Origin of the sequence: Psychrobacter sp. (genome assembly GCF_049295055.1) — a bacterium.
Taxonomy (GTDB): domain Bacteria; phylum Pseudomonadota; class Gammaproteobacteria; order Pseudomonadales; family Moraxellaceae; genus Psychrobacter.
Genome location: NZ_JBAQQF010000016.1, coordinates 1 through 42,674, shown reverse-complemented (window position 1 = coordinate 42,674; position 42,674 = coordinate 1). Strand labels below are relative to the sequence as shown.

36 protein-coding genes and 1 pseudogene are annotated in these 42,674 nt (G+C 41.8%); 14 read left to right on the top strand and 23 right to left on the bottom strand.

What is annotated here, in order from left to right; translation table 11 throughout:
* Window positions 1–178: 178 nt before the first annotated feature.
* Window positions 179–1,042: a universal stress protein gene (locus WAZ74_RS02810; protein WP_422305582.1), complete on the bottom strand. Its 864-nt coding sequence runs from the start codon at window positions 1,040–1,042 to the stop codon at window positions 179–181.
* A 664-nt stretch (window positions 1,043–1,706) separates the two neighbouring features.
* On the opposite strand from WAZ74_RS02810, the gene WAZ74_RS02805 reads away from it, so the two are divergent.
* Entirely contained in the window at window positions 1,707–3,233 is a 1,527-nt protein-coding gene (locus WAZ74_RS02805; protein ID WP_422305580.1) for an acetyl-CoA hydrolase/transferase family protein, read from the top strand.
* A gap of 296 nt (window positions 3,234–3,529) precedes the next feature.
* On the opposite strand, the gene WAZ74_RS02800 is transcribed toward WAZ74_RS02805, so the two are convergent.
* From WAZ74_RS02800 to WAZ74_RS02785, 4 genes are all read right to left on the bottom strand, one after another.
* Complete coding sequence (locus WAZ74_RS02800) at window positions 3,530–4,297, bottom strand: SCO family protein (protein WP_422305578.1); 768 nt, start codon at window positions 4,295–4,297, stop codon at window positions 3,530–3,532.
* A gap of 145 nt (window positions 4,298–4,442) precedes the next feature.
* Window positions 4,443–5,285 carry a formylglycine-generating enzyme family protein gene (locus tag WAZ74_RS02795; RefSeq protein ID WP_422305576.1) on the bottom strand — a complete coding sequence of 281 codons (843 nt, stop codon included), beginning with the start codon at window positions 5,283–5,285 and terminating at the stop codon, window positions 4,443–4,445.
* 211 nt (window positions 5,286–5,496) lie between these two features.
* Entirely contained in the window at window positions 5,497–7,023 is a 1,527-nt protein-coding gene (gene nirK / locus WAZ74_RS02790; protein ID WP_422305574.1) for a copper-containing nitrite reductase, read from the bottom strand.
* 464 nt (window positions 7,024–7,487) lie between these two features.
* A complete protein-coding gene (locus WAZ74_RS02785; RefSeq protein ID WP_422305572.1) occupies window positions 7,488–8,192 on the bottom strand; it encodes a hypothetical protein in 705 nt (234 codons plus the stop codon).
* 498 nt (window positions 8,193–8,690) lie between these two features.
* Here WAZ74_RS02785 and WAZ74_RS02780 point away from each other — a divergent pair, with 498 nt between their 5' ends.
* Together WAZ74_RS02780 and tehB are read left to right on the top strand one after the other, a co-directional pair.
* On the top strand, window positions 8,691–9,380 hold the full coding sequence (locus tag WAZ74_RS02780) for a glutathione S-transferase (protein ID WP_422305570.1): 690 nt from the start codon (window positions 8,691–8,693) through the stop codon (window positions 9,378–9,380).
* A 40-nt stretch (window positions 9,381–9,420) separates the two neighbouring features.
* On the top strand, window positions 9,421–9,987 hold the full coding sequence (tehB, locus tag WAZ74_RS02775; RefSeq protein WP_422305568.1) for a tellurite resistance methyltransferase TehB: 567 nt from the start codon (window positions 9,421–9,423) through the stop codon (window positions 9,985–9,987).
* Between the two features lie 234 nt (window positions 9,988–10,221).
* Here the strand turns inward: tehB and WAZ74_RS02770 are convergent, their stop codons facing one another.
* Complete coding sequence (locus WAZ74_RS02770) at window positions 10,222–11,127, bottom strand: LysR family transcriptional regulator (RefSeq protein WP_422305566.1); 906 nt, start codon at window positions 11,125–11,127, stop codon at window positions 10,222–10,224.
* A gap of 185 nt (window positions 11,128–11,312) precedes the next feature.
* Here WAZ74_RS02770 and WAZ74_RS02765 point away from each other — a divergent pair, with 185 nt between their 5' ends.
* The 7 genes from WAZ74_RS02765 to WAZ74_RS02735 all read left to right on the top strand — a co-directional run bounded on the left by WAZ74_RS02765 (window position 11,313) and on the right by WAZ74_RS02735 (window position 20,150).
* On the top strand, window positions 11,313–11,702 hold the full coding sequence (locus WAZ74_RS02765; protein ID WP_422305564.1) for a RidA family protein: 390 nt from the start codon (window positions 11,313–11,315) through the stop codon (window positions 11,700–11,702).
* 82 nt (window positions 11,703–11,784) lie between these two features.
* Window positions 11,785–13,248, top strand: coding sequence for an aldehyde dehydrogenase family protein (locus tag WAZ74_RS02760; protein WP_422305562.1), 1,464 nt, complete (start codon window positions 11,785–11,787; stop codon window positions 13,246–13,248).
* A gap of 177 nt (window positions 13,249–13,425) precedes the next feature.
* Entirely contained in the window at window positions 13,426–14,415 is a 990-nt protein-coding gene (locus tag WAZ74_RS02755) for a membrane dipeptidase (protein ID WP_422305560.1), read from the top strand.
* A gap of 202 nt (window positions 14,416–14,617) precedes the next feature.
* Window positions 14,618–16,333: a BCCT family transporter gene (locus tag WAZ74_RS02750; RefSeq protein ID WP_422305558.1), complete on the top strand. Its 1,716-nt coding sequence runs from the start codon at window positions 14,618–14,620 to the stop codon at window positions 16,331–16,333.
* A gap of 130 nt (window positions 16,334–16,463) precedes the next feature.
* Window positions 16,464–18,200, top strand: coding sequence for a hypothetical protein (locus tag WAZ74_RS02745; protein ID WP_422305556.1), 1,737 nt, complete (start codon window positions 16,464–16,466; stop codon window positions 18,198–18,200).
* 31 nt (window positions 18,201–18,231) lie between these two features.
* Window positions 18,232–18,957 (top strand): DUF3726 domain-containing protein, encoded by a 726-nt coding sequence (locus WAZ74_RS02740; protein ID WP_422305554.1) that lies wholly within the window; start codon window positions 18,232–18,234, stop codon window positions 18,955–18,957.
* 266 nt (window positions 18,958–19,223) lie between these two features.
* Window positions 19,224–20,150 carry a bestrophin family protein gene (locus tag WAZ74_RS02735; RefSeq protein ID WP_422305552.1) on the top strand — a complete coding sequence of 309 codons (927 nt, stop codon included), beginning with the start codon at window positions 19,224–19,226 and terminating at the stop codon, window positions 20,148–20,150.
* A 284-nt stretch (window positions 20,151–20,434) separates the two neighbouring features.
* Here the strand turns inward: WAZ74_RS02735 and WAZ74_RS02730 are convergent, their stop codons facing one another.
* The 4 genes from WAZ74_RS02730 to WAZ74_RS02715 form a co-directional block, all read right to left on the bottom strand.
* Window positions 20,435–20,893: a DIP1984 family protein gene (locus tag WAZ74_RS02730; RefSeq protein ID WP_422305550.1), complete on the bottom strand. Its 459-nt coding sequence runs from the start codon at window positions 20,891–20,893 to the stop codon at window positions 20,435–20,437.
* 651 nt (window positions 20,894–21,544) lie between these two features.
* Complete coding sequence (gene copM, locus WAZ74_RS02725) at window positions 21,545–22,297, bottom strand: CopM family metallochaperone (protein ID WP_422305548.1); 753 nt, start codon at window positions 22,295–22,297, stop codon at window positions 21,545–21,547.
* A gap of 142 nt (window positions 22,298–22,439) precedes the next feature.
* Window positions 22,440–22,925, bottom strand: a complete 486-nt coding sequence (locus WAZ74_RS02720; RefSeq protein ID WP_422305546.1) for a DUF305 domain-containing protein — start codon at window positions 22,923–22,925, stop codon at window positions 22,440–22,442.
* A gap of 74 nt (window positions 22,926–22,999) precedes the next feature.
* A complete protein-coding gene (locus WAZ74_RS02715) occupies window positions 23,000–23,644 on the bottom strand; it encodes a DUF411 domain-containing protein (RefSeq protein WP_422305544.1) in 645 nt (214 codons plus the stop codon).
* Between the two features lie 254 nt (window positions 23,645–23,898).
* On the opposite strand from WAZ74_RS02715, the gene WAZ74_RS02710 reads away from it, so the two are divergent.
* Both WAZ74_RS02710 and WAZ74_RS02705 read left to right on the top strand, forming a co-directional pair.
* The gene (locus tag WAZ74_RS02710; protein ID WP_422305542.1) at window positions 23,899–24,615 is read left to right on the top strand and encodes a heavy metal response regulator transcription factor; all 717 of its coding nucleotides are present in this window, start codon (window positions 23,899–23,901) and stop codon (window positions 24,613–24,615) included.
* Window position 24,616: 1 nt separating this feature from the next.
* Window positions 24,617–26,092, top strand: coding sequence for a histidine kinase dimerization/phospho-acceptor domain-containing protein (locus WAZ74_RS02705; RefSeq protein ID WP_422305540.1), 1,476 nt, complete (start codon window positions 24,617–24,619; stop codon window positions 26,090–26,092).
* Window positions 26,093–26,105: 13 nt separating this feature from the next.
* Here WAZ74_RS02705 and WAZ74_RS02700 read toward each other — a convergent pair whose 3' ends face one another.
* Window positions 26,106–26,948, bottom strand: coding sequence for an IS630 family transposase (locus WAZ74_RS02700; protein WP_422305538.1), 843 nt, complete (start codon window positions 26,946–26,948; stop codon window positions 26,106–26,108).
* Between the two features lie 191 nt (window positions 26,949–27,139).
* On the opposite strand from WAZ74_RS02700, the pseudogene WAZ74_RS02695 reads away from it, so the two are divergent.
* A pseudogene (locus WAZ74_RS02695) lies at window positions 27,140–27,888 on the top strand (IS5 family transposase).
* Between the two features lie 98 nt (window positions 27,889–27,986).
* On the opposite strand, the gene WAZ74_RS02690 reads toward WAZ74_RS02695, so the two are convergent.
* From WAZ74_RS02690 to WAZ74_RS02675, 4 genes are read right to left on the bottom strand one after another with little or no spacing between them, the layout of a single operon-like run.
* Window positions 27,987–29,033: a spore coat U domain-containing protein gene (locus WAZ74_RS02690; protein WP_422305536.1), complete on the bottom strand. Its 1,047-nt coding sequence runs from the start codon at window positions 29,031–29,033 to the stop codon at window positions 27,987–27,989.
* Window positions 29,033–31,528 carry a fimbria/pilus outer membrane usher protein gene (locus WAZ74_RS02685; RefSeq protein WP_422305534.1) on the bottom strand — a complete coding sequence of 832 codons (2,496 nt, stop codon included), beginning with the start codon at window positions 31,526–31,528 and terminating at the stop codon, window positions 29,033–29,035. Before WAZ74_RS02685 ends, WAZ74_RS02690 begins: the two co-directional genes overlap by 1 nt.
* Window positions 31,479–32,240: a molecular chaperone gene (locus WAZ74_RS02680; RefSeq protein WP_422305532.1), complete on the bottom strand. Its 762-nt coding sequence runs from the start codon at window positions 32,238–32,240 to the stop codon at window positions 31,479–31,481. Before WAZ74_RS02680 ends, WAZ74_RS02685 begins: the two co-directional genes overlap by 50 nt.
* Before the next feature lie 5 nt (window positions 32,241–32,245).
* A complete protein-coding gene (locus tag WAZ74_RS02675) occupies window positions 32,246–32,743 on the bottom strand; it encodes a spore coat U domain-containing protein (protein ID WP_422305530.1) in 498 nt (165 codons plus the stop codon).
* 543 nt (window positions 32,744–33,286) lie between these two features.
* Here WAZ74_RS02675 and WAZ74_RS02670 point away from each other — a divergent pair.
* Complete coding sequence (locus tag WAZ74_RS02670; RefSeq protein WP_422305528.1) at window positions 33,287–34,930, top strand: phosphatase PAP2 family protein; 1,644 nt, start codon at window positions 33,287–33,289, stop codon at window positions 34,928–34,930.
* A 369-nt stretch (window positions 34,931–35,299) separates the two neighbouring features.
* Here WAZ74_RS02670 and WAZ74_RS02665 read toward each other — a convergent pair whose 3' ends face one another.
* The 8 genes from WAZ74_RS02665 to WAZ74_RS02630 all read right to left on the bottom strand — a co-directional run.
* Window positions 35,300–35,944: a c-type cytochrome gene (locus WAZ74_RS02665; protein ID WP_422305526.1), complete on the bottom strand. Its 645-nt coding sequence runs from the start codon at window positions 35,942–35,944 to the stop codon at window positions 35,300–35,302.
* A 49-nt stretch (window positions 35,945–35,993) separates the two neighbouring features.
* Window positions 35,994–37,607 (bottom strand): flavin monoamine oxidase family protein, encoded by a 1,614-nt coding sequence (locus WAZ74_RS02660; protein ID WP_422305524.1) that lies wholly within the window; start codon window positions 37,605–37,607, stop codon window positions 35,994–35,996.
* Window positions 37,608–37,696: 89 nt separating this feature from the next.
* A complete protein-coding gene (locus WAZ74_RS02655; RefSeq protein ID WP_422305522.1) occupies window positions 37,697–39,055 on the bottom strand; it encodes a cytochrome c in 1,359 nt (452 codons plus the stop codon).
* 88 nt (window positions 39,056–39,143) lie between these two features.
* Complete coding sequence (locus WAZ74_RS02650) at window positions 39,144–39,758, bottom strand: YceI family protein (RefSeq protein WP_422305520.1); 615 nt, start codon at window positions 39,756–39,758, stop codon at window positions 39,144–39,146.
* Between the two features lie 122 nt (window positions 39,759–39,880).
* On the bottom strand, window positions 39,881–40,510 hold the full coding sequence (locus tag WAZ74_RS02645) for a DedA family protein (protein ID WP_422305518.1): 630 nt from the start codon (window positions 40,508–40,510) through the stop codon (window positions 39,881–39,883).
* 157 nt (window positions 40,511–40,667) lie between these two features.
* The gene (locus WAZ74_RS02640; RefSeq protein WP_422305516.1) at window positions 40,668–41,366 is read right to left on the bottom strand and encodes a VIT1/CCC1 transporter family protein; all 699 of its coding nucleotides are present in this window, start codon (window positions 41,364–41,366) and stop codon (window positions 40,668–40,670) included.
* 84 nt (window positions 41,367–41,450) lie between these two features.
* Window positions 41,451–42,134, bottom strand: a complete 684-nt coding sequence (locus WAZ74_RS02635) for a ferric reductase-like protein (protein ID WP_422305514.1) — start codon at window positions 42,132–42,134, stop codon at window positions 41,451–41,453.
* Between the two features lie 2 nt (window positions 42,135–42,136).
* Window positions 42,137–42,674, bottom strand: a 538-nt coding sequence (locus WAZ74_RS02630) for an FAD:protein FMN transferase (RefSeq protein ID WP_422305512.1), incomplete at its 5' end; no start/stop codon positions are given.

Sequence of the window (42,674 nt, the reverse complement as noted above, 5' to 3'; positions counted from 1 at the left end):
ACCCTATCGAAAAGAAATGGGCGCAAGCTAAGTTTATACGCCAAGGTTGGATGGAGAATAATCTACCTAAACTGTTTCGTGATATTTGTCCTGGCCATAACAATTTTATTTTGAACTGACTATATTACCATTGCTATTAAAAGTATCGTTATTAAAACTACCGATATTCTATCAGTATCTAGCGTACTAAAATCACTGGTGATACAGTGCTAGCAATAATCTCTGTCGTGATACTGCCAAGGAATAAATGCTGTAATTTAGAGCGTCCATAAGCACCAACCACAATGATATCGATTTGATTGTCTATTTGAAAGGTTAATAATCCATCAACGGCATCAAGCTGTTGTAGGTGATGAGCCTCTACTAAGAAACCTGCTGTTGCCATTTGTGTAAGGGCATTGGCAAGGCTTTTTTTCGACGTATCATTATCGTTACCGATCATCACGATATGACCTTGCATATCTTTTAATAGGTTGCTGTTTGCAAGCATCTTTATCGCTTTAATGGCGGTTTTACTGGCGTCGAATGCAACCATATATGAGCTGGGTTCTTTGAATTTCTCTGAACAAATTAGCACAGGTATTTGAGAGGCGCGCGCAACCGTTTCGATTTGGCTACCGATATTGATTCGGCTGTTTTTGTGATCTTCACCGCGGCGCCCCATGACGATAGCATTGTTGTTTGCTTTAAAATGTTCGATAGCAGGTAACAGCTTGCCGCGGCGCTGATAGATACGGACTTCCACGTCATCAAAGTTATTTTGGATATGACTTTTTGCATCTTGTACCAAGGCGTTGCTATAGCTGTTTACAACCTGAGCTCTTTGTTCATCGAGCTGCGTCAATTCATCTAGCAAAAACTGGCGACTATTGATACCAATCGCTCCTGATAAGTCTCTTCTGATTGACGCTGCAACATCGCTGACGTGTAACAATCCCACCGATAAATTTAGTCTTCTTGCATACCATGCGGCATAATCACAAACGGACTCTGTCACCGCTGAACCGTCAATACAAGCCAAAACGTGCTGTTCGGTTGTCATAATCTATCCTTAAGTTTTAATTTATTATCTACTAAGCTTATTTTAATAAATCTATTATAGGTGAGTGCTACTGAATAAGGTTGTTAATAAGCTGGTTTTTATTATAATCTGTACTCACAAATTTTCGATAACTTTCCAAAATCGCTATTATTATTTAAAAAGAAGGCGTTTAATCTCATAAAACGTAATATTTAAAACAGAACAAAATTCTAATTTTTAAGCTTATATCATACTTTTTGCACAGCGACCGATACTTTTTTTATTTACAACTTATTATAGTCAATTATATTTTTTCAAAGAATTAAGAGATAAAAGTACTTATTTCTATATGTTAAACACTGAATAAACGAAGAATAGCAGTTGAAAAGCCTTATATAGCGTGTTTTAGCGTTATAGGCGACTATAAAAAATATCTAATGAATATAAATAATAAATGAGCGTTTTATATATAAAATATAAAAAGAAAACAGTGCTTTTAAGATATAAACTATTGTTAGCTTTATATGAAAATATGTCAGTAGCTACATTAAAACTTAAGCCAATCAGCTTGTTTTTTACCGTAAACTTGTTAATATGCTGCAATGAATTTTGTTGTTAGTTTCGTATCAAACTCTTCGTTATGATGAAGTTTGATTTTAATATGGAAGTTACTAGGAAAAAAGGTATGACATCAATTAATCATGAAGGTCGCGTACTACACGACGGTCTAAGCAAAAAAATCATGTCTGCTGATGAAGCAGCGGCATTTATCAAACACGATATGAATGTTGGTATGAGTGGCTTTACGGGGGCAGGCTATCCAAAAGCCATACCAGCGGCGCTTGCCAAACATATGGAAGCTGCGCACGCTCGCGGTGAAGAATTTCAAATTGGTTTGCTAACCGGTGCATCTACTGCGACTGAGTGTGATGGCGTATTGGCTGAAGCCAAAGGCATCAAATGGCGTACGCCGTATCAGTCAGAGCCTGCACTACGTAAACAAATTAACGCCGGTGAAGCCTATTATTTTGACATGCATTTATCGCATGTAGCGCAGCAAAGTACCATTGGCTTCTACGGCGACATGCATATGGCTGTCGTCGAAGTCTCGGGTATTTTGCCAGATGGCCGCCTGATTCCTTCGACCTCAATTGGTACAAGTAATGCATGGTTAGAGAATGCTGACCACATTATTTTAGAAGTCAATGCTCAGCAAAGCTTAATGTTAGAAGGTATGCATGACGTTTATAACGATATTGGTATGCCGCCCAATCGTAAACCTATTCCATTAGTCACCCCAGGCGGACGTATTGGTGTTCCGTACTTGCATTGTGATATGGATAAAGTTGTAGCGGTTGTTTTAACCGACTCACCAGATCGTAACAGTAAGTTTGCTGATCCAGATGAAAACTCAAACAAAATCGCTAGCCATATCATTGACTTCTTCCATGATGAAGTCAAAAAAGGCCGTATGCCAGAAAATCTATTACCAATCCAATCAGGTGTAGGTAACGTAGCTAATGCAGTATTAGCAGGCTTACAGCACAGTCCGTTTGAGCAATTGACCGGCTATACTGAAGTATTACAAGATGGTATGTTAGACCTTATTATGTCTGGCAAAATGACCATGGCATCCGCCACAGCGCTGTCATTAAGCCCAGATGCACTAGAAACCTTTAATGCCAATATCGAAGAGTTACGTGCTCGTATTGTTTTACGTCCACAAGAGATTACCAATCACCCTGAAGTCGCACGTCGCTTAGGTGTACTGGCAATCAATGCGATGATTGAGTGTGACCTATATGGTAACGTCAACTCAACTCACGTCATGGGTACCAACATGATGAATGGCCTCGGTGGTTCAGGTGACTTTGCTCGTAACGCTTATACCTCATTCTTTGTATCGCCATCAGTGGCAAAAGATGGTGCTATCTCTTGTATCACGCCGATGGTTTCGCATCATGACCACACTGAGCATGATGTGATGGTCATTGTGACTGAGCAAGGTTTGGCTGACTTGCGTGGTTTGGCACCGCGTCAACGTGCGCAAGCGATTATCGATAACTGTGCGCATCCAGACTATCGTCCGATGCTACAAGATTACTTTGATCGCGCCTCTAGCACTGCTGGCATGCAAACGCCGCATATCCTTAATGAGTCGTTATCATGGCATCAACGTTATGTTGAAACCGGTGATATGCGCATCAAGTAAGCGTACAACGCTGTAAGTTTATAAAGCTTTATCATTTTATAAAACACCATAAGCTTATAGATACATTTAAAAAACACCGCTTGTCTGTCAGCAGATAAGCGGTGTTTTTATGTATAGGATATAGTCAGTACGATATAAAATCGATATATCTATATACAAGTATTGCTGATATAAATTTATCTTACTTGCTGTGTGATTCGCACTACAGAGGCTACGAAAAATTCATTTCAGCAATGTTGTATTGGTTTTAAAGTGACTCCATTATAGTAAAATAATCAAGTTATCGTTTTAACTATTTAGCTATGATCGTTCAAATACTTAATCAATGGCTTAATACTAGAATCAGCCACCCCAACGCCTTGGCCCACTAAGCGGCCTTCTTTATCCAAAATAGAAATCAGGTTGGAGTGATTAATATCACCATTATCGGCAAATTGATATTTAATGTTTAGCGTGTTGGCGAGCATACGGGTATTGGCTTTATCACTACGTATCAAGCGCCAGTTATCGGCAAGCTCATTGTGTTCAGCAAAATTCTTCATCACATCCACAGTATCACGCTCAGTATCTAACGTGACCAGCAAAAACTCAGTTTGCGTGCGTGCTTCAGGTTTCATCTCTTTATAAATCTGCTTCATGGATTGAACCAAAATAGGGCAAGTATGCTGACAGCTGGTATACGCCATCACCACTACCTGATTTTTACCTTTAAGCTTATCCAGCTCAAAGGTATTGCCGTTATGGTCTGTCCAATCGCCGCCTACCTGGTAAATAGAATAATCTTGCCCCAACGCCTCGGCAGGTTGATGTGAGTTCATGTTTTCACTATTCATCTGTTTATGATCCATGTCGTTCATGTCATCATGATTCATAGCCGCAGGCTTAGAGTTAGATTTGGATTCAGGCTTGGACTCAGTCTGTGTATTTTGTGCAGCGGCTACTTTATTAGAATCAGGATTGCCACAACCTAGTAATGCAATGCAGAACCCGCCAGCTAAGGTCAGTTTGATAGCTTGAACCAGTGGGTGAGCCGCTGTATTTTGGATAGTTTTTATTGTTTTCATGAGACAGTCCTTAAAAGCAATTAAATTAATTTTAAAATAGCTGGTCAATCGATATTTTAATGCCCACTATTTTAGAGAAAGGATATATCTAATTGTTTACTTGGTAAATTTATCAATCAATCACGTAGCATTAATCCTTAAATTCTTATTGATCATTCGCACAGCGAAAGCCAAGACTACTGATGGTATATTTGGCTTCTAAGCTTGAGCGAAAGCCATAACGCATAAAGGCGGCATAGTCGCTTGGGTCAACAGCACCCGCGGCGCCAGAGCCGCAAAACATCTGTTGGTTAAGGGTGCTGTCTGAGCGTGATTCGCCAGTGACTAAGCTGTTGTTAAAATTCTCTGTCCATTCCCAAATCAGACCATGCATGTCCTTGACGCCCCAATAATTGGCAGAGCTTTGTCCGACATCCGCAAGTTGGTCTTTATTCCCAGCAGATTTGCTATACCAGTCCAGTATGCGCTGGTTATAACCAGGCTCTAAGCTGCCATTTTTATGGGTGCTAGAAGCTTGTGCCACGTATTCCCATTGTTCAACTGTTGGTAAGCGCTTGTTTTGAGAGCGGCAATATTGATTGGCGGCGTACCATGACACATTCACCACAGGCTTGCGAAAGTCAGATTTTATAGGAACAGAAATATCTTTAGTGTTCAGCCAATGCTTTAAGTAACCTGAATCGGCAAAAATGGGTGCCATAGCATATTTCTTAAACTTCGGATTTGTTTTTAAAAACTGATAAAACTGTATATTGGTAACCGGCAATTCATCTATTTTGAACTGATCTACTGCCACTAAAGGCGAGTTTTTGCTTAAGTACAACGGGCGATATGTACCCGGCTGTATCGTCAGCTCTTTTGCTTGTGCTTGATTTACGAGTCCACAGTCTATCGTTATCATAAGTGAACTGACTGCAAATAATAGTACGAAAGGACGAGCATAAGTGGTTAGATTTTTATGAGTTTTAGTGATGTAAGTAGAGGACATAACTAACCTCCTAGTTGTCTCAAAAAGGATAGGGCGTATAGCAATCAATCAAGCTTTCAATTAAGTAGTCGGTCACTATAAAAAGCCTTATTTTTATGGCTGTATTTCGAAACCTTCATTTATAGTGACGGTACCGAATTCTTGCTGAATGAGGTACCGCTTTGACTTGATGACAGGACAGTTGATTGTCTAATTAGGAAACCAATCAGATCTACTTACGAGCCGCTTTAACCTCTTCTGGTGTGATTTCGCCACCTTTGTTACCCCAGCTGTTCATGATATAAGTCACAACGTTAGCGACTTTCTCATTATCTAAAGCAACGGCTGGCATGACACTGTCATACTCTTGACCATTGACGGTGATTTTACCGTTCAAGCCATTTAAAATAGCACTGATGGCACGTTTAGGATCTTTATTTAAATAGTCTGATTTGGCCAATGGTGGAAAGGCTTTTGGCACACCAGTACCATCAGGTTGGTGACAGGCTGCACAGTTGCTGGCGTAAATTGACTCACCCATTTTAATTCTTTCTTGTTTGTTTGCAGCGACTACTTTTGGTGCAGGGGTATTGTTCTTGCCAATACTTTGAGCAGCTGAACCTTCTGGTAAATAGACAGTCTCACGTACTTTTCCAGAGTAGATTTTTGGGTCTTCAGGGCCTTCGACATTAATGATACCTAGCGCACCCTTGTTGAATGCCCGGAAAATAGAATGATCGACAATTACCAACTCACCCGGTACATCTACTTTAAACTGAGTAATGGCTGCACCACCTGCCGGGATAAGCGTGGTTTGTACATTATGGTTTTCAGCTGAGCCACCTTCCATATTGACTTTATCGAAAATTTCACCGATAACGTGGAATGACGATACTAAGTTAGGGCCACCGTTACCGACAAATAAACGCACCGTTTCACCGACTTTCGCTTGTAGCGAGTTTTCGCCGGTTAGCGCGCCAACTGAGCCGTTAAATAGCACGTAGTCTGCATCTTCTTTGACGGCTTTTCCCATATCAAAAGGTTGTAAGCCTTTATCGCCATAGTCACCTTTGGTGTAAAAATCGCCTTGCATGACATAAAATTCACGATCAACTTTTGGCAAGCCTTCTTCTGGCTCGACTAATATTAAACCATACATGCCGTTGGCAATATGCATTCCAACTGGCGCTACGGCACAATGATAGACGTATAAACCAGGTTTTAAGGCTTTAAAGTTGAATTCTGATGTATAGCCCGGAGAGGTGAAAGAAGAAGCGGCACCGCCTCCTGGACCGGTCACTGCGTGTAAGTCAATATTGTGCGGCATTTTAGAGTCAGGATGGTTTGATAGGTGAAACTCAATTTCATCCCCTTGACGAACCCGTATAAACTGTCCTGGCACCTGCCCACCAAATGTCCAAAAGTTATATTCGACGCCATCTGCTAAACGCATGACTTTTTCTACGGTTTCCATTTTTACGACCACTTTTGCGGGATAATCGCGGTCAATGGGCGGTGGAACATCAGGCGCATGGGTGATGATGGCGTCAATAACAGGCAATTCACCGTCTTTAGTGGTCTTAGCTTTGCTGTCGTTTTCGACTTGTGCGTTCTCGGCGCTGGTTGCATCAGTCTGTTCAGGGTTTGACTTATCGCAACCAACCATACCTGCTGTACTCAGCGCCAATAAGCAAGCGATGGCTAATGTAGAGTAAGTAGGTGAGTGGTTTTGAGGTGTTAATGAATTGAAAAGACGCATCATGCTCTCCAGTAATTGAAAATAAGTGGCTTATATAATAAAGCTCGATTTTTATCGTTCTTTGGCATGCTAAAACCAATCTTGTACAAAGTACAAATTAGATAACGAGCTTATAAATTGGCTGCTATAAGATTCATTGTAAATGAATGTTTTTATATAAGCGAATACTTCCTGTAAGATTCACTTACTTCTTTTATACTGATGAGTTATTAATTTATATATGAATTGGTACGATTAAGTGGATTAAAAAATAAATTATAGTGAGGATTTATAGTCTGTAGATAAGGACAACAATGGCATTGGCAGTAGGCGGGGGGGTCAACTATAAATCGCATGAAAATAAATAAAAAAGCCGATCTTAATAGATCGACTTTTAGTCAAGTATTTTCTAGTCTTCAGTTATTAGTAATAATAAAAAAGATAATAGTTATTAAGGATAAATGACGACCTATAAGGGTGAATGACTAACGGCTAGTAAACAGTATGGTTCTTAAGCCATTACTCGTAGGCTGGTTGATAGTTACTTTACTGTTTAAAATATCACCTTGAGCATTGATTTTATAACATTCTGATGAAGTGCCATCGGGATCATTGGCGAGAAGTAGATTCTGAGAAGTCTCTATACAGAACCAAGCAGTATTATTGGTATCTCTTGCCAAAGACCAGTCTTGTTTATATGTGCCTGTTTTCTTACGTTTGCTGCTGTCAGCGTATACATCTTCAGTAAGCAATTGACTCGAGTTGCCAACATTAGCCACTTTCGGAATAGTGGTCACCTGAGTCGTTAGCGAATATTCGCCTGAGCTGTCGGTGAAGCCGTGGAATACCAATGGATTTAAGGTAAAGTAATTGATGGCAACTGATTGATCGGTAATTTGGTTATTGATCTTATTAATCGTATTTACTTCAGCACCTTGTACAGATTTATTATTGAATATCATACTGCCTTTAGGCGTGACTTTGATATCTGCTGAAGCACTTTGATTGCCTACGTCTGCCACTAGTTTTTGGCTACGGTCTTTGGTATAGATATTGAGCATGGTCGCTTCGATAGGGTATTGGGTGACGATATTATTTTGGTTATTATTGCCAGCCGTGCCACCATTCATACCGCCAGCACAAGCGCTTAAACTTAATGCTACTGCGCTACATAATGCTAATTTTTTCATGCTTTAATTCCTCAGTTTATTGAAATAGTTATATAAATATCTACTATAGTTGAATTTTTGAGTGATGACATCTGCTATCTATCCTAAATACTTGTATCATTACATCACTATACATCACTGCAACAACCAATAATTTTTCAGACATTTAATCCCTATCTAAAAAGGATGTTTTATCGTTGTCAGCGCAAAAAAGCTTGCGCTCAGGGTTAAGAGTCAGTTCATGTCGCTCTTTATTCAAACCAGCCTTTTTCGGTATCAGCTTGTAAGTAAATACCTAGCCTGCGTTTAAGTAAAAATAATTCTTAGCATTTAGGAGTAATTTGGTTTATGAACAGCTGAATTTAGAGACAATGTTATGAAACGACTTTTAGAGATATTCTTTATTTACTAAGTCTTATCTATTAAGCCTCGAGATTGATGCTGCCATTTTTAATTGAACGCGGTTAGTAGTAAGATAATAGTCCTTATTTTAAATTTAAGTGGCTACCATAAATAACTATGAATTCCTCAATTCATCGCCTGTACTCTTTTCGTCGCTGTCCCTACGCCATGCGTGCCCGTCTCGGCATCTTGTTTGCTGAGTTGCAGGTGGAGCTGCGAGAGATAATCCTGAAAAATAAACCAGCCCAGATGTTAGCGATTAGCCCGAAAGGTACCGTGCCTGTTTTACAGATTTTTGATTTCACTCTTGAATCTACTCTTGATGGGACTGTGATTGAAGAGAGTGGGGAGATAATGTTGTGGGCGCTTGAGCAACAAGATCCGCAAAGTTTATTGGATGCAAAGGTTCTATCTCAGGCCAATGCGCTGATCGAACAAAATGATAGGGAATTCAAACATTGGCTGGATCGCTATAAATACGCCGACCGTCATCTTGAGATGACCCAACTAGAGTACCGACAGCAAGGCGAAGTATTCTTGCAGGTATTAGAAGATTTGCTGACTAAAAACAAGTATTTGCTGGGAGATAGTATTAGCATCGCAGATATTAGCATTATGCCTTTTGTCCGCCAATTCGCTCATGTGGATCGTGATGTTTTTTGCAGCTTACCTTACCCAAAGCTTCAGCTATGGCTACAACTCTGGTTGGCGCATCCATTCTTTCTACAAGCTATGACGAAATTTAAACCATGGGAAGAAGAGGATGACGTAGTTGTTTTTCCTTCATCTTTCATCGATCTCAATTAGTGATATGATAAAACCTTCATTTCAAACTTAAGAGGTTACCATGACCGTTGATCTCAATAGCCGTTACGGCTTAACTCCTGCACATAGCGAAGTGGTAGAGGCATGCAAAATTATTGAGCCGTGCGATGCGTTAGATATGGGTTGTTCTAGTGGACGCAATGCTTTGTACCTTAGCCAGAACGGATTTAACGTTACTGCGATAGATGCTAACCCCAGTGCTGTCGCTATGCTGAAAAGTATTATTAATGAAGAAGGTCTGACCAATATTAAGGCTGAAGTGTACGATATTAATCGTGCAAACCTTGATGCAGATTATGGCTTTGTTTCCTGTACGGTAACTTTAATGTTTCTCGATCCTGCTCGTGTTGCCGCTGTCATTGCCGATATGCAAGCACGTACTTTGATGGGTGGTTATAATCTGGTTGTTTGTGCTATGAGTACGGCAGAGCACCCATGCCCAGTTAATTTCCCATTTACCCTAAGCGAAGGGCAGCTGCGTAACGCTTATAAAGAGTGGGAGCTCATTAAGTATAATGAGGATGTAGGTACGATGCATAATGGCGCGCAATTACAGTTTGCGACGGTGCTGGCGCGTAAGCCCAGCTAGCCAATAAATTTTGAAAGTATTTTTTAATTAAAAAAAGGTTGTTAGCGCTATATCTAATATAGCGCTAACAACCTTTTTTACTACTATAGTTTTAAATAATTCTATTATAGCCGTCTATTTCAAGGAGTTTATAAAGAGAGTTTATAGCTATAAATATTTGGTTCAATTAGAGGCAACCTATCATTATTATATAAAAATTAGGGTAACGAAATCTCAAAAATTTATATTAATACATTACAGCAAATAGTTCTCCTGAACATACTCAATACACAGCTCATAAAAGGCTTGAGCGGGTGGTGATATGGACTTATTTGCCAGTTTAAAGATACCAATTTGTCTATTCAAGGAAGGGTCAAGTAAGTTTATCCAGACCAGCTCTGGCTCATTAGAAGGGAAGGCAAGCTTCGGTAAAGTAGTGATGCCAAGGTCATGTCGCAATAATGAAAACAGTGATGTGATGTTTTCTACGGTATAGCGAGCTTTGCGATTGAGCGCTTCTGCGGGTGTATTCTCTAGCAACCGACAAGTACCATTATAAATAAAGGGCTGCACCATGAGTTGCTTCCATGTCAGCCCTTGCACCTGATCTAATTTATCGTTTTTATGCAAATGGTTCAGCTCATTGCTTTTAAGACAGACCACTCCGATAGGGTCTGATATGAGCGGGGTGAAATCAATATCTGTTTGATTAATACTCGTACAGTTGCCTAAAGCTAAGTCTACCTCACCAGTAAGTAATCGATTTGCCACGCCAACCGCATTATCATCTATCAACACGATTTCGATATCGGGATATTTTTTTGAATAGGCGACTAATACACTAGGCAATAGCTTAGTGACCAGTGATGGCACACTGGCAATTCTAATTTTCCCTTTATCCCCTGATGCTACAGCCTGTAAATCATCTTCTAATGATTGATAAGTATTGAGAAATTGCTGAATTTTTGGCAGGCAAACCTCTCCAAATGGTGTCAGTGTCGCTTTATTGCCGACTTCAAACAAACGCTGATCCAGTGTTTTCTCAAGCTCCTTTATTGACGCTGATATTGCCGCTTGTGAGCGATTGGCACGATTGGCTGCCGCGCGAAAGCCGCCTTCTTCTACTACAAATAAAAAATGTCGTAATTGCTGTAGTTTCATAGTAGTTAGCGCCTATATGCTTATTAATATGACCATAAATACTATAATCTTAGTGATAGATTAAATCTATCATATTTAATATTTAATTGGTTAGATTTATCATTAATAAGTGCGTAGCATGAATCTTATAGCAGATAAAAGCTAAGAAAGAGTTTATAAAACCTCCATTCAAAGGAATTGAATCCATGACCACTCATTCAACCAAACAAGCAGTTACAACCTCACTTTATGCGTCAAAGTCGCCCCTTGAATGGGCTATTACTAATAACGGCACCTTATATACCGCACAAATTCCTATCGATCAAAATGGTGAAGTAGTGGCCGGCGGTATTGAAGCGCAAACGCGCCAAACGCTTGATAATCTGAAGCACACGCTAGAATGTGCTGGTGCAAACATGGATTCAGTATTACAAGTACTTATCTATGTCACAGATCGCGAATATCTAAAGACAGTCAATCAAGTTTATGCTGAATACTTTACGGCACCTTATCCAAATCGCGCTGCCCTTGTTATCTCAGGATTGGCACGCGAGGAAATGCTCGTTGAGCTGGTCGTTTATGCAGCAGTGTCTTAACTTTTCATTTATTTTATAACTCAAATTCATTGTATTTTCTATTTAAATAAAGTCACTCATACTTATTATCAAGGATATTTTTATGTCAATTCAAACCCTTAAACAAGACCCACAACGCTCAATTTATATTAACGGCGAATGGCAATCAGGCGTTGATACGATTACTAATATTAACCCATCTGATACCACTGAAACGATTGGCGAGTTTGCGCAAGCAAGTAGTGACCAAGTCATCGAAGCCATTGCTGCTGCTCGTCACGCGCAGCCAAAATGGGAAAAGACCGCCATGGAAAAAAAGCAGTCGATTTTGCAAGCCATTGGCGATGAGATGATTGCGCGTTGCGATGAACTAGGTACTTTGCTATCACGTGAAGAAGGCAAGCCTTTCGCTGAAGGTCGTGGTGAGATTTATCGTGCCGGTCAATTCTTTCATTATTATGCTGCTGAAGTCTTACGTCAAATGGGTGATATCGCTGACTCAGTACGCCCTGGTGTTAAAGTTGAAGTCACTCGTGAAGCGGTTGGTGTCGTTGCTATCATTTCACCTTGGAACTTCCCAACGGCCACCGCCGTTTGGAAAATCGCGCCAGCACTCGCTTATGGCAATAGTGTCATCTGGAAGCCTGCTAATCTAACGCCAGCCAGTGCTGTTGCCTTAGCTGAAATCATTCACCGTCAAGGATTGCCAGAAGGCACGTTTAACTTGGTGCTTGGTGGCGGCTCATCAGTTGGTGATGCGTTGATTAATTCAAAAGATATCGATGCGGTCAGCTTTACTGGTTCAGTAGCGACTGGTCGTAAAGTTGCTGCCGCTACCGCGCCAAACTTTGTGCGTTGCCAGTTAGAGATGGGCAGTAAAAACGCTTTGGTAATCGCCGATGATGCTGATTTGCAAGTTGCCATTGATGCGGCGGTTGCTGGTGCGTTTGGTGGCTCAGGACAAAAATGTACCGCATCTTCACGCTTGATCGTCATGGACGGTATTCATGATGCTTTCGTCGACGGTGTCGTGGCAAAAATGAAAACTCTAAAAGTTGGTCATGCGCTTGATGACGGTATCTTTATGGGTCCAATCGTTGATGATAAGCAGCTTGCGTCTAACATGGATTGGATCGAAAAAGCCAAGCAGTTAGGTGCCAATTTAGCCTTTGGTGGCGAGCGTTTAGATATGCCGCATGATGGCTACTATATGTCGCCTACCTTGTTTACCGAGACCGATAATAGCTGGGATGTTAACCAAGAAGAAGTATTCGCGCCAATGGCTTGTGTCATGCGGGTGAAGAGCTTGGAAGAAGCAATTGCCATGACCAATGACACCCGTTTTGGCTTAACAGGCGGCATCATTACTCAAAGTTTGCGTAATAGCGCGATGTTTAAAGAGCAAGTACAAGCAGGCTGCGTCATGGTCAATCTCGCAACGGCAGGTACCGATTATCATGTGCCGTTTGGTGGTCGTAAAGAGTCAAGCTTTGGTCCGCGCGAACAAGGTTCGTATGCTAAAGAGTTTTATACCATCGTTAAAACGGCTTATCAAAAAGCGTATTAGGCGTAACCAATCTAGACATATAGTTGAGCCAATTTAAAATAGACAAAGTATGGCTGGAAGAAATTTTCGAAGCCTCTGGAGTGGCGTAGCCACACAGCAAGCGAGAAAAATTTTTACCAGCTAAACGAAGATATTTATGACTGATTATATCTATAAAAAGTATAAAAGGAATTAACCATGTATCAAGACCATATCGTCATTGACGGCTTACAGTATAGCCATTGGGATCGTGACTATTTCAAAATGCTGCAAGCCAGCGGTATCAATGCGGTACATGCCACCTTGGTTTATCACGAGGATGCACGGCAAACCCTAACGCGCTTTGCGGAATGGAATGCACGTTTTGAGCAAAATAGCGATTTGATTTTGCCCGTGTATTCAGTCGCTGATATTGAGGCAGCGAAGCAACAAGGCAAAGTGGGTATCTTTTTTGGCGCACAGAACTGTTCACCGATTGATGATGAGATTGGTCTGATTAGCGTCATGCGCCGCTTGGGATTGCTGATTATGCAGCTGACTTATAACAACCAAAGCTTACTAGCAACGGGTTGTTATGAGCAGAATGATAGTGGTATCACGCGTTTTGGTCAACAAGCAATAGCTGAGATGAATCGGGTTGGGATGATTATTGATATGTCGCATAGCGCTGAGCAATCAACGCTTGAAGCCATTGAGATATCAAGCCGTCCAATCTGTATTAGTCATGCGAATCCGACTACTGCGCACGAGGCATTGCGTAATAAATCTGATGCGGTTATCAGTGCTTTAACGAAGGCAGGCGGGTTGTTAGGCTTCAGCTTGTACCCGTTTCATTTACCGAATGGTAGCGACTGTACGCTCAATGACTTTTGTAGCATGATTGCTGATTGCGCTGATAAACATGGCGTTCAGCACTTAGCGATTGGTAGTGATTTGTGCCTTAACCAACCGCAAGCCGTACTTGAATGGATGCGTAATGGGCGCTGGTCAAAGGCGATGGATTATGGTGAAGGTAATGCCAATAACTCAGGCTGGCCGGATACTTTGCCGTGGTTCGCGGGCAAAGACGGTATGGAAAATATCTATAACGGACTGCTCAAGCATGGCTTCAATGATACAGACGCTGGCAAGATTATTGGACAGAACTGGTTTGATTTTCTTGAGAGCGGCATAAAGCCTATCGCTTAAAAGAGTTGTTTTGCATTCAGCATCTTATAAAGCTAAATATTCATTGAATGATCGAAAAGTAAAGTATGGCAAGGCGAAGCAAGCCGTCAAATTAAAACGATGAAGTAAGCCTTCAAAGTAAAATAACGAAGTAAAAATACGCAAGACTGTTTAGAGATCACTCTCATTTAAACGACGTAACATTATTATATGGAGCCACACCATGGCTGATTTAAAGGGATTTAACAGTAAGGACAGTGGGCAAGGACGCTCAATTGCCGACGATAAAATAGCGGCTGCTTTAACTCAACCAGAGGCTTCATCAGATACTTTGGGGCTTAAGAATCCTGCGTTTTGGTACAGTGGCGGTTTTATTATTGCTTTTGTTTTAATGGCAATCTTTGCAGAAGAGCGCTTAGCCACAATTATTGATTTAGGCTTTACTTGGTCGGCTAAAGTATTTGGCCCTTTTTGGCAAATCTTATTATTAGCGACTTTTGTGATAGCTTTAGCAGTTGGCGCTGGTCGTACTGGACGGGTCATTTTAGGCAATCTACCCAAGCCTGAAATGGACAACTTCAAATGGATGGCTATTCTATTTTGTACGCTACTGGCTGGTGGCGGGGTCTTTTGGGCAGCTGCTGAACCTATTGCCCATTTCGTTAGCGCACCGCCTTTATATGGCGAAACTGCGGATATTCAACAGCGCGCCTTTAATGCGCTATCCCAATCATTTATGCATTGGGGTTTTTTGGCTTGGTCAATCGTTGGTAGTTTGACGGCTATTGTAGTGATGCACTTGCATTATGATAAAGGCTTGCCACTCAAGCCGCGTACGCTCTTATATCCTATGTTTGGCGACCGTGTCCTTACCGGTCATACAGGTGCCATCATCGATGCTTGCTGTATTGTCGCGGTTGCTGCTGGTACGATCGGTCTCATTGGCTTTTTAGGTCTGCAAACGAGCTACGCACTCAATACTTTATTTGGTATTCCTGATACGTTTACGACCCAGCTTATTATTATCATATTTGCTATTGCGCTTTATACTATCTCAGCGATTAGTGGGCTTGCCCGCGGTATGCAAATACTCAGTCGCTTTAACGTCATATTGGCGGTAGCACTGATGGTCTTTATCTTAGTATTTGGACCAACCAATTTTATCGTAAACGGTTATATTCAAGGTGTCGGCACGATGGTTCATAACTTTGTCCCGATGGCAACTTATCGCGGTGATGAGGGTTGGCTTGGTGGCTGGACGGTGTTCTTTTGGGGTTGGTTCTTAGGTTATGGCCCGATGATGGCGATCTTTATTGCGCGTATCTCCCGCGGTCGTACCATTCGCCAATTAATTACGACGGTTTGTATTATTGCACCACTAGTCACCTGCTTTTGGTTCACGGTCGTTGGTGGTTCAGGTCTGGCCTTTGAGATTGCTAATCCAGGCAGTGTTAGTAGCGCTTTCGAAGGTTTTAACCTTCCTGGTGCGTTGTTAGCAATCACTCAGCAGCTGCCGTTTCCTTTGATTACCTCATTATTGTTCATAATTTTAACCATGGTCTTTATTGTCACGACAGGTGACTCGATGACCTATACCATCAGTGTCGTTATCAGTGGTGAGCACGAGCCAAACTCAATGATTCGTACCTTTTGGGGCATTATGATGGGGGTGACGGCTATCGTGTTGATCTCGCTTGGTTCAGGCGGGGTGACGGCTTTGCAATCCTTTATTGTGATTACCGCTGTGCCAGTATCCTTTATCCTTCTACCCTCATTATGGAATGGACCAAAAATTGCGCAGCAAATGGCACGCGATCAAGATCTTTATCGTCCTAACCGAGTTGAGACGGATCATCGAATCGCTGAGGAAAAGCTTGCCAAAGATACGGTCACTAAAGGTACGATTATCAGAGAAACGATTACCAAAGAAATCGATTAAGCGAGTCATTCATATAGCCAGTAACGTATTCGCTAATTGACATTATTAGCTGACATTATTGATTGACGCTAGTGGTTAAAAGCATTCACTACGTTGCTGGCTTAACGCATTATTTAAGGTGGTCATGAACATGCAATACACTCTACCAAGCAATGAAAAGCCAGATGCGGTCAGCTTCCGTACGCCTGATGTCGTGATGCACTCTGAAAGACTGGGTGCCATGCATCAAACCCGTATTAGCTTCGTGCGTACGCTACTGCGTAAAATCGATAAAGAAAACTGGGCGTTAAGTAAGCATCTTTGGGATTTGGACGATGATGGTTATGGGCAAGTGATTTATCGTTTGCAAACGCCTGAACACATTTATCACTTGGTCGTATTCTGTAATCAGCTTGCCGATGAGGAACGTAATGATCGCGTGATTGCGCAGAAATGGGATGTTACCTTTGGTCTCGTTTTCGGTGAGATAGGTGATGAGCTGCTTGATAAGCTAAAATCCAACGTACCTTTGCAAGAGGCGGGTCGCAACTCCAATATGGTGATGGTGCTGGCACGAGCGAATAAGAGCGTACGCGTTTTTGATCATATTGTCAGCTCTTTGGCTGATGGGCGGCAACCTGACCTTGATATACTGGCACAAGTGGGTTATATCCTGCGCACCACGGCTGTCTATGGTAATGGTAAATTTGGCATTTATGACTTTAAACCATTAGATCATAGCGAAGACTTTAACCAATCCTTTCGCGCGCAGATGTGTGCGGTTTATTTGCTTCGAGAATTCAGCCTTGACTGGGTCGATTATTTGGCCAAGAAAAAAGGTGGCAACAAGGCGGTCGCGCTACATCCAGAGATTAAGCGCTACTTAGGAATTGGAAATGCCACCGGCCTTGGCATGGCGCCTTATTTGATTAATCATCCTTGTATCGTTGATCAATGGCTCAGCACTCGTGAAGAAGCGTTACAAACAACCTTGGTTTGTAATATTGAAGCTGAAAAGACTGTGCACTTATCGAACTTACTTAAGCGCGCCATTCAGCACTTTACCGAAATTGTCACGATTAATGAGCAGCAAGTCACGTTAAATGAGGCAGTTGTCGCCGAGTTGACGGTATTACAATATACCTTGATGACTACGATTGAAGATTACACAACATGGGCTGAGTTTCTTCAAGCTCATGATCACTTAAGCTTTGAGAGCCAAGAAGTGATTATATCTTGCTTGATGGAGCTATATCCTGAACGTATCGATGCGTTTCAAGAAACAGTAAACGCTGATGAAACCTTGTCACTGCCTAATAAAGGTAAAGTGATTCAAGATTTGATTGACGTATTGGAGTCACGCTATCAGTGGGCGATTAATATTGACTTTAGTGAGCCTGATAATAGCCATTGGTTTTGGTATCGCTCGGTGGATAAAGAAGAACCGAGAATGGGTGTACGTGGACAAGAGCCGGGTGATGATCGTGAGCTGACATTAGATGTCGCACGACAAGCCAATAACCTCTATCTGGCATTACAACAAGCCGATCCACAACAGCTTATTTCTGAGTTTATTTTAAATAAGCCGAAGTATCGCTCTATTGCTAGGCGAGTGTGGACGATGGGACATAAAAAATTGGGCGATATTCAGATGAACGTCCTACATAAGAACACGCCACCGATGCATCTGCTACGCTGTAAGCTATCGATGTTTGGCGCGACTAAGTTTGACCCACGGTCAGATCGTTGGGTGCGAATCACCCTGTTTCAAGGCGCGCCTTTGTTTGCAGAAGTCAGTAGTGATGAATGGCTGTTTCCTTTACTGCCCAACTTATCCAGCAACAAGCTGTCCACACAAGATTCGTCTACACCAGATTTATCCACATAAGACTTATCTAAACAATAGGGAGGTTTGAGACATGCTCGTATCGCATAATGAAATCGTGGCGATAGTATATAAAGCCTTTACCGGGATGCATCGGGAAGTAGGCGAAGCTGATGTGATTGCTGCTATGGTGGCTGAGCTAGAGATGGCTGGTTTGGACGGTATTCGACACTTTAATAATGCTAGCCCATATATATTATCTGAGCAAGATATACCCATTGATATCGTTCATCAAGAAGCTGGTGCGATTCGCCTTGATTTGCATGGCAGCAGTCTTATTTGTCATTTGCCTGCAGTGATGGACTACGCACTGGAAAAAATGGGTGATTTAGACCATTTTAAAATTTATTTAATGAACTGTCACAATCGCTGGTTGGCTTATAGCGAGCTGGTTAAACTTGCTGAAAAAGGCATTGCTTGTTTGGCAAAGTGGGATAACGGTACTGTGCCTAAGCACACTTTATTTACGCTCAATCAAGGTTTTGTCTATCCTGACTTGTACTTTTTTAATGACTCTCAAGGTAATTATAATACCAATGATATGGTAATTGAGCTTGCCACCTCTAACTTCGATATTGAGCAAGATATTGAGCACTTCAATCATAAGATATCAACGGATGAGCTGTTTGCAACTCATCAACGCGCATGGAAAGAAGGTATCTATGTAGACGATGAACAGTGGCTGATACTCAAAAAAATGGCGGCGGCGATACTAGTAGAAAACAGCGAGGAATCCAGTAAAGGGGCAGGGGGCGTATAAATAATAAAAGTAATGTGAACGTTGGGTTTAAAATACTTTCTGTTATAGATATTAAGGACTAAAAAAATAAGACTCAGTCTAAATCTGTTATTATAATGCGCGTGATAAAAAACATAGCGAATATTATTCTTTTTGTTTAAAAACTCAAAGTTTATTTATTCGCTATTTTTTGCTTATCATTTACCAACTGATTCTTAGAATAAGCATTTTGACTCACACGGTAGTTTTAACATCGCATTCACAGAACCCATCGTTAGGAAGTTGACATGATCGTCCGGCAGACACCCAATGCATTTAAAATACTTTTTACCCTGCGCGGCTCTGTAATCCCACACATTTATCCCCAAGTTTTATTAATCACCCTGCTCAGTGCCTTGATATCAGCAATTCAGCACGGTATTCCAAACTCTTTCCCCTCGTATAGTACAGCGCCTTTTACGTTGTTAGGAATCGCTTTATCCTTGTTTCTTGGCTTTCGTAACAATGCTACCTACCAGCGTTGGTGGGAGGCTCGGGGGTTATGGGGACAGTTGGTATTTGATGCTCGCAGCCTGACTCGCCAACTGCTGTCGTTTATAGACGATGAAACTGAGATTGGACGCGATACCCAGCGGTGTATGATTCATCTTACTATTGCTTTTACTCATGCACTGAGGCATCGGCTTCGTAATACTTCGCCATGGGAAGATATTGAGCGCTTTGTAGAACCTGAGTATCACGATAGCATGCGCCAAGCGGGAAATCTGCCTGAGTATCTGCTGCGGCTGATGGGCAAAAAGCTCGGTTACAGTCGTCGCCAGCATTTAACATCAGATCTTATGATACAAAATATGGATGAGCGTCTGACTTCTATGACGATAGTCTTGGCTGCTTGCGAGCGGATTCATAATACGCCACTGCCGTTTGCCTATATCCTACTGGTGCATCGCACGACTTACCTGTATTGCTTTATGTTGCCTTTTAGCTTGGCAACTTCTTTGGGCTGGGTCACCCCTTTAGTCTGTGGTTTAATTGCCTACACCTTTTTCGGTTTGGATGCTCTTAGTGAAGAGATAACCGATCCTTTTGGCGTGGCCGCCAACCATCTGCCACTGACTACTCTATCGCGCACTATCGAGATTAACCTGCTAGAAGCACTGGGAGAAACAGACCTTCCACCTGCGATAATCTCGATAGACGGTTACTTAGAATAAATGGTCTGCAATACATGATTGGTATACGTAAAAATAAAATTGAAACCGACTGTCAGTGTCTGGTAGTAAGGTCTGATGTGTACCTTATGATGAGTGACAAGTGCTGGGCATGAAGTGTAAAAAAGACGTCTGCCCGCAACGCATGTCGTCCACTACAGTATGTTTTCAACCCCCTGCTGTGGAGGTTTGGGGTCTGACACTCGCCCAGTCGATTCCAAACTGGTACTCCACCAACTTAACTTTAAATCGATAGAGAAATGCTTAGTATTTAGTTATTGGGTTTTTTAATCGATAAGATCAATTTGCCAATTATTTGATTGAATAATAATGTTAATTTGACGAAGTTTCATCGCAATATCATCGGCTTGTTTTTGTAGGCTTGCGACCGATACAAGCACATGCCATTTAATCTCTCGATGACTATAACGATCAGCCTCGCTATTCGGCGCTTCAATGGCATCTAGCAATAGCTTATGACGCATCTCTAAGGTGTCGCGCTCGACCAATAGCGTCAGCATTGATTGGCCTTTATCCGTCTTGGCGATGGCATTGGTACGATGAATACGTTCAATTAAGCCAGTCAGCTCATTGATGATCTGACTGGCGCTGATGATCAACTTATTAGGGTCTTCGCTTGGTATATCGCCTTCTTGAACTTTGGCATTATTACGAATACGACCCTTTAGTTGAGCAAGCTTCTTTTGCATATCGCTACGGATAAGTAAGGCTTCAGCGAGTTTCATTGTTATCCTCTTTTTTATTCATAGCATACTATTTATTCATGGCATACTACAAGACATCAGATTTAAGCCTTTTTTCAATATACCTTTTTAAAGCAGGATTCTCCAAGCTAAGCGATTGATAAGTACAGCATCAATAAGCCGATAATTAGAGTGCTAACTACCAAAATCGCCAAATACTTAGTAGGTAATTACTTTAGTATTAGTTAACTAACTCATCTACTAAACTAACAATAAGATTACTTAACATTTTATTCATACCTGCCACAATAAATAATCTATCATGAATAAGGATTTATTATGAACTTTACTTCTAAAGATAAATTAGACTCATTGTTACCGTCTATTCACTATAGTTCTAGCTGTAATTGTCCAAAATGTGGATGCACGTGCGCCTCAACTTGTGATAAATGTGATAGATGCTCGAAATGCTGTCAGTGTGGTGAAAAGTAATCATTCTTAGCTTAGCTATTTGAGCTACTAATGTAGATACTTAAGCTACTAATAATGATTAAAAAAGCAGCACCTTAGAAATTTATTCTAGGGTGCTGCTTTTTTAGATTTGAGCATTACAGATAGCTGTTAAATCTTTTAATCAATCAAAGGCTTAATAATAACGCCGTTAATTAAGTGAAAGGTTTTTGAGCGCCTTGCTTATGCCTTATTCGCCGCAATCCAACTTTGCATTTGCTCGATTTCAGCTTTTTGTGCATCAATAATTTCTTGCGCAAGCTTAAGCATTTCAGGGTTTTTACCGTATTTAAGCTGAGTTTCTGCCATATCTACCGCGCCAATATGATGCGGTAACATACCACGAGCAAATGCCATATCTGGCACTGGATCTGCAATACCTGCCATCATCTCTTCATGCATCGCATCCATACCGTCGGCATAAGCTTGTTGCATCGCTTTAGTATCAGCTGTTGGTATTTTGCTATCAGGGTTACTGGCAATCCATGTTTCCATCTGCTTGATTTCAGACTGCTGGGCGTCGATGATTTTTTGCGCAAGCTTACGCATCTCTGCATCAGTACCGTACTTGAGCTCAATCTCTGCCATAGCTACCGCACCGATATGATGACCGAGCATACCTTGAGCAAATGCCGCATCAGGATCGTTATAATCCATGCCAACCATCATATCTTCATGCATTTTAGTCATTGATTCGCTGTACTCTTTGAGCATAGCCGTCATTGGTGTGCTATCTGCTACCATAGCATCGGCACTCATGTCGTGACCAGCATGCGGATCTACTGCGGCAGTGGTATCAGTTGTTTCGACTGGTGCAACATCTTCTGTTGTAGTAGGGTCAACTTTATCAGCGGTTGGCTGACAAGCACCTAGTAATAATGCCGCACTAACACTAGCAGCAATCACAGAGAAGCGTAATTTATAATGATTTTTCATGCTATATCCTTAACATACACAGGTTAAATAAAAGATTAGCAAAGCTTCCAATAATAATTTAAAAAATTAAATTTTATTGGATAAGCTTTGCTTGTTTAAAAAAACAGGGTTTAAAAGTTACGATAATTTTGAAGGTAAATCTTTACTTCAATTCTTCGATGAGTGCTTGCATCTCACCAATCTCACGCTTTTGTGCTTCGATAATATCATCCGCCAATTGTCGTACGCGCGGGTCTTCAATATCTGCTCTTGAGCTGGTCAAAATAGCAATAGAGTGATGCGGTATCATCGCTTGCATCCAATCGACTTGATCAACGGTCGCTTGCGATCTGACACCCCACAGACCAAAGGCGAATAACACCACGCTCAGGCCGTAAACCAGTAAGTTCAACTTGGCTTTTTTATACATATTAGACATAAAGACCAGCATAACCACTGCCATGCCAGCGCCCATATACAGCGCCATATAGGCTCTAGTTTCACTAAAGTAAACGTGATCCCATTTATAGGTATTAAAATACATCATGATGTACATCACGACCGTTGATGTCAAGATCATCAGAGAGAATTTGACATAAGGATTCATCTGATTTTGGTTATTCATATTTTTTTGATTAGAATTATCCATAAGGTAACCTTCATAAGAACGTATTCTTTATAAATAGTACAAAGTAAAAACTGTTTTCAATATTATTGTTAATATTATAACTGCTGCTGAGGAGAGTCTATATCAGCATAAACTTGGGTCGTGCCATCTTTATTAATCTGCATAACCTGATACGGTGCAAATTTATTTTGATATTCCATGCCTGGGCTACCAACTGGCATACCGGGTACAGCAAGACCAATCGCTTGCACAGGTGGATTCGCTAAAAACTGCGCCATATACTTCGCAGGTACATGACCTTCAAAGACGTAGCCATCGGTAGTGACTGCGGTGTGACATGAGCGCATCTCAGTTGGCACACTATAACGGTCTTTAAATAGTGCCACATCAGCAACATCGTGTGCTGTTGCGTCTAGACCGTTATCTTCTGCATGGCTTATCCAATCTTTACAGCAGCCACAATTGACGTCTTTATAGACGGCTGCCGAAACGTTTTTCAATAACTCTGGGTTACTTACTGGCGTACTTAGCACAGAGGCAGGAGTAGCCTGTGATTCAGCTACGTTTGCAGTGATAGCAGCTGATTTTTCAGTTGGCACCGAGCTTGCATCAGAGGCGCTGGTGCTGGATTGGCCACAAGCAAACAATGATGAAGCTGCAAATAATAGCAACGTACTACGTAATAGCTTAGACGACTGGTTATTAGGGGTAAGATTAGACTTGATTTTAAAAACGGTCATAAGGCTCTCTCATATATTGTGGCTGTTATGCTTCTGATGTGGTACCTATGTACTGATAGGCGCTAAGCAAAGCTGCATAATACTAATAATAAACTAAGATGTTGAACAGTTTAGTATGATGACTCTGACAGCAACATGACGCTAAGATGACAAAATTGTCATCTTAGCGTCATGTTGCGGTTTTGGCGTAGGAATATTGCCTACATTCCTCTATGATTAACACTATTAACCTAACGAATCAGCATGGGTCTGCTATGAAAATATTATTAGTCGAAGATGAGTTGTCGCTTGGTGACTATATAAAAAAAGGCCTGACCGAAGCAGGCTTTATCGTTGAGCATCAAACCACTGGACTCGATGGCTACCATGCCTTAATGAGCGAGGATTTTAACGTTGTGGTTATGGATGTGATGCTGCCTGATGTCAGCGGCTTTGAGTTGGTACGTAATTACCGCGCCGCTGGCAAGCACACCCCAGTCTTATTTTTGACCGCTAAAGATGATTTGAGTGATCGCATCAAGGGCATTGAGATTGGCGGTGACGACTATCTGACTAAGCCTTTTGCCTTTGCTGAGCTGTTAGTGAGAATAAAAAGTTTACTGCGCCGTGCCAATCAATCTGACTATAGCAGCAACCTCATACAAATTGCAGATTTAAAGATGGATATCGCTAAACGCAGCGTGCATAGAAATGAGCAGCCTATTAAATTAACCGCCAAAGAATTTTCTCTATTACAGTTTTTACTCGAGAGACAAGGTGAGGTATTACCGCGCTCGGTTATCGCCTCGCAAGTTTGGGATATAAACTTTGATAGCGACACCAACGTCATCGATGTCGCTATTCGACGCTTGAGAATTAAGATTGATGATGATTATAAAGTAAAGTTGATACATACGGTACGCGGTATGGGCTATCGCTTAGAGATTATGGATAGCGTCCATGATTTAACACATCCGATAGACAGCCAATAATATGACGCCTATCACTACAGACGGACGCTTATCACTGTTATGGCGCACCATATTTCTATTGACGCTTTGTGTCGTGATTACCCAAATCTGTCTTTATTTATGGATTCAGCGTTCAGTTAATGGTCATTTTGAGCAAATGGACTCAGAGATTTTAACTCATGCTGCGTTTAATTTGCGTCAGCATATGACGGATAGCTTGCTCGATGATCAGGGTAAAACGCAGTTTTCTAATCAGCCACAACAACTACAAAATGCGGTACTGGACTATGATGTAAAAACGGTAATTACTGATAATCAGGGACAAGTTCTGACCAGTAATCCCAAAGGCTTTATACGTCAGTCAGGGAATAAGCGCTCAGTAAAAGATCTATGGCAGCAACATCATGATCAACCGTTTGATTTAAAAATTGACAGTCGTCACTATAGAGCTATTGTCATTCGCCATTCTGAACGCTTAGCGCTCATCGCTTTACCTATTGATGTTCATCATCAATATCTTGTCCAATTTAACCGTCAGCTCATTCTTATCTTGATGGCGATTACCTTTATCTTGGTGTCTGTTGCGGCTTTTAGCGTGCACTTAGGGTTTGCCCCACTATCAACCATCAGGCAGAAGATGACGCGTATCAATGCCGAAAAGCTTGATGATCGTATTATGGTCAATGAGATGCCCAGTGAATTGCGACCACTTGCTGATGCTTATAACGCCATGATGGATAAACTTGAGCAAAATTTTGAATCGTTATCGCGCTTCTCGGATGATATTGCCCATGAGCTTCGTACCCCGCTTGCAATCTTAAGCACCCAAACCCAAGTAATGTTAAGTAAGCCTCGAGACAGTAATGAATACGTTGAGCAACTGCACGATCAGCATGACACACTTGAGCAATTATCCAGCTTGATTAATAACATGCTGTTATTGGCTAAAACACAAAAAGGCGTTTATGACTCCCAGTTTACTGCAGTTGATACTGAATCGCTCGTTACTAAAATGATTTCTTATTACGAATTTATCGCTGAAGACCGTGGGATTGTATTTGAAAAAAACGGAGACTTTAAAGCCGTACTGGGAGATGACAGTTTATTGCAAAGGCTGTTTGCCAATCTACTATCAAACGCTATCTATTATTCGGCCAGTGATAGCGTCATTACTGTTCAGGCATCTACTGTCAATGATTGCATTACGAGTGATGTAGATAGGAAAAATAGTTCAGCTTTAAACCAATTATTTTTAAAGCCATATTTAAAGATAGTGATGACCAATCAACTAGATGATCCACTAACCCAAATAGAAGTAGATAAATTGTCTGAGCGTTTTTATCGTCATCATAAAAACAACACTTTACATTCAGGCGCAGGGTTGGGACTATCGATTGCACAAGCTATCATTAATGCTCATAACGGTAAAATGAATATCACTGTTAAAAATGAATATTGTTTTCAGGTGAGTGTGGAGCTGCTAGTCTCTGATTTTTAAAATCAATATATAGTCAAGTCTTTATAAAATCGATACAGCCCATATCATGAAACAGTTTAGGCAGATTATTCTCCATCCATCCTTGGCGTAGAAACTTAGCTTGTGCCCATTTTTTCTCGATGGGATTTAGATCAGGGCTGTAGGGTGGCAGCCACAGAATACGATGGCCATGTCTGTTGAGTAGTTTTTGAATACGCTTATTCTTGTGAAAGCGGGCATTATCCATAACGATCACGCATTTTGTTTTAAGACTCGGTATCAGCGTGTGTTTGCACCAGTCGTAGCATATACTGCCGTTAATATTCTGCTCAAAGTAATCTAGGGCAAACAGCATCTTTTCATACAGAGTACCAATAACATTGGTTCGCTTTTTTGCTTGCCAGTTGTAGCTGTCGATACAGGGTTTGCCTATTGGTGCATAGCCATAAGGGCGAATAGTGTCAGCCTCAAAGCCGCTTTCGTCCATATATACAATGGGATAGCCTTGCTGCATAAAGCTATCAAGCCTACTCTGATATATCGCTCTTTTTATCGGACACGCTTTTGGATGTTCCAAGGTCTTTTTTTGACTGATACCAAGGCGCTTTAGAGCATTGAAGATGCCCGTTTTGCTACAGTTCAAGCGGCGGACTCTTTCGTAGTTATAATCATCAGGATATCTTTTTACGTCTTCAATCAAGGCTTCATCAGGTATTTTATTCGGTGCTTTATTTCTGGTTATTTTAGGGACTAAATTCTGCTGCCAGCTGTGAATGGTGCTGGTACTAAGTCCATAAAATAGCGCAGCTTCTCGCATGGTCATACCATCAGCGATGCTAGAAAGTACTTGTTTGCGATAATCTATTGAATAAGTCATCGTTTATTTCATTAAATAAGATTGTTATAAGTATTGTATCGGTTTTATTTGGATTAGACTATATACAGTAATTATTTCATTGATTTTTTATTCAATAACAGTCTTGGTTTCTAGGGCGTGTCATCAATTAGAACCGTTATTTTAGAATAAGCTATACTCATTGTGTTTCTAGAAATCTGAGATTAGCCACCATGACAAGACGACATGCCCTGCGTGATGACCAATGGGAGAGAATTAAAGCCCTTCTGCCCGGTCAACCAGGTGACGTTGGTGTTACTGCAAAGGATAACCGCTTGTTCGTAGAAGCCGTTCTTTACCGCTATAAGACCGGTATTCCTTGGCGTGACCTACCTGAACGCTTTGGCGACTTCAGAGTGATTCATACACGTTTTAGCCGTTGGTCAAAAAAAGGGATATGGGAGCAGGTGTTTACTCAGCTGTCTGAACAATCAGATGATGAATATGCCATGCTAGATGCCACGATTGTTAAAGCCCATCAGCACAGTGCTGGAAAAAAAGGGATCAAGCTATTGGACGCAGCAAAGGTGGACTGACCACTAAAATACATACTCGTACAGATGCGCTAGGCAATCCTACTGGCTTTTATCTAACAGGTGGCGCAGCTCATGACCTATGTGGCTCAGATAAACTGCTCGATGTCAGTATTAGCCAAACTTGGCTTGCCGATAGAGCTTACGATGCGGATGCTCGCGTTATTGAGCCAATTAAAGTAGTACAAGGTAATGCTGTCATACCGTCCAAGTGTCATAGGCTACAGCCAAGAGACTTGGATAAAGAACTTTATAAAGCACGGCACCTGATCGAGAACTTCTTTGCCAAGATTAAGCAGTATCGTGCGATTGCTACTCGCTATGATAAGTTAGCCAGTCATTTCCTCAGTGCGATTCATCTGGTTTCTTGTGTCATTTGGCTTAATTGATGACGCGCCCTAGTAAGTATCCTATGCTTTGATGCAAATTCTCAATAAAAAAAGCACCTATCATTAAGTGCATTTTTATTTTAGGAGAGACTTAGTAATTAATAATTCACGTTGATAGTCACGGTGTCAGAGTAATTGTCTGGTTTAAAATCAGCACTAGGAACAGTGACATATACAGTCTTATTTTGAACGCCTCCACTACCAGTCCCATTTACGCCATTTCCCACACTTGTAGAAGTGGCAGTATTACCCCATACGGCTCCACTAAGACCGGTAGAAGAACGTAGTTGATATGGCACCTTGTCGGTGTTACTAGCAGTTCCTCTCATCACACCCGCACCAGTTGTGCTGCCGTTGGAGGGAGCCAAACCGATGTTGTAGGGTGTGGTATTTGTGCATGTCACGCCGATAGCACCATTACCTTTAATAGTATTTGTCTCACTTGCCGAATAGCTGCCCAAATCGATAATGCCTGGACTAGCAGTAATTTTACAGCTGTCAATGACAGTAGCTTGAACTGTAAATGTGAATGGTTTGGTTCCTTGAATAGCTGTTGCACAATTAGAGTCACTATTGTCGGTATCATAAATTAATGTAGCAGAGCCTCCACCAAAAAAGTTAGTGTATGTGCCAGATGTAGGGAAAGTATTTTTTTCACTTGAGAGCAAAGATACGGTGATAGTAACACTATCTGATTTAGTAGGGCTGCCAAAAACTAGACCGGGGAGGTAGAGTTGGCTTCCTTGGTATTCTGAACCACTATTCGTGCGGGTGCCCCAAATACTACCTCCAGGTAAAGTCATATTAAATGGCAATGTTGAGGTTTCATCGGTAGAATTTGTCAAGTAACGGGGATTAGTGACAGTAGAGTTATCACCACCCTTTGCCGCAAGACAAACTGATACATAACCACTAAAAAAACCTCTATTCTTACAACTGTATTCTAAAGTGGCATCAATGCTTGCACGGCCAGCGTTATCAGGAGTAATAGTACTACCAATATTGATAGGGTTAGTGCGCATGCTTGCTGTACAGTCAACAGATGATAAAGGAAAAGCTTGCGCACTCTCTATCGGTAACCATAGCCACAACAAGAATATTATTAAGAATGTGCTGTATCGCCACTGAAGTATATTGATATTCATTACTGTACCCTCTGACAGATGAATGGCCCTATTAGTGGAATCTCATCACCTTGCTTTTGATAATCAAAACTGACTTTGCAAACATCACCAGAAGGAGTAGTGACTTCTAGTGCATTATGCTCATCCAGCGTATCTAAATATACCTCACCATCAAAACCGACGATAGCCGATGGTGCATCCTTCTTATTAGTCAATCGTACTTGACTGCCAATCTCTATGGGTTTGTTATCACTACCTATAAGGATAACAGAGGCAGAGTGCGCTTGTGTAATACCAAATGCCACCAGCGTACCAGCGCGGTCAGTCGGTGTAGCACTAATACTGACCTGGTCGATACGCAAGTCAGCAGGCAAGTCCATAGGATCGATACCAATCTTGTTATCTTGATAAGCATTGAGCGGTGATATCAGCAATAGACCACGGCTATTAGTAGTACCAATTACATTATTTTGTAGCAACACCGGCACATCAGCGACGCCATCAGTAGATACCACGGCAAAACCATCGTTGATCTGGCGTGCGGCAAATAAGCCACCGCCCATCATAACTAGAGAGCCCGTGCCACTGGCAAAGGTAGAATAATCCCCATCATAACTACTGACGCCTGCTTGTACTTGACCGTAGCGACCGAGATAATTTAGTTCTGCCAGTCCGCCGCCGTTATTATTGCTATTCGTGCTGTTATCAATACTGTGCCTTGCCTGAGCTCGCCATCCTATACCACCTGCACTCGGAGCTGATTGTGACACATCAGCCGCAAAATCATTGCGATCGTCTGTATGCTGGACACTGCTATTGAACGAGATATTACGATCCAGTGAAAAAGAGGCACCAATCGAAGCACTATTGTTTTCAGAGTTATTTAGGTCGTGGTTATAGTTGGCATTTATACTGAGGCGTCGGCCAAAAGATTTACTCCAATAGGCGCTAGCAAATTGTGCAGTATCTTCTTCCGCATAGTCCACCTGATTATAACTCACGCCAAAGCTACCTAGAGACTCGGTACTATAACCTGTTGACACTTGATTGCTTTGACGTATGGGGGTTGATCCGTATTGGGTAGCCACATCACGATAATTGCCAGTAGTACCTAGAGTATTAACACCGATATTAAAGCGATTGTTATTCCATGAATAGCTGCCACTGTATTGTGCACCACTTTGCCCTTGGCTATTACTGCCTGCTAATGAGCCAAATAAGACGCCGCCTGGTCCACCCAATACCCACGTCCCACCAATACCTGCATTAGCGAGATCTTTGGTCGCTTCGGCATGAGTCTCTGCAGTAAAGCGATTGTTTACACCATAACGTAAGGTACCACTAACGGCGATATCACTGCCGTAATCGAAGGATTTTATACCATAGTTTTCACGTACGGTACCTAGCTCGACAGACCAATCAGCCAGACCAGTCTGTAGTAATCTATGAGTATCATATAGAGAGAAATTAACGGTAGAGCTTTGACCTAATGCATCGGTCAATACAAGCTGAGCATTACCTGTACCACTGATGCTAGGAGCGGTATTGAGCTCAAACGGACCAGCCGGTACGTCACCGCTGTATTGCTTTAGACCATTGACATAGAGCTCTACCGCAGAAGGCAGCGTTGCAGAACCAAAAAACGAAGGAAGTGGAGTAGTGGTCATATAAGGTTGCAAATTAAAATTGCTACCAATCTGTAGACCACCCAAGCGCGTAGATCGCGTCCATGATAGTGCACCGGTGAGTATATCGCCAGCACGAACCGTAATCAGCTTGTCGGGGAATGATTGGCTCCAACTGCTATCTAGACGTACAGTTCGACCTTCCCAGTCTCGGTTGTTGTTATCGCCATTAGCACTACTATTAGAAGAGCGGTTACCTGTGGTCAATGCAGTCGAGCTTAAGACGCCTTTGGAATTAAAAGCGCGGAGTTCCGTAAAAGCACTTAGGCTGGTAGCGTTGTTTTCGGACTGTGTACCATAAAGGTTGTAATTTAACAATATACCGGGAGATGCAGTGGGAGATGTGCGTTTACTATTGCGAGTGTTAACGACGGTGGTAGCCAGACTGAGCATACTTAACGGTGCAATAATATTGACCGTTTGCTGGCGGGCATCATAATCAACCTTTATACCAGGCAGGCTGTTTAAACGTACTGGGTTGATTGTAGCAGATGGCAAGATAAAGCCGAGCTGTTGCAGGATAGCAGTACTTGCCCAGAGCTCACCTTCACGAAAGTCAAAGTGAGCTAAACCTGCACTAGCGCCATTAATAGTGACGTCTAAATATAGATCGAGACCACCAGTATTGGTAGTATTATATCTGTCCAGACCGAGCTGATTCAGCCGAGCATCGGGAGTACCGGAAGAAAGAGATTCTACAGACACATTATCCTTAGATGCAACTTCATTAGGTTCTATGGCGTGGCTAACTGAAATGACGACACTCTGCAGAAAGAGTATTTTAGCGAGTGGAACTGTCCAACGTGACGTCTTGAATTGTGTCAGTTCCATTAATCATCACCTTAATTTTACCGCTATTTTTTAATACGTTTGGAGGTACTTTGAGTGTCCATTGCATAGTAGCACCGGGTAAGACATAACCCAGTAAACCTGAATTGATCTCAATATTTTTACCAGCAGCATCATCGAAACTGAGTTTGGCCAGTTGAGCATGCCCATTACCACTATTGCTCACACGCATAGCAACCTGATTACCATCGGGTTGCACGGTATAAGTCCATCGTAATTTTGGAGAAGTCTCTTTAATCCCTACAGGCTGTACAAATACGGGCAATGAATAACTGAGAGCAAATTGCAAGCCAGTCTTTGATTCCGTAGATTTGACTGGTATTTCATCAATAGATAGCCGATAAGCGTCTTCTACAGCGCCTGCGCCACTGGGAGGAGCGGATGCACGAATAATGCGAATAAGTTGTGACTCACCTGGTTGCAGCTCTATCATTGGCGGACTAGCCAATAAACCACGTGACGTGGCGAGTTGGTCGCCATTTCTATCTTGAGTCCACTGGTACACACGCACTTGCGCATGTACCAGATTGTCACCCGTATTACTTAGTGTCAGTCCACTGGCATTTTCTTTGGCTTGCAAGCTGAGGGAAATAGGAGAGACCTGAAGGCCACTCGCCATGACACCACTACTAGCAAATAGTAAGCCAGAAATAACAGCCGATGTGGCTATACGACGTAACCAGAGATTTAACATAGATACTAGTAAGTTACAGTAACGGCAACGGTGTCAAGATAATTACCTGGTGTAAGGTCATCTGTAAGACCAGTTACAGCAGCAAACACAGTATGTGTTTTGGCTTGAGCAGTTGCCATGCCTGATCCTGTACCGCCAACTTCTGTAGCAGTGTTACCCCAAACAGTACCACCAGCAGTTTTAAGTAGACTGTATGCAACAGTATTAGTCGATACAGTATCAGTCATCACACCTGAGCCAGCTAGACCAATATTATAAGGTGTTGTTTTAGAACAATTTACTTTGATAGCAGCAGATGAGCTTGCAGTTAAGCCTGCAGTACCAGCTACATAAGATCCAAAGTCAATATCTTGTGTACCTTTTTTAGCTTCTACTTTACAAGTCTTTTTAATATTAAGTTTAACGTCGAAAGCGCCACTGATAGTTTCAGCATTAGCAGGAATAGTAGTTAAGCTAATAACAGCAAGTAGAGTAGCGGTCAATAGGGATTTTTGAAATTGCATGGTAAAACTCCAGTAATTTTATATGTCTATGTGCTTCAGTGACTTACAAGAGAAATACAAATCTCCTGTTTAAAGCCAGTTTGAATAACTATAGATATCTTTGTTGTTACTTCATTAACATAATGATTACATAGAGCTTAGTTTTAATCTAATGATTCAAGATGAGTGGATGTTCTAGTATGATGAACGGTAATTGCATAGTTTTTATGAGTCTGAATAACTCAAGATATTTAAAAGATGGATTATGAGGTCAATAGATTTAATAAAGTAGCAAAGAGCAAGTTTTATGAAAATATTTTTTAAAGCATATATGTATCCAGTATTAGTACTTAAGCTATCTCTAAGTCGACCATCCAATACTGACGTTTTAATGGCTTACTCAACTTGAACAGCTATTAAAAGTTGTATTAATCCAAAAATTACGCATAGTACGACCAGCCAACGCAAATAGTTTGGTAATACTTCAAGGCTATTTTATTGAACTCCTTGTCTACTATTTATTCTCTATCTAACTCAGTGCGCTTTAGGCATCTAAGTATTGCGTTGTCAATATTTTATTTGCTCTATAACTTGACGACTTTCTATAGCGTTTCATTATATAAATTATATCCTGCACAAATTCATAATCTGGCCACACCATTTGATGACGTCATACCATTTATACCGGTCATGATCGTTCCGTATAGCTGGTCATTAATATTATTTGTCGCGAGCTTTTTTTTAGTGCGCACGGCTGCACAATTATCAATATTGACACGTCGTCTGATATTGGCGACCACCTTTGCCTGTTTTATTTTTTATTGTTATCCAGCTCGTTTTTCGTTTTATAGGGTAATACCTGACGATTGGACGCAGTTTGGCTATCAGTTTTTGCAGTTGGTTGATAAGCCTTTTAATCAGCTACCATCCTTGCATGTCAGTTATGCGATATTACTTGGGGTGTCATTGTGGGATGTTATAGAGTCTAAAAAGATATGGGTTTTAAGTACTTATCGCTTCTTGCTTATAAGTATATGTACATTGATTATTTTCTCGACCGTCTTGACTTACCAGCATCATTTGCTAGATATACTAGGCGGAGTGATGCTGGCAGGTGTGGTGTTAATCCTCTCAAATTTAATCCGTAATGCACTGGTAACTAAGTGTTTAGCACTAGGAGTTACAGGGTTCTTGTTGATAGCCATTGCAGGGTTTTACCTTGCTAATAGTAGCGGCATAACGCTCTCTATTATAGAAAATTTAGCGATTGCCATCGCTCTGTATTGGTTAGTTAGCTTTATGATGCTAGCTTGGGCGTATCAACAACCTAAATATGCTCGGGTGAAACATTGGTTTCAAAAGAACAGCAGTGGAAAGTTAACCTTATCCACTTGGATTAAGTTTGCACCTATAATCATAATCTATAACGTTATGTCGCTAGCGGGGCAGTGGTATTATCAGCTATTCCAAAAAGAATATAGAGCTGCAATCAAACCATATTCTACTAATGACACTGCATTTGTCGTTGCCACTCCGAGATTAATAAAGGCCAATTTAGAGAGCTATCTCACTTATTGGTTATTTAATGCTAGCGCATTAGATTTATTGAGTCAGCCAACACAATTGCCACCTGTAGCACAATATCAGATTATCGTGGTTGACTTGGCTGCAGAAATATCTAGCCATCGTTCTAAGCTTGAAGTAGCCTCTCAAAGTATTATTAATACTCATTTAAATACTCAACCTATAAACGCTTTATTTATCAGTAATCCACCTAGTTTTCATTTCGATTATCTTTATTTGCCCTTACTGGATTTGCAACCATTAAGTGAGATAGCGGTCAAAGACTATATTGATTTGTTTAAACGGATTGACGCTTTGGCGGACGCTACTGAGACTCAATGTATTGTGGCTAATAGCGAGAGGGAAGTCGGGAATCACCCTAATAAAATAACGCTTATTAATTTTCATTGCGTGATGGGTTTGTCTCGCAGCATAGGCGTACAAGTCTTGTATTTAGTTTATTGTGGCAAGCTAACAGCCCACAGCTATCGGTTTTGGATTGAGCAACATTATCCATATGCGCAGCTTGTAGAGGCGTATCTGCCACCATCATTAGTAGACGCTATTACCAGTTATAAAGATAACCCTATTAACAATCATATAAGCAGCTCTGAGAACGGAGTCATTGATATTGAAAAAGAATGACGATATAAATCTGCATAAGACTTTCATTTATAACAGGCATTAATAACAACGTTAATTAACTACAAATATCAGCGACTCTTAGAAAGACTATCAAATTGATTGCCGTTAAGATTAACCCATTTATTATTTACTACTGCAAAATTCCCTTAGTAACCCTTTCTAATCGAACACGGAAATACATTCCTAAAGAAATAAGTCTATCGGTGTATAGTTGATTCTGTTTAAAAACGATACAGTGCTACTGCTATGAATTTTTCGTAGCCTCTGTCACGCTTGCGAACAGCAAGCAAGGAAAATTTATGCTAGTAGCACGTTCAGACGGATGATTCTTCTTTATTGAGACCTAAATATATAAAGATTACATCGATGCTATTCACTAGGGTCAGAACCCGGCGGAAACTCATGACGGAGCTGGGCGACATTAGCAGCAGTGACTTTATCAGTGAAATTATTAAGATCACTATGCACATACTGCGTGACTGATGCTATTTGCTCATCGTTCATCATACTGTGAAAAGAGGGCATACCACGAAGGCCATTTATTAAGATACTAATAATATAATACTTTGATTGCATCTTACTGTTATTGGCAAGTGGCGGATAGTAACCTGCGCCTTGTGCGCCTTCACCTTTTTGCATATGACAGCCAGCACAAGAATCGTCATAGAGCTTTTTGCCGTTGGTAGTTATAAACCCCTTTTTACCTTCAATACTTCCTTCGAATTTTGCAAGCCACTTTTGTAGGCTAGCATCTTCTGCCATTTTTGGTAGTGAGCTAACATCAACGATATTAACTCGCGGCGACCTAAGCTCTTCTTTGGTCATATAGACGGCACCCCACGCGCCATTATTACGGCTGGCTTGATTATCAAATATCATTTGCGCGGCTTGTTGCTGACTGGCAAGAGTGACAGTGTTGGCTTTGGTAGATTGACTACAGCCAGATAAAGCGACTGTGCTTCCCATAATTGATACCATCAACAAAGCAAGCAGGTTTGGTTTGATCATGTCCATGATTACCTCTGAATTTATTATAATTAATTTACTTTAATAATCACTTCTACTAACCAAGTTTTTTTGCCTTTCGATGCAGTCGCTGAGCAGCATCCATGCCGGATAAAATTGCGCCTTCTTGCCATGCCGGGATATGCGAGCAGTGCTCACCTGCCAGCACGATACGGTGATCAATCGCGCATAGCGTATCGTAGTACTGATCACGGCTTGATTCACTCCAAATGCCATAGCAACCGAGCGACCATGGAATACGATGCCAAGCGACGGAAGTTCCAGAGCGGAACTCTTTGGTATATTGTGGATGGATATGTTTGCCATATTGTAGTGCCGCATCGATGCGCTCTTTTGGATTCAGCGTATTAAATTTATAAGAGGCTTCTCCAAATCCATAGGCACCGAGCAGCACGCCTGAGCCGGCGGTAAACATATCGTGTGAAGGATAAGATATTTGTGAGATGGGCATGTCGGTATAGGTGATACCGCCATAAATCCATTCGTCCTCTTCCCAAAAGCGGCGTTTAAACTCTAAACCTACCTTATAAGAGGTATCATAAGGGACGGCTGCCATCGCTTGCTTCATCGGCGCTGACACGTTAATGTCAATTTGGGTCAATACGGATAATGGAATAGTGCAGATACACCAGTCCGCGCGCACGGTTTTAGTTTCGCCATCTAGATTGTTACCAATGTTATTACTATCGACATAGTCGACAGTCACGCCAGTCTCATCTTGATAAATCTTAGTGACTTTAGTATTGAACGTAATCATGTCTCGGCATTCGCGAGTGAACGCATCACCGATTTTTCCCATACCGCCGACAGGCTGGAACATCGCTGGTTGATGGTCATAGGTCGTATAGTTGCTATAAATATCTGACCACATACCTGAATTTAACAGTTTGTTCATCGGTATCGGCATCGAGGGCTTGGAATCAGGCATCAAGCCGCCACCCGGATAAACGCTATAGCCCCTATGCTTACTGGTTTCATGGCTTTTAACATAGCGATAATTATTATCAAGGACACCCCAACCTTTCAAGCCTTCTAAGAGTTTCTCTTTGTCCTCTTTGGTGACCGTTTTATCAAGGCTGCCGGTATTGACCGCTTTAGATAATAGTTCTGAGACATAACCACGTATGTCGCTTTGCACTTCACCTAAGCGCTGCGGCGCACCATTAAAATGCGTGGTACGATGCAAATAGGCGCGGTCATTGGTTTGTATGAAGGGCTGTAATGCCACACCAAATTTTTTACAATAATGGAATACCGCATAATGATGAACCGGCAAGCGCCATGGTCCACCGTTAAAATAGTTGCCTTTTTTAAAGTCGCAAGTTACCTCGCCGCCACCAAGCTCGGTATATTTATCACCTGCATTTAGTGTCCAACTGCGACCGCCACCGCGATTTTGAAATTCAAGAACCGTCACTTTATAGCCTGCCTTACGTAGCTCGTAGGCCGCAGTAAGCCCACCCAATCCTGCGCCAAGAATCACAATGCTAGCACCAGCAGGCGCACCTTTTAAATTCATCTCTTGTTTAAAGCTAGATTCAGAAGCAAAGCCTAACGTAGTCATCGCCTGATACATTGCTGTTGCCCCTGCAGTCTTACCAATCATTGACAGCAGTTGCCGACGTGTGGGCGATTGAAGCATATCATTCATTTTATTATCCTTATTATAGAACCGTCATCCATGATATCAGGTGGTACTAGGTGTTTTTATAGCTGAATTAATCGAGAGGCTAATAGCACTCATTTTAATATGCGTTTGACATCAGCAGCACTCACATTGCTACTTTCCAGACCACCAAAATTTATCCGCACGTAATTGCTGATACTGGCAATCTGCGTATGACTTAACTCTTTAGAGAAGCCGGGCATTTTGGGTGCGGTGTTTAATGCCCCTTTTGCGCCATAAGCGATGACATTAATCAGTGCATCTGGTTTAGTACGGCGAATGCTACTAAGGCCAACGATAGAGGCGTAACGAGCATCAGGCTGCGCGTAGCCATCTACGCCGTGACAGCTCCCACAGGCAGCAAGATACAGCGCTTTGGATGAGTTACCAGCATCATTATTAGCACTAGCATTAATAGTAGCTTTTGCCTGCGCTAAATAGTCTTTTTGCTCAATTAAATTATAGGTAATAGAGCTGCTGACCGGATTAGGCAACCGTGAGGTATCTACGGGTATCACGTAATCGTCCGTCTTGATGATAGGGACAACTTTTAGATAAGCAGCCATTGCACTCAAGTCTTCATCGCTTAGATAGCGCGTGCTATGGGCGACCGCTTCAGCCATAGGTCCACCGGCATAAGCGCGTTTATCGAGCATGCCAGTACGGAGATAAGTGACGATATCGTTCTCGCTCCAACGCCCGATACCACTATCATTATCAGGGGTGATATTGGGTGCATACCATTTACCAAGCGGCGCACCGGATAAGTATTCTTTCTTATCAAGGCCTTGCGTAAGGTTGCGCGGGGTATGACAAGTGCCGCAATGTTCTAAGTTATTCACCAGATATTCACCGCGTTGCTGAGTTTGGCTGAGCCCTGCACGGTTTTCGGTAGAAGGCACGTTAATCACATTCCAAGCGAGCATTAAAGTGCGGATATTTAACGGAAAGGGCAGTTTAGTGGTTTTTTCAGGGGCTTCTTCCACTGGAGGTACGGTTTGAAAGTAAGCAAATAACGCACTGATATCCGCATCAGCCATACCATGATAAGACGGATAGGGCATTGCAGGATAAAGCTGATGGTTAGGCGCACGACCTTTTTTTAGGGCTTTTTTAAAGTCGGCTTCGGTATAGTTACCGATACCATAACGCTGCGAGGGAGTGATATTGGTCGAATAAATATTACCAATCGGGGTTTCAATCGCGACGCCGCCGCTATAGTCCTCGCGATGACAAGCCATACAGTCAGCAGTACGTGCAATGTAGGCACCGCGATTGGCAAGATTACTATTGGCAGGGCTTACATTGGGTAAGCTAATAGCAGGGCTGATATTGGACGATTTAGTATTAAAAGAGCTTGCGCTATCAGCCATGACAGCGCTGGAAGCCATACTAAGTATAAGTGCTGATAATATTATAGGAATTGGCTTCATAGTATCCTCGCTAGGCTGGCAAAAACTCATTTGTAATAACTTTGGCTATGACTCTATGACACGCTGATTATTTACTGAACTTAAAAAACTACTGTTTAGCCGCTTCAACTTGAATATTTAAAGTCAAATTTTTAGTCATACCGAATAAGACATATTTTTTGATATTCCACTGAGTACGGTCAATCGTGGCGGTAAAATTGCCGCCACAGACCGTTCTATTAATTGGAGAGCTCAGGTAACAATTAAATTTAGTCGCCAGTAAGCTAATAGGATGGGTCTGACCGTTTAAAGTTAGCTTGCCATCCACTCGTGTGACCTTTGGATTGTCTTTGTCAGAGGTGAAATGCCATTTGGTAGATTCAAAACGTGCTAATGGATACTGTTCCATATTAAAAAAATCAGGTCCCATCAGTTTAAGATTAAAAATCTTGTTACCGGTGTTTAAGGATTTTATGGGAATAATAAGGGAGATGTCGCCGGTTTTTGCGCTCGGATCATACAGGAGTATTCCCGTCACATTATAGAAGCCGCCCGTGGTAGCAGAGGTTTTAAAATGGTCAATAGCGAAGCGTACGTTGGAATGGTCAGGCTCAATTTTATAGGTGGCTGCATGGCTGCCAACCGTACAACCTGCCAGCAATAATAGCGTCCCTAACGGCTTGTAGTAACGTAATACGACTTTGTCAAATACAAGCTGGCTCATGACAACATTCCTTTGTTGTGTAATCTTACTTATGACACGCTTCGTAAACTTTTACTAGCCCTATCTTATTAAACTAAATACAAGGGTCGTTCATTACAGCAGATAAAAAACTACGTTTTCAATTAAATACTATTGATATTACGTCGAGCCATTAAACGACGTTTCATAAACCAAGCAATAATAATAACCACAGCAAGTAATAAGAAACCCTTAGAGTACGGCGCTAGCATAGTTTCAATCACTTCGTAATTCTCACCAAAATAATAGCCAGCAACGGTCAATAAGCTTGTCCAAATGCTTGAGCCCAAAGCAGTAAACACTAAAAAAGGAAGAATCGGCATTTTACTCATTCCCGCAGGGATGGATATAAATGAGCGAATACCCGGCACCATACGTCCAAAGAAGACAGCCTTGCTGCCATGTTTATCAAACCAAACACTAGAGGACCGTATATCACTAGGCTTAACGAACACATATTTGCCGTATTTTTCAGTAAATAGCATTAAGCGATCTTCATTCAATAAGCGCCCTAGATAATATAACGGCAGTGCCCCAAGCACTGAGCCAAGCGTACCTGCTAGGATGACTAATATTAAGTTTAAATCACCTCTTGCCACCGCAAAACCTGCGGCTGGCATGATAAGCTCAGAAGGTATGGGCGGAAAAATATTTTCGGCAAACATAGCAAAGATAATGCCGAGATAACCGAACTTTGCCATGATAATTAGTACCCACGCGCTTACTTGACTCATTACAATACCTTGTTAAGTAACTGATGTGATTTTTTGAACCATGAGCTAATACATCATGCATTTCTATCTCTATCATCATAACTTAGCTTGGCGTTAAGATAGCGTTAAGGTCATGGCTAATGTGAAAAGCATAGCTTTTATAGGAATAACTTGTGCTCTAGATAGCCACACCAAATAGTCGTCCAATCAATGATGTCGCAACCATCGCTAGCACACCCCAAATCACTACACGAGCAGTAGCAGGAATAACAGGTGCGCCGCCCAAACGAGCCGATATTACACCAAGTAGCGCTAAGCCTACTATCGTGACAGACGCCAGTGACCAAACTAATGTTTGCGCGGGCAACAGGAGAATAGCAATAATCGGTAATATCGCCCCAGCAATGAAAGATAATCCAGAAGCGACTGAGGCATGAATAGGCTTAGCTTGGCTAAGGTCGGTTAAGCCAATTTCATCACGGGCATGAGCTTCAAGCGCATCATGCTTGGTCAACGCCACTGCAACTTGATGTGCCAATACGTGATCTAGTCCGCGTGTCTCATAGATTTTTGTCAGCTCAAACAGCTCGCGTTCTGGGTTATGAGTCAGCTCATGCAGCTCTTTATCCAAATCTGCCTTTTCGGTATCTGCTTGTGATGATACTGAAATATACTCTCCAGCTGCCATCGATAAAGCACCTGCTGTCAACGCAGCCATCCCTGTTAATAGCAATGTTTGACTGCTCGGGCCTGCAGCAGCGATACCAACTAGTAAGCTAGCGGTTGAAATTAATCCATCATTTGCGCCCAGTACTGCCGCTCTTAACCAATGATTGCGATTGCTTAAATGAGCCTCGTCATGAATAGAATGCTGCATAGCTAACCTCAAACGGTTTTGACATGAATTAGAATATGTCAGTGTAGCTTATAACTGCGCAACACTGCATGACTTCATGCATCATTATTTGGCTTGTTTTAACACCACTAATCGATAGGTCATCAGTAAAAAGACCAATGTCTGACTGCCTGCATAAAACAATAATAAAGGCAGTGCTCGACTGTCCGATCCCACCATAAATACATGAATGCTGATAAACATATAAGCCATAAAGGTTAAAAAGTGTAGCCAGCGCCATGCTGATTGCCCAATATACTTCTTAATATAAAAGCTAAAGGCGCAGATGAATAATAGCCAAAACCCTAATTGTCCCAATGCAACACCCACACGCTCTGTTTGGAAACCAAAAGGCAGCAAGATTTGCCATAAGTTAAGATTAAGGAAGTTATCCGCTAATAAAATACCAGCATGAAACGCGGCAAAGCTCACGGCTATCAGGCTTAAATACTGATGTAAGGCAAATACTCGTGCCGCATTAAAATGCTTGCCTAAACGCGTACTTAGCAATAAGCCAAAAACGACGGCTAACCAAAATAAAGTATAAGCAATAACCCCGCTTGCCCGCGATAAATACCAAAAGTGCTTATCAGTGGCTGTCATTAGCTGAGAAACTGTCTCTCCCCACGTCAACAGCGCATAGCTGCCGACTCCGATAGCAATGGTTAAAATTAAGCCAACCCATAAAGCCTGAGTAAGAAGGTTTGTTGTGAAAACAGTTTGAGTGCTGGTAGGATTATTAATGTTCATAATTATGCTCCTATGCTAGCAATCAAGTTTTGTTGGACTAAATTTGGATGCATAGCAGCTGTCACCAACACTTTGTTATTCGTATCGATTAACAGTGCAGCAATATCATGTTTATTAAGCCATGCCATCGCTTCAGTTACGCCAAGAAGCACACAGTATTTTGCATAGACCTCGGCTGTTAGCGTATCTGTGGCAAGTACGGTGGCGGTTAGGACGTCACTGCTTACTGGACGAGCGTAATGAGGGTGGATTAAATGATGTTGCCAACGACCGTCGTGCCACCAGCGACGATAGTCTTGCCCAGAAGTGGCGACGGCACCGGAGCTAATGGCAAGAATGGCGACATCTTCATCGTCTTGAACGTTCTGACCATCAGCAATATAAGGTTTGGCAATAGCAACTCCCCAGGTAATTGGTTTATCTATTTGGTCTGTTGGAACGCCGATTGCTATATCTCCGCCCATATCTACTAAACAGGGAGGTTGCCAGTCATGAAGATAGCTAATATGCTTAGCCAGTTGCATGGCGCACCAGCCTTTG

Bases quoted from the DNA above. Each gene is read 5' to 3' on its own strand.
- WAZ74_RS02810 (WP_422305582.1), bottom strand. From the start codon at position 1,042: ATGACAACCGAACAGCACGTTTTGGCTTGTATTGACGGTTCAGCGGTG.
- WAZ74_RS02805 (WP_422305580.1), top strand. From the start codon at position 1,707: ATGACATCAATTAATCATGAAGGTCGCGTACTACACGACGGTCTAAGC.
- WAZ74_RS02800 (WP_422305578.1), bottom strand. From the start codon at position 4,297: ATGAAAACAATAAAAACTATCCAAAATACAGCGGCTCACCCACTGGTT.
- WAZ74_RS02795 (WP_422305576.1), bottom strand. From the start codon at position 5,285: ATGTCCTCTACTTACATCACTAAAACTCATAAAAATCTAACCACTTAT.
- nirK (WP_422305574.1), bottom strand. From the start codon at position 7,023: ATGCGTCTTTTCAATTCATTAACACCTCAAAACCACTCACCTACTTAC.
- WAZ74_RS02785 (WP_422305572.1), bottom strand. From the start codon at position 8,192: ATGAAAAAATTAGCATTATGTAGCGCAGTAGCATTAAGTTTAAGCGCT.
- WAZ74_RS02780 (WP_422305570.1), top strand. From the start codon at position 8,691: ATGAATTCCTCAATTCATCGCCTGTACTCTTTTCGTCGCTGTCCCTAC.
- tehB (WP_422305568.1), top strand. From the start codon at position 9,421: ATGACCGTTGATCTCAATAGCCGTTACGGCTTAACTCCTGCACATAGC.
- WAZ74_RS02770 (WP_422305566.1), bottom strand. From the start codon at position 11,127: ATGAAACTACAGCAATTACGACATTTTTTATTTGTAGTAGAAGAAGGC.
- WAZ74_RS02765 (WP_422305564.1), top strand. From the start codon at position 11,313: ATGACCACTCATTCAACCAAACAAGCAGTTACAACCTCACTTTATGCG.
- WAZ74_RS02760 (WP_422305562.1), top strand. From the start codon at position 11,785: ATGTCAATTCAAACCCTTAAACAAGACCCACAACGCTCAATTTATATT.
- WAZ74_RS02755 (WP_422305560.1), top strand. From the start codon at position 13,426: ATGTATCAAGACCATATCGTCATTGACGGCTTACAGTATAGCCATTGG.
- WAZ74_RS02750 (WP_422305558.1), top strand. From the start codon at position 14,618: ATGGCTGATTTAAAGGGATTTAACAGTAAGGACAGTGGGCAAGGACGC.
- WAZ74_RS02745 (WP_422305556.1), top strand. From the start codon at position 16,464: ATGCAATACACTCTACCAAGCAATGAAAAGCCAGATGCGGTCAGCTTC.
- WAZ74_RS02740 (WP_422305554.1), top strand. From the start codon at position 18,232: ATGCTCGTATCGCATAATGAAATCGTGGCGATAGTATATAAAGCCTTT.
- WAZ74_RS02735 (WP_422305552.1), top strand. From the start codon at position 19,224: ATGATCGTCCGGCAGACACCCAATGCATTTAAAATACTTTTTACCCTG.
- WAZ74_RS02730 (WP_422305550.1), bottom strand. From the start codon at position 20,893: ATGAAACTCGCTGAAGCCTTACTTATCCGTAGCGATATGCAAAAGAAG.
- copM (WP_422305548.1), bottom strand. From the start codon at position 22,297: ATGAAAAATCATTATAAATTACGCTTCTCTGTGATTGCTGCTAGTGTT.
- WAZ74_RS02720 (WP_422305546.1), bottom strand. From the start codon at position 22,925: ATGGATAATTCTAATCAAAAAAATATGAATAACCAAAATCAGATGAAT.
- WAZ74_RS02715 (WP_422305544.1), bottom strand. From the start codon at position 23,644: ATGACCGTTTTTAAAATCAAGTCTAATCTTACCCCTAATAACCAGTCG.
- WAZ74_RS02710 (WP_422305542.1), top strand. From the start codon at position 23,899: ATGAAAATATTATTAGTCGAAGATGAGTTGTCGCTTGGTGACTATATA.
- WAZ74_RS02705 (WP_422305540.1), top strand. From the start codon at position 24,617: ATGACGCCTATCACTACAGACGGACGCTTATCACTGTTATGGCGCACC.
- WAZ74_RS02700 (WP_422305538.1), bottom strand. From the start codon at position 26,948: ATGACTTATTCAATAGATTATCGCAAACAAGTACTTTCTAGCATCGCT.
- WAZ74_RS02690 (WP_422305536.1), bottom strand. From the start codon at position 29,033: ATGAATATCAATATACTTCAGTGGCGATACAGCACATTCTTAATAATA.
- WAZ74_RS02685 (WP_422305534.1), bottom strand. From the start codon at position 31,528: ATGGAACTGACACAATTCAAGACGTCACGTTGGACAGTTCCACTCGCT.
- WAZ74_RS02680 (WP_422305532.1), bottom strand. From the start codon at position 32,240: ATGTTAAATCTCTGGTTACGTCGTATAGCCACATCGGCTGTTATTTCT.
- WAZ74_RS02675 (WP_422305530.1), bottom strand. From the start codon at position 32,743: ATGCAATTTCAAAAATCCCTATTGACCGCTACTCTACTTGCTGTTATT.
- WAZ74_RS02665 (WP_422305526.1), bottom strand. From the start codon at position 35,944: ATGGACATGATCAAACCAAACCTGCTTGCTTTGTTGATGGTATCAATT.
- WAZ74_RS02660 (WP_422305524.1), bottom strand. From the start codon at position 37,607: ATGAATGATATGCTTCAATCGCCCACACGTCGGCAACTGCTGTCAATG.
- WAZ74_RS02655 (WP_422305522.1), bottom strand. From the start codon at position 39,055: ATGAAGCCAATTCCTATAATATTATCAGCACTTATACTTAGTATGGCT.
- WAZ74_RS02650 (WP_422305520.1), bottom strand. From the start codon at position 39,758: ATGAGCCAGCTTGTATTTGACAAAGTCGTATTACGTTACTACAAGCCG.
- WAZ74_RS02645 (WP_422305518.1), bottom strand. From the start codon at position 40,510: ATGAGTCAAGTAAGCGCGTGGGTACTAATTATCATGGCAAAGTTCGGT.
- WAZ74_RS02640 (WP_422305516.1), bottom strand. From the start codon at position 41,366: ATGCAGCATTCTATTCATGACGAGGCTCATTTAAGCAATCGCAATCAT.
- WAZ74_RS02635 (WP_422305514.1), bottom strand. From the start codon at position 42,134: ATGAACATTAATAATCCTACCAGCACTCAAACTGTTTTCACAACAAAC.